At 59.9% G+C, this 56,750-nt stretch carries 53 protein-coding genes and 1 pseudogene (1 of these 54 running past the window's edge); 23 read left to right on the plus strand and 31 right to left on the minus strand.

The features are described 5' to 3' along the window. From RG836_RS26000 to RG836_RS26025, 6 genes are all read right to left on the minus strand, one after another. Nucleotides 1–683, minus strand: a 683-nt coding sequence (locus RG836_RS26000; protein ID WP_310850643.1) for an aldehyde dehydrogenase family protein, incomplete at its 3' end; no start/stop codon positions are given. A gap of 75 nt (nucleotides 684–758) precedes the next feature. Continuing rightward, nucleotides 759–2,402: an acetolactate synthase large subunit gene (locus RG836_RS26005; protein ID WP_310850645.1), complete on the minus strand. Its 1,644-nt coding sequence runs from the start codon at nucleotides 2,400–2,402 to the stop codon at nucleotides 759–761. 157 nt (nucleotides 2,403–2,559) lie between these two features. Continuing rightward, nucleotides 2,560–2,853: an antibiotic biosynthesis monooxygenase family protein gene (locus RG836_RS26010; protein WP_310850646.1), complete on the minus strand. Its 294-nt coding sequence runs from the start codon at nucleotides 2,851–2,853 to the stop codon at nucleotides 2,560–2,562. A 42-nt stretch (nucleotides 2,854–2,895) separates the two neighbouring features. Next, nucleotides 2,896–3,870, minus strand: a complete 975-nt coding sequence (locus tag RG836_RS26015; RefSeq protein ID WP_310850648.1) for a zinc-dependent alcohol dehydrogenase family protein — start codon at nucleotides 3,868–3,870, stop codon at nucleotides 2,896–2,898. A gap of 63 nt (nucleotides 3,871–3,933) precedes the next feature. Next, on the minus strand, nucleotides 3,934–4,236 hold the full coding sequence (locus tag RG836_RS26020; RefSeq protein ID WP_310850649.1) for an ArsR/SmtB family transcription factor: 303 nt from the start codon (nucleotides 4,234–4,236) through the stop codon (nucleotides 3,934–3,936). 159 nt (nucleotides 4,237–4,395) lie between these two features. Further along, complete coding sequence (locus RG836_RS26025; RefSeq protein WP_310850650.1) at nucleotides 4,396–5,682, minus strand: OprD family porin; 1,287 nt, start codon at nucleotides 5,680–5,682, stop codon at nucleotides 4,396–4,398. Between the two features lie 669 nt (nucleotides 5,683–6,351). On the opposite strand from RG836_RS26025, the gene RG836_RS26030 reads away from it, so the two are divergent. Both RG836_RS26030 and RG836_RS26035 read left to right on the plus strand, forming a co-directional pair. Beyond that, entirely contained in the window at nucleotides 6,352–6,822 is a 471-nt protein-coding gene (locus RG836_RS26030) for a hypothetical protein (protein WP_310850651.1), read from the plus strand. 95 nt (nucleotides 6,823–6,917) lie between these two features. Beyond that, complete coding sequence (locus RG836_RS26035) at nucleotides 6,918–7,850, plus strand: DMT family transporter (RefSeq protein ID WP_310850652.1); 933 nt, start codon at nucleotides 6,918–6,920, stop codon at nucleotides 7,848–7,850. Between the two features lie 78 nt (nucleotides 7,851–7,928). Here RG836_RS26035 and RG836_RS26040 read toward each other — a convergent pair whose 3' ends face one another. Next, nucleotides 7,929–9,395, minus strand: coding sequence for an MFS transporter (locus tag RG836_RS26040; protein WP_310850653.1), 1,467 nt, complete (start codon nucleotides 9,393–9,395; stop codon nucleotides 7,929–7,931). Nucleotides 9,396–9,530: 135 nt separating this feature from the next. On the opposite strand from RG836_RS26040, the gene RG836_RS26045 reads away from it, so the two are divergent. The 4 genes from RG836_RS26045 (at nucleotide 9,531) to RG836_RS26060 (ending at nucleotide 14,656) form a co-directional block, all read left to right on the plus strand. Continuing rightward, nucleotides 9,531–10,487: a 2-hydroxyacid dehydrogenase gene (locus RG836_RS26045; protein ID WP_310850654.1), complete on the plus strand. Its 957-nt coding sequence runs from the start codon at nucleotides 9,531–9,533 to the stop codon at nucleotides 10,485–10,487. Nucleotides 10,488–10,694: 207 nt separating this feature from the next. Then, nucleotides 10,695–11,099, plus strand: coding sequence for an RNA polymerase sigma factor (locus RG836_RS26050; RefSeq protein ID WP_310850655.1), 405 nt, complete (start codon nucleotides 10,695–10,697; stop codon nucleotides 11,097–11,099). 40 nt (nucleotides 11,100–11,139) lie between these two features. After that, on the plus strand, nucleotides 11,140–11,556 hold the full coding sequence (locus RG836_RS26055) for an organic hydroperoxide resistance protein (protein ID WP_310850656.1): 417 nt from the start codon (nucleotides 11,140–11,142) through the stop codon (nucleotides 11,554–11,556). A gap of 163 nt (nucleotides 11,557–11,719) precedes the next feature. After that, entirely contained in the window at nucleotides 11,720–14,656 is a 2,937-nt protein-coding gene (locus tag RG836_RS26060) for an ATP-binding protein (protein ID WP_310850657.1), read from the plus strand. Here RG836_RS26060 and RG836_RS26065 read toward each other — a convergent pair. The 3 genes from RG836_RS26065 to RG836_RS26075 are packed head-to-tail and all read right to left on the minus strand — an operon-like array spanning nucleotide 14,649 to nucleotide 18,557. Beyond that, the gene (locus tag RG836_RS26065; protein WP_409078111.1) at nucleotides 14,649–15,314 is read right to left on the minus strand and encodes a response regulator transcription factor; all 666 of its coding nucleotides are present in this window, start codon (nucleotides 15,312–15,314) and stop codon (nucleotides 14,649–14,651) included. The genes RG836_RS26060 and RG836_RS26065 overlap by 8 nt on opposite strands. Before the next feature lie 25 nt (nucleotides 15,315–15,339). Beyond that, nucleotides 15,340–15,711, minus strand: a complete 372-nt coding sequence (locus RG836_RS26070) for a response regulator transcription factor (protein ID WP_310850660.1) — start codon at nucleotides 15,709–15,711, stop codon at nucleotides 15,340–15,342. Further along, the gene (locus RG836_RS26075; RefSeq protein ID WP_310850661.1) at nucleotides 15,711–18,557 is read right to left on the minus strand and encodes a PAS domain-containing protein; all 2,847 of its coding nucleotides are present in this window, start codon (nucleotides 18,555–18,557) and stop codon (nucleotides 15,711–15,713) included. The genes RG836_RS26070 and RG836_RS26075 overlap by 1 nt, the downstream gene beginning before the upstream one ends. Before the next feature lie 248 nt (nucleotides 18,558–18,805). On the opposite strand from RG836_RS26075, the gene RG836_RS26080 reads away from it, so the two are divergent. Together RG836_RS26080 and RG836_RS26085 are read left to right on the plus strand one after the other, a co-directional pair. Beyond that, nucleotides 18,806–19,222 (plus strand): Ohr family peroxiredoxin, encoded by a 417-nt coding sequence (locus RG836_RS26080; protein ID WP_310850662.1) that lies wholly within the window; start codon nucleotides 18,806–18,808, stop codon nucleotides 19,220–19,222. Nucleotides 19,223–19,269: 47 nt separating this feature from the next. Continuing rightward, nucleotides 19,270–20,499, plus strand: a complete 1,230-nt coding sequence (locus RG836_RS26085) for an MFS transporter (RefSeq protein WP_310850663.1) — start codon at nucleotides 19,270–19,272, stop codon at nucleotides 20,497–20,499. Between the two features lie 50 nt (nucleotides 20,500–20,549). Here the strand turns inward: RG836_RS26085 and RG836_RS26090 are convergent, their stop codons facing one another. The 4 genes from RG836_RS26090 to RG836_RS26105 form a co-directional block, all read right to left on the minus strand. Next, nucleotides 20,550–21,056 (minus strand): cytochrome P460 family protein, encoded by a 507-nt coding sequence (locus RG836_RS26090; RefSeq protein ID WP_310850665.1) that lies wholly within the window; start codon nucleotides 21,054–21,056, stop codon nucleotides 20,550–20,552. A gap of 127 nt (nucleotides 21,057–21,183) precedes the next feature. Further along, the gene (locus RG836_RS26095; RefSeq protein WP_310850667.1) at nucleotides 21,184–21,975 is read right to left on the minus strand and encodes a creatininase; all 792 of its coding nucleotides are present in this window, start codon (nucleotides 21,973–21,975) and stop codon (nucleotides 21,184–21,186) included. 72 nt (nucleotides 21,976–22,047) lie between these two features. After that, on the minus strand, nucleotides 22,048–22,599 hold the full coding sequence (locus tag RG836_RS26100) for a VOC family protein (RefSeq protein ID WP_310850669.1): 552 nt from the start codon (nucleotides 22,597–22,599) through the stop codon (nucleotides 22,048–22,050). A gap of 46 nt (nucleotides 22,600–22,645) precedes the next feature. Beyond that, nucleotides 22,646–24,076, minus strand: coding sequence for a purine-cytosine permease family protein (locus tag RG836_RS26105; RefSeq protein WP_310850671.1), 1,431 nt, complete (start codon nucleotides 24,074–24,076; stop codon nucleotides 22,646–22,648). A gap of 329 nt (nucleotides 24,077–24,405) precedes the next feature. Between RG836_RS26105 and RG836_RS26110 the strand changes: the two genes are divergently transcribed. Next, on the plus strand, nucleotides 24,406–25,074 hold the full coding sequence (locus tag RG836_RS26110) for an FMN-dependent NADH-azoreductase (RefSeq protein WP_310850672.1): 669 nt from the start codon (nucleotides 24,406–24,408) through the stop codon (nucleotides 25,072–25,074). Next, nucleotides 25,010–26,452, plus strand: a complete 1,443-nt coding sequence (locus RG836_RS26115) for an amidase family protein (RefSeq protein WP_310850673.1) — start codon at nucleotides 25,010–25,012, stop codon at nucleotides 26,450–26,452. Before RG836_RS26110 ends, RG836_RS26115 begins: the two co-directional genes overlap by 65 nt. A 10-nt stretch (nucleotides 26,453–26,462) precedes the next feature. Here the strand turns inward: RG836_RS26115 and RG836_RS26120 are convergent, their stop codons facing one another. Continuing rightward, a complete protein-coding gene (locus tag RG836_RS26120; RefSeq protein WP_310850674.1) occupies nucleotides 26,463–27,461 on the minus strand; it encodes a LysR substrate-binding domain-containing protein in 999 nt (332 codons plus the stop codon). A 27-nt stretch (nucleotides 27,462–27,488) separates the two neighbouring features. Then, nucleotides 27,489–28,103: an urea carboxylase-associated family protein gene (locus RG836_RS26125; RefSeq protein ID WP_310850675.1), complete on the minus strand. Its 615-nt coding sequence runs from the start codon at nucleotides 28,101–28,103 to the stop codon at nucleotides 27,489–27,491. Nucleotides 28,104–28,231: 128 nt separating this feature from the next. Here RG836_RS26125 and RG836_RS26130 point away from each other — a divergent pair, with 128 nt between their 5' ends. The 3 genes from RG836_RS26130 (at nucleotide 28,232) to RG836_RS26140 (ending at nucleotide 32,197) form a co-directional block, all read left to right on the plus strand. Continuing rightward, nucleotides 28,232–29,101 (plus strand): LysR family transcriptional regulator, encoded by an 870-nt coding sequence (locus RG836_RS26130; RefSeq protein ID WP_310850676.1) that lies wholly within the window; start codon nucleotides 28,232–28,234, stop codon nucleotides 29,099–29,101. A 235-nt stretch (nucleotides 29,102–29,336) separates the two neighbouring features. Then, entirely contained in the window at nucleotides 29,337–29,951 is a 615-nt protein-coding gene (locus RG836_RS26135; RefSeq protein WP_310850678.1) for a biliverdin-producing heme oxygenase, read from the plus strand. Further along, nucleotides 29,948–32,197, plus strand: coding sequence for an ATP-binding protein (locus tag RG836_RS26140; protein WP_310850679.1), 2,250 nt, complete (start codon nucleotides 29,948–29,950; stop codon nucleotides 32,195–32,197). The genes RG836_RS26135 and RG836_RS26140 overlap by 4 nt, the downstream gene beginning before the upstream one ends. 240 nt (nucleotides 32,198–32,437) lie before the next feature. Here RG836_RS26140 and choX read toward each other — a convergent pair whose 3' ends face one another. The 3 genes from choX to RG836_RS26155 all read right to left on the minus strand — a co-directional run bounded on the left by choX (nucleotide 32,438) and on the right by RG836_RS26155 (nucleotide 37,616). Continuing rightward, nucleotides 32,438–33,376 carry a choline ABC transporter substrate-binding protein gene (gene choX, locus RG836_RS26145; protein WP_310850682.1) on the minus strand — a complete coding sequence of 313 codons (939 nt, stop codon included), beginning with the start codon at nucleotides 33,374–33,376 and terminating at the stop codon, nucleotides 32,438–32,440. Between the two features lie 67 nt (nucleotides 33,377–33,443). After that, on the minus strand, nucleotides 33,444–35,930 hold the full coding sequence (locus RG836_RS26150; RefSeq protein WP_310850683.1) for a CoA transferase: 2,487 nt from the start codon (nucleotides 35,928–35,930) through the stop codon (nucleotides 33,444–33,446). Nucleotides 35,931–35,966: 36 nt separating this feature from the next. Further along, nucleotides 35,967–37,616 carry a N,N-dimethylformamidase beta subunit family domain-containing protein gene (locus RG836_RS26155; protein ID WP_310850684.1) on the minus strand — a complete coding sequence of 550 codons (1,650 nt, stop codon included), beginning with the start codon at nucleotides 37,614–37,616 and terminating at the stop codon, nucleotides 35,967–35,969. Between the two features lie 150 nt (nucleotides 37,617–37,766). On the opposite strand from RG836_RS26155, the gene RG836_RS26160 reads away from it, so the two are divergent. Beyond that, nucleotides 37,767–38,783, plus strand: a complete 1,017-nt coding sequence (locus RG836_RS26160) for a GlxA family transcriptional regulator (RefSeq protein WP_310850685.1) — start codon at nucleotides 37,767–37,769, stop codon at nucleotides 38,781–38,783. Between the two features lie 80 nt (nucleotides 38,784–38,863). Beyond that, on the plus strand, nucleotides 38,864–39,745 hold the full coding sequence (locus tag RG836_RS26165) for a LysR family transcriptional regulator (protein ID WP_310850687.1): 882 nt from the start codon (nucleotides 38,864–38,866) through the stop codon (nucleotides 39,743–39,745). A 35-nt stretch (nucleotides 39,746–39,780) separates the two neighbouring features. On the opposite strand, the gene RG836_RS26170 is transcribed toward RG836_RS26165, so the two are convergent. Together RG836_RS26170 and RG836_RS26175 are read right to left on the minus strand one after the other, a co-directional pair. Further along, nucleotides 39,781–40,401 (minus strand): NADPH-dependent F420 reductase, encoded by a 621-nt coding sequence (locus tag RG836_RS26170; protein ID WP_310850688.1) that lies wholly within the window; start codon nucleotides 40,399–40,401, stop codon nucleotides 39,781–39,783. A gap of 94 nt (nucleotides 40,402–40,495) precedes the next feature. Then, a complete protein-coding gene (locus RG836_RS26175) occupies nucleotides 40,496–41,479 on the minus strand; it encodes a zinc-dependent alcohol dehydrogenase family protein (RefSeq protein WP_310850689.1) in 984 nt (327 codons plus the stop codon). A gap of 139 nt (nucleotides 41,480–41,618) precedes the next feature. Here RG836_RS26175 and RG836_RS26180 point away from each other — a divergent pair, with 139 nt between their 5' ends. Then, nucleotides 41,619–42,242 (plus strand): TetR/AcrR family transcriptional regulator, encoded by a 624-nt coding sequence (locus RG836_RS26180; RefSeq protein ID WP_310850690.1) that lies wholly within the window; start codon nucleotides 41,619–41,621, stop codon nucleotides 42,240–42,242. Between the two features lie 83 nt (nucleotides 42,243–42,325). Here RG836_RS26180 and RG836_RS26185 read toward each other — a convergent pair whose 3' ends face one another. Next, entirely contained in the window at nucleotides 42,326–43,285 is a 960-nt protein-coding gene (locus RG836_RS26185) for an alpha/beta fold hydrolase (protein ID WP_310850691.1), read from the minus strand. 89 nt (nucleotides 43,286–43,374) lie between these two features. After that, the gene (locus RG836_RS26190) at nucleotides 43,375–44,115 is read right to left on the minus strand and encodes an SDR family NAD(P)-dependent oxidoreductase (protein ID WP_310850692.1); all 741 of its coding nucleotides are present in this window, start codon (nucleotides 44,113–44,115) and stop codon (nucleotides 43,375–43,377) included. A gap of 101 nt (nucleotides 44,116–44,216) precedes the next feature. On the opposite strand from RG836_RS26190, the gene RG836_RS26195 reads away from it, so the two are divergent. Continuing rightward, nucleotides 44,217–44,825 (plus strand): TetR/AcrR family transcriptional regulator, encoded by a 609-nt coding sequence (locus tag RG836_RS26195; protein WP_310850693.1) that lies wholly within the window; start codon nucleotides 44,217–44,219, stop codon nucleotides 44,823–44,825. A gap of 90 nt (nucleotides 44,826–44,915) precedes the next feature. Here RG836_RS26195 and RG836_RS26200 read toward each other — a convergent pair whose 3' ends face one another. After that, entirely contained in the window at nucleotides 44,916–45,794 is an 879-nt protein-coding gene (locus tag RG836_RS26200; protein ID WP_310850694.1) for a LysR family transcriptional regulator, read from the minus strand. Nucleotides 45,795–45,815: 21 nt separating this feature from the next. Here RG836_RS26200 and RG836_RS26205 point away from each other — a divergent pair, with 21 nt between their 5' ends. Both RG836_RS26205 and solA read left to right on the plus strand, forming a co-directional pair. Then, nucleotides 45,816–46,298 (plus strand): tautomerase family protein, encoded by a 483-nt coding sequence (locus RG836_RS26205; RefSeq protein ID WP_310850695.1) that lies wholly within the window; start codon nucleotides 45,816–45,818, stop codon nucleotides 46,296–46,298. 145 nt (nucleotides 46,299–46,443) lie between these two features. Further along, nucleotides 46,444–47,616: an N-methyl-L-tryptophan oxidase gene (gene solA, locus RG836_RS26210; protein ID WP_310850696.1), complete on the plus strand. Its 1,173-nt coding sequence runs from the start codon at nucleotides 46,444–46,446 to the stop codon at nucleotides 47,614–47,616. A 21-nt stretch (nucleotides 47,617–47,637) separates the two neighbouring features. On the opposite strand, the gene RG836_RS26215 is transcribed toward solA, so the two are convergent. After that, nucleotides 47,638–48,600, minus strand: a complete 963-nt coding sequence (locus tag RG836_RS26215; protein WP_310850697.1) for an LLM class oxidoreductase — start codon at nucleotides 48,598–48,600, stop codon at nucleotides 47,638–47,640. A gap of 410 nt (nucleotides 48,601–49,010) precedes the next feature. On the opposite strand from RG836_RS26215, the gene RG836_RS26220 reads away from it, so the two are divergent. Next, nucleotides 49,011–50,033 carry an LLM class flavin-dependent oxidoreductase gene (locus tag RG836_RS26220; RefSeq protein WP_310850699.1) on the plus strand — a complete coding sequence of 341 codons (1,023 nt, stop codon included), beginning with the start codon at nucleotides 49,011–49,013 and terminating at the stop codon, nucleotides 50,031–50,033. Nucleotides 50,034–50,086: 53 nt separating this feature from the next. Here RG836_RS26220 and RG836_RS26225 read toward each other — a convergent pair whose 3' ends face one another. Beyond that, entirely contained in the window at nucleotides 50,087–50,341 is a 255-nt protein-coding gene (locus RG836_RS26225) for a hypothetical protein (RefSeq protein ID WP_310850781.1), read from the minus strand. 287 nt (nucleotides 50,342–50,628) lie between these two features. Continuing rightward, nucleotides 50,629–51,231, minus strand: coding sequence for an NAD(P)H:quinone oxidoreductase (gene wrbA / locus RG836_RS26230; protein WP_310850701.1), 603 nt, complete (start codon nucleotides 51,229–51,231; stop codon nucleotides 50,629–50,631). 110 nt (nucleotides 51,232–51,341) lie between these two features. On the opposite strand from wrbA, the gene RG836_RS26235 reads away from it, so the two are divergent. Then, nucleotides 51,342–51,737, plus strand: a complete 396-nt coding sequence (locus tag RG836_RS26235) for an ester cyclase (RefSeq protein ID WP_310850703.1) — start codon at nucleotides 51,342–51,344, stop codon at nucleotides 51,735–51,737. A 47-nt stretch (nucleotides 51,738–51,784) separates the two neighbouring features. Further along, complete coding sequence (locus tag RG836_RS26240; RefSeq protein WP_310850704.1) at nucleotides 51,785–52,999, plus strand: MFS transporter; 1,215 nt, start codon at nucleotides 51,785–51,787, stop codon at nucleotides 52,997–52,999. 42 nt (nucleotides 53,000–53,041) lie between these two features. On the opposite strand, the gene RG836_RS26245 is transcribed toward RG836_RS26240, so the two are convergent. Further along, nucleotides 53,042–53,425 carry a DUF6124 family protein gene (locus tag RG836_RS26245; RefSeq protein ID WP_310850706.1) on the minus strand — a complete coding sequence of 128 codons (384 nt, stop codon included), beginning with the start codon at nucleotides 53,423–53,425 and terminating at the stop codon, nucleotides 53,042–53,044. Between the two features lie 780 nt (nucleotides 53,426–54,205). On the opposite strand from RG836_RS26245, the gene RG836_RS26250 reads away from it, so the two are divergent. After that, a complete protein-coding gene (locus RG836_RS26250; protein WP_310850707.1) occupies nucleotides 54,206–55,189 on the plus strand; it encodes an LLM class oxidoreductase in 984 nt (327 codons plus the stop codon). Nucleotides 55,190–55,227: 38 nt separating this feature from the next. Here the strand turns inward: RG836_RS26250 and RG836_RS26255 are convergent. The 3 genes and pseudogenes from RG836_RS26255 to RG836_RS26265 all read right to left on the minus strand — a co-directional run. Next, nucleotides 55,228–55,416 (minus strand): annotated as a pseudogene (locus tag RG836_RS26255) (monovalent cation:proton antiporter-2 (CPA2) family protein); the annotation flags it as partial. Between the two features lie 187 nt (nucleotides 55,417–55,603). Further along, entirely contained in the window at nucleotides 55,604–55,906 is a 303-nt protein-coding gene (locus RG836_RS26260) for a putative quinol monooxygenase (protein ID WP_027614304.1), read from the minus strand. Between the two features lie 226 nt (nucleotides 55,907–56,132). Beyond that, nucleotides 56,133–56,750, minus strand: partial view of a low temperature requirement protein A gene (locus tag RG836_RS26265; protein WP_310850709.1) — the 3' portion only. The gene runs 483 nt beyond the window's last position; the window shows 618 of its 1,101 coding nt (coding positions 484–1,101); its start codon lies beyond the right edge, outside the window; the stop codon is at nucleotides 56,133–56,135.

Consider the following 56,750-nt stretch of genomic DNA (forward strand, 5'->3'; position numbering starts at 1 on the left):
TTGCGCACGATCGGGTTGCCGGTCAGCTCGCTGCCGATGTCGCCGGCGCTGCCCGTCACCACGCTGAACACACCCTTCGGAATGCCGGCGCGCTGCGCCAGTTCAGCCAAAGCGAAGGCGGAAAACGGGGTTTGCGAGGCCGGCTTGAGCACCATGGTGCAACCGGCGGCCAGGGCCGGGCCGGCCTTGCGAGTGATCATCGCCGCCGGGAAGTTCCACGGGGTGATGGCGGCGGTGACGCCGATCGGCTGCTTGATCACGATCAGGCGCTTGTCCGGCTGGTGGCCCGGAATCACGTCACCGTAGACGCGCTTGGCTTCCTCGGCGAACCACTCGATAAAGGACGCGGCGTAAACGATTTCGCCCTTGGCTTCGGCCAATGGCTTGCCTTGCTCAAGGGTCATCAGGCGCGCGAGGTCGTCCTGGTTTTCGATGATCAGCTCGAACCAGCGACGCAGTTTATTGGCGCGGTCCTTGGCGGTCAGCGCACGCCAGGCTGGCAGCGCTTTGTCCGCGGCTTCGATGGCACGGCGGGTTTCGGCAGCGCCCATCTTCGGCACGGTGCCCAGAATTTCACCGGTGGCCGGGTTATTGACCTTGATCGTCTGACCATTGTCCGCATCGACCCAAGCGCCATCGATAAAGGCTTGCTGGCGGAATAGCTGAGTGTCTTTGAGCTGCATGATGAACTCCGATTTCAGTACAGAAAGAACGGCGGCACCGCAGTGCCGCCATCAAGACAAACGGGACTCGAGAGATCAGACCAGCGCACTTCTTCTCTTGAGCTCACCGTTGAGGATGAAGTCATTTTCCGAGTAGTCCACCGGGCAATCGATCACGTGCACGCCCGGCTCGCTGAGGCAGCGCTGCAGCAACGGCAGGAAGCCCTCGGCGCTTTCCACGCGATGGCCCTTGGCACCGTAGCTTTGCGCATACATGACAAAGTCCGGGTTGCCGTAGTCCAGGCCAAAATCGGTGAAGCCCATGTTCGACTGCTTCCAACGGATCATGCCGTAGGCGTCGTCGCGCAGGATGATCACCGTCAGGTTCATCTTCAGCCGTACCGCGGTTTCCAGCTCCTGGCTGTTCATCATGAAACCACCGTCACCACACACCGCGACCACCGGCCGATCCGGGTACACCAGATGCGCCGCCATCGCCGACGGCAGGCCGGCGCCCATCGTCGCCAGGGCGTTGTCCAATAACACGGTGTTGGGCTTGTGCGCCTTGTAGTTGCGGGCGAACCAGATTTTGTAGATGCCGTTGTCCAGCGCAACGATGCCTTCGGACGGTAAGGCGCGGCGAACGTCCGCCACGAAGCGCTGCGGGTAGATCGGGAAGCGGTCGTCGTCAGCGCCTTCGATGATCTGCGCTTCGTTGGCTTCGCGGATCGCCATCAGCCGGCTGAAGTCCCAATGGTCCTGAATCTGCAGCGCTTCGCCGATCTGCCACACGGCGTTGGCGATGTCGCCGACCACTTCGATTTGCGGGAAGTACACCGGGTCGACTTCAGCTGAACGGAAGTTGATGTGGATCACTTCGGTGCCGCCACGGACCATGAAAAACGGCGGCTTTTCGATGACATCGTGGCCGATGTTGACGATCAGATCGGCGGCCTCGACGGCGCGATGGACGAAGTCGCCAGCGGACAGCGCGGCGTTGCCGAGGAAGCGCGGATGGCGCTCATCGACCACACCCTTGCCCATTTGCGTGGTGACAAACGGGATGCCGGTATCGTCGATCAGTTGCTTGAGCACCTTGGCCGTCATCTTGCGATTGGCCCCGGCGCCAATCACCAGAATCGGACTGCGGGCGGCTTGAAGTTTCTGTACGGCGGCATCGATCGCCTTGTGTTCGGCTAACGGACGACGATGCAGGCTCGGCGGCACCGGCATACTCTCGGTCTGCTCGGCGGCGATGTCTTCCGGCAACTCCAGATGCACCGCGCCAGGCTTTTCTTCTTCCGCCAGGCGGAAGGCTTCACGCACGCGCCAGGGGATGTTGTCGGCGGACGCCAACTGATGGGAATACTTGGTCAGCGGCTGCATCATGCCAACCACATCTAAAATCTGGAATCGGCCCTGCTTGGACTTCTTGATCGGTTTCTGGCCGGTGATCATCAGCATTGGCATGCCGCCCAGATAGGCGTACGCCCCGGCTGTGACCAGGTTGGTCGCACCCGGGCCCAGGGTCGACAGGCTGACGCCGGTCTTGCCGGTCAGCCGGCCATAGGTGGCGGCCATGAACCCTGCGGACTGCTCGTGGCGAGTCAAAATCAGCTTGATATTGGAGCGGCGCAACGACTCCAGCAGGTCCAGGTTTTCTTCACCGGGAATGCCGAACACGTACTCGACACCTTCGTTCTCCAGGCATTGCACAACGACATCCGCGGCCTTGGCCATTTCTGCACCTCGATATGTGTGAGCGCTTGCGCGCAATGTAAAACCTTACATCAGCGGCAAGCGCTATTTCACAACGGCTAATTGATTTGAAGCCATCCACCTCTTGAAGCACTGCGTTCCCGGCCAACGGTGGCCTCGGAATCGTTGTCCTCGCGGATTAAAAAGTGCCGCCTTCAATATGGTAGACCGTCGGCTCTTCGGAAAAATATTCCTCCAGGCCCAGCATGAAGATCCGATGGTCTTCACTGACTTCAAAGCCTGGAGTGTGATCCTCCAACGAAGCCCAGCGCACGATCAGGTTAAAGCGCTCGGGGGTTTCAATCCCTGGCGAGAGCAAGTGGCCGCCGTAACCCTTGGCGCGGGTGAGTAACGGCGCGACGGCGGCAAATGCTTGCTTGAATGCTTCGGTGCGTTCTTTGTGAACGGGCAGCACAGCGATCTCGTAAATCATGGCGATTCCTCAAAAATGACGTGAACGGTTGATGGGGCGCGCTTACGGGATCAGCGAGGGTTCGATCGCGATCACAACTTTGCCTTGCAGGCCGTTGTTGGGCGACTCCAGCCGTGCGTGGGCGAGGCCGAGGTCGGCCAGCGAATAGACCGCGCCAATGTGTGGGCGCAACTGACCGCGCTCTACCAATGTGCTCAATTCATCCAGCTTGCCGCGGTTCTGGCGGGTGAACACAAAGTGATAGCTGGCGTTCTTGCCCCAGGCCTGGATCAGGTTTTGCGGCTTGGCAATGTCCACGATCGAGACCACGCGGCCCAGTTGAGCGAGCACGTCAGGGCTGCGAGTGAGGGTGTCGCCACCGATGGTGTCGAACACCACATCCACACCTTCGCCACCGGTTTCGCGCAGGATGGCTTCGACGTAATCTTCTTTCTCGTAGTCGATGACCACATCGGCGCCCATCTTGCGGGCGAACTCAAAGTTGTCTTCACGAACGGTGGTGTAAACCCGCGCGCCAATGGCTTTGGCCACTTGGATCGCAACGTGACCGACACCGCCCGCACCGCCGTGGATCAGAATGCTTTCGCCGACTTTGAGTCCGGCGCGCACGGTCAGCGCTTCCCATACGGTCCCGCCCACCAGGGTCAGGCTGGCCGCTTCAAGGTGGCTCAGCGATGGCGGCTTGTGGCCGATGATGCTTTCGTCCGCCACGTGGTATTCGGCGTAGCTGCCTGGGCCGTCGAAAATTTGCGGGGTGTACCAGACTTCGTCGCCCGGGGCGAAGCTCTTCACGCCCGGCCCGACTTCTTCGACAACGCCGGATACGTCGTGCCCGGTAATGGCCGGCAGTGGCACGTAGTCAACGTAATCGCCACGGCGTACTTGATAATCCAATGGGTTGATGGAGGTCGCGTGGACCCGCACCAGGACTTGGCCCGCACCTGGAACCGGCTTAGGCACTTCGCTCAGTTCAAACGCTTCGGGGCCGCCAAATGCTTTCAATATCATCGCTTTCATGGGTAACTCCTCGTATCGATAAACAGGGATATCGAGATATTTCGATATCGTGCATTAAAAAATTTACAGTTCTGTCCCTATTGCTTCGGCAAATGCCTTGATAGCTGCTTCATTACGCTTGTAGTAAGTCCACTGACCGATGCGCCGGACATCAACCAGGCCCACACGCTGCAACGTCGCCAGGTAACCCGACACCGTCGACTGCGACAGCCCGATGCCTTCCTGGATACTGCTGACGCAAACTCCCACCACGAGAACATCCCCTTCATCCTGTGGAGGGAAGTTCTTTACGGGATCCTTCAGACCTTTCACGATTTGAAGACGTGTAGGGTTCGAGAGGGCTTTGAAGATTTCGATAATGTCCATGGGCCCGATATTATCGAGATTTACCGATATGTCAATGCGCATTGTATTAATTTGCCGATGAGCGGTTACGTTCAATGGCGAGCGCCTTAAAAAATGCTCGACCCGTCGGGGTTTCTGCTTTTTTCAGCCTTCAACAAGTCCCGATAAATCCACACATCATCAAAAAATATTGATCGGATAATCCACAAATACACGCACTTCGTTACCGCTGACGTTGTACTCACTCGACTTCTGCGACACGCGCAAGAACGAGCTTCGCAGTTTGACGCTGAGGTCTTTGACCGGGCCGCTCTGAACCACGTACTTGAACTGGTTGAAGATTTCGCGCTCGGTACCGCCCTCGCTGGTCGAGGTAGTGATGTTGTCACCGCGCACGAAGGCAAAGTTGTAGCTCAGGCCTGGCACGCCAAACGCGGTGAAGTCCAGGGCGTAGCCCAGTTGCCAGCTGCGTTCATCCTCGGCGTTGAAGTCAGACCAGTAGGAATTCGCCAGGTAGATCGTGTTACCGCCGTCGCCGACGCGCCCCTGATCTTTTTGATAGCCGCTGAAGGCGTAGCCCAAATTGCTATCACCCGTGCTGCGTTGGTGCGCCACGGTGAACGAGTGAGGACCGGTGGCGAAGGTCGCGGCCAGGCTCCATATCTTGTTGTCGTCGCCAGTGGCGCCTGTTTGGCGAACATAGGCATTGTCCAGCTTGGTGCGATAGCCATTAAAGTCCAGGGACAGGGATTGATCCTTGTCGATCGGGAACACGTAGTTGGCATTGACGTATTGCTTCTTGAGCACGTCTTCGACGTCGGAGGCGTAGACCGCGCCCTTGAACTGCTCAGTAAATTGGTAAGCCGCACCGGCCACGTTGATCGACTTCAAGCCGCCGCTGTCACGGCCTTCCGCACTTTTGCGCGATTCGGCGGTGAAGCGACCGGCGTTCAGTTCCAGCCCTTTGATTTCCCGGGAGGTGATCAGGGTGCCGGTGTAGCTTTCCGGCAACAGTCGAACGTTGTGGTAGCTCAACACCGGCATGGCGGGCATCTGGTCGCCATAGGTCAGCGTGGTGCTGGAGAAGCGGAATTTAACCGCCGCGCCGCCCTTCGACAGGTCATCAGGCGCACTGCCGCTGTCGCCTTTCTTGAAGAAATCGATGCCCTGCGCACCCGTCCGCCCCTTGCCGCCATCCAGACGCAGTGCATAGAGACCGAAAACGTCAACGCCTACCCCGATGGTTCCCTGGGTGAAACCCGACGAAAAGGTACCGATGGCCGCCTGGCCCCATTCGGCCTTGTCCTCACGACCGTCTTTGTAATCACGACTGATATAGGCGTTGCGCAACAGCACATTCAGGCTGCTGTCCTTCACAAAACCCTTGGATTCGGCCTGGTCGTTTGCCATGACCTGCGTTGCGCTCAGCATTCCCAGCGCAAACACACTGCTTCGTTTGTTCAACATAAATTTTTCCTGGTAAAGGGTTGATACGCACTTTGGCCAACAGCAGAGAAAGGGCTAAGCGCCCACATTTCGTGCCGAGAATGGTGAATCTAGGAACCTGCATATCGAGATATATCGAGATATATCGATTCAACCAGTTAAAACTACAGCGCTCTCTCACGCTTCTGAACAACTCAATGAGTTCCATGCGCGGATCTTATCGAGATTTATCGATATGTCAATGCGAGTAATCGTCCTGAATTTACTCGGGCATTCGAGCTGTAGAAGCGCGGTCGTGACTTCCGACGACTTTTCCTACCCGCCTGCTGCCTATCGTGGCGAGCTACGGTCTACCTTGCCAGCAATAAACCGAAAGCGCGGTTAATTTAGGTATTGACATATCTATGAATCTCGATATCCTCGTATCCATGGAGCTGATCAATGTGACGACAGCCCTCTCAGTACCGGATCGCCTTGAAATGTTGAAAGGCTTGAAGGACACGAGAGCTGCCCTTCCCAGGTGAAGCAAACCTGCTCATTGGGACAGGTGCATCGATCACGGGTCTACGAACACGCGCAATGAAGCTGCAATCTGCCTGTTCGTAGAGTCCCTAAGGAAAGAGATGGCTTTTTTACCCTAATATATCGATATATCTCGATATCCCTTTTTATAGATGTGAGGAATTAATCATGAAACGTCAATTTCTGCTTAGCGTGTCCTTGACCCTTCTGACTAGCGCAGCTTTTGCGCTGCCAGCCAATGAAAAAGCTACCCCACAAGTGAAGGCGACTCCTTCAGTGTTCGGCCACACCGTCGCCGCTGACGGATACGACCGCACCCCCCAAGGCCAAACCCTGGCCGAACGTGATCACGATCATTTGAGAGCCAAGGGTTCTGTCAATGGAGACGACTCGGATCGCGCCCAACATCGTCACACCTTGGCAGCCGACGGTTACGACCGCACTCAAAAAGGCAAGACCGTGGCTGAAGGTGGGAACGATCGCCTGAAAGAAAAGGGCCTGATCACTCAAGACAGTTCAGACCGCACCCCGCAAGGCCGGTACCTGGCAGCTGACGGTTACGACCGCACCCCGCAAGGTCGGACCGTGGCTGAAGGTGGTGGTGACCGTGTCATTAAACGCAACCGCGGTTTGAGCTGAGTTCATGGCGAAGTGCGAAAAAAGCCCAATCTCCGGATTGGGCTTTTTGACTGTACAAGCGATGGGCACCGTGCGGAGCCGTCCGGAGAGGAATCATGAGCACATGCATTGAGTCTCAGGTCACTGTTAAAGCTGGAGGTTTCAGCTTCCAAAGTACCTATGTGTGGTTGTCAGTAATGGTTTTGCTGTGGGGCAGCAGTTGGCCCGTGACCAAAATCGCACTGTTCAATATCCCTCCTCTGTGGCTCGCATCGATCCGCTTTTCCAGCGCCGCACTTTGCCTGTTTCTCTACCTCGCGGCGCGTGGCCAGCTTAAATTGCCAGTGGCTAAAGACCTTCCAATCATCGCGAGCGTCGGTTTTTTGCAGATGATGGCTTTCACCGGGTTAGGCATGGTGGCCATGGTGCATATCGACACCAGTCGTGCGGTGCTTCTGGCTTACACCACTCCTCTTTGGTGTGTTGTTGCGGCGTTTGTCGTTTTTCGCGAATCGCCCTCTCGCCTGCAGGTTGTCGCATTGACAGTCGGTTTGATCGGCGTGGCAGTCGTCTGCTCGCCCGGAGAGCTGGATTGGGCATCCGAAGAGACCGCGATAGGCGCAGTATTGTTGCTGTTAGCCGCCATCAGTTGGGCCTTTGTTATTCTTCACGTCAAAAAGCACACCTGGGTTTCGTCTCCCCTTGCACTGGCGCCCTGGCAAATGCTGCTCGCGACTGTCCCGTTGACGGTGGCAGCTTGCGTCATGGAAGGCTCTCCAACTCAGATTGACTTCAACGCCGAGAGATTGGCAGAAATCTTCTTCATCGGCCCTGTCGCCACTTCGGTGTGTTTCGTTATCTCGGCGGAATATGGAAGAAGGATTTCAACGTTTGGAATGTCGAACTTCACATTGGGCGTTCCTTTGACGGGTATTTTGATTTCCTGCCTGGTTTTAGATGCCACTGTCTCTGGCTTGTTTTTACTGGGACTTGCCCTTGTCATCGTGGCTGTCGTGATGTCCGCACTGGTTGCACGTAGCGACAAATAGGACATACGGCGCAGGTCCCGGGCTGCGCCCTAGTGGCTCGCGACGGCGATGGCACGCGCTAAACAGACCGATCATTACTTATGAAACATGTTCCCCCACCGCATCCCGTTCCACCTGCTGCGACAGCGGCCGAGCCACCTCCTCCAGGGCTCGCCGCTCCGCCGCCACGCCCCAGATCGCTTGCACCACCGCCGCCGCGCACATGAGCGCGGCGCCGATCAGGTAACCAATCAGCAAACTGCCGCGCTGCTGGGTCTCGATCAGTTGCCCGAACAGCGTCGGCCCGAGGATGCCGCCCAGGCCGGTGCCGAACGCGTAGAACACCGCGATGGCCAACGCGCGGATTTCCAGCGGGAAAGTTTCCGCTACGGTCAGGTAGGCCGAGCTGGCCGCTGCCGAGGCGAAAAAGAAGATCACCATCCACGCCGCCGCTTGCTGGGTGACGTCCATCCAGCCGCGCTGAAACGCATAGCCATTGAGCGCCAGCAGAATCCCGGAGATCGCGTAGGTGGCGCTGATCATCACCCGGCGGCCAATCACGTCAAACAGCCGCCCCAGCAGCAGCGGTCCGCAGAAGTTGCCCAGGGCCAACGGCAGCACGTACCAGCCGACATGCGCGGCCGGCACCTGATAAAAATCGGTGAGCACCAGGGCATAGGTGAAGAAGATCGCGTTGTAGAAAAAAGCCTGCGCGGTCAGCAAGGTCATCCCCACCAACGCCCGGCGCCTGAAGCTGACGAACAGCGTATGGAAAATCTCCGCCAGCGGCGTATGGTCCCGGGCGTGCAGGCGCAGGGGTGCGCTGGTCAGCGCGGGCAGTGCATGACCTTGCTCGCGCAAACGCGCTTCTATGCCTTCAACGATGCGTCGCGCCTCATCGTGTCGGCCATGGATCAGCAACCAGCGCGGACTCTCCGGCAGCCACAAACGCATCACCAGGATCAGCAGCCCCAACGCCGCGCCGATGCCGAAGCACAGGCGCCAGCCGAGGTCGCCGCCCACCACGCTCGGGTCCAGCAACACGATCGCCCCGCCAGCGCCCAGCGCGGCGCCAAGCCAGAAAGTGCCATTGATGGTCAGGTCGACCCAGCCGCGATAGCGCGCCGGGGTGAATTCCTGGATGGTCGAGTTGATCGCCGTGTACTCGCCGCCGATGCCCATGCCCGTGAGGAAGCGGAACAACAGGAAGCTTTCCAGATTGAAGGAGAACGCCGTCGCCGCCGTGGCGCCGACGTACAGCCATAAGGTGATGAAGAACAACTTGCGCCGCCCCAGGCGATCGGTCAGCCAACCGAACAGCAAGGCACCGAGCACGGCGCCAGCGATGTAGGCGCCGCCGGCCAAGCCAATGTCGACGTTGCTCATGCGCAACTCGGGGCTATCCTTCAGCGCGCCGGACACCGAGCCGGCCAAGGTCACTTCGAGGCCGTCGAGCAACCAGGTGATGCCCAGCGCGAACACCAGCAGCGAATGAAAACGGCCCCACGGCAAACGGTCCAGGCGTGCTGGAAGATCGGTTTCGAAGACTGCCCCCTTCTCACTCATGCCAGGTCCATAACCTCGAATACGCCGCCGTGTCATCACAAGGAACAATAGACGCTCTGCGCGCCCGCCGCTGAAATAGAGCGCTCTGTTGGAAACATTGATGCATCAGCCCCGCCAGTTTTATCAGGAGACCCCATGCGAATCGTGTTTTGCGGCGAGACCTTTCCCGATGCCGCGAAAGTGTTACGCCAGACTCTACCGGCCGATGCAGATGACGAAATCGTTGTCTGGCCAGGCGATGACCTCAACACATTGCCCGCCAATATCGATGTGCTGATCCCGAAAATGCACCGTGTCGATGCGAACCTGCTGCAAGCAAGCCGTTGCCGTCTGGTGCAGCAATGGGGCGTAGGCCTTGAGGGCGTCGACCTGCGGGCCGCCGACGCTCTAGGCGTGCCGGTTGCTAACGTGCCGGCCGGTGGCGGGAACGCAGACTCCGTCGCCGAGCACGCGGTGCTGCTGATGCTGGCACTGCTGCGAAAATTGCCGCAGGCACAACGCAATGTTCGCGACGGTGTGCTTGGCGCACCGACCGGCACCATGCTCGCCGGCCGCACGGTGTGCATCTACGGCCTGGGGGCGATCGCCTTGCCTCTCGCCAAACGGCTCAAGGCGTTTGACGTTAGGCTAATAGGCCTGACCCGCACGCCGGACGCTGCCAAAGTCGCCGACTATGGTTTAAGCGATTGTTATTCGTTGCAGCAAAAAGAAGCCTGCCTGAAACAGACCGATATTCTATTGGTGTGCGCCCGCCTGTCGTCTGCAACCCAAAACAGCATCGCCGCCGAGGACATCGCTCACCTGCCTGCGGGTGCACTGCTGATCAACGTGGCACGTGGCGGTCTGGTTGAAGGAGCGGCGCTGATCAACGCGCTGCGCAGTGGTCACCTGGCCGGCGCCGGGCTTGATGTGTATTGGCGTGAACCGATCGAAGTGGAGCATCCGCTCCTGCACATGGACAACGTTATCGCCACGCCACACATCGCCGGCATCACTCTGGACTCGCTCAACGATATTGCCAACGGCGTCGCCGAGAACATCAATCGCCTGCGCGCTGGCCTGCCGTTGCTAGGCGTGGCGAATCTACTGTGAGCGATGACTAACTTCGCGGCGCCATTTCACAACGGCGCCGACTTGAATCCACAAAGCACTGGCTCGCGCTAACAAGCGCTAACAGCGAATAACTGGTGATCAGGCAGGCCAGGCATCACCCTTGGGTCGCACAACTGCAGCATGGCGACACGCATGGGTGGCCATCGCCATGAGCAGTTGAACCGATGACTTAAGAAGGAGCCCATCATGGCCGAAGGTTTTCGCCACAGCTGCCTGGGCGAGGTTGCGCGCCTGGGGAACGACGAACTGCTCGCCTTGATGGCCGGTGTCGGCAGGCATGACCGGCAGGCGTCACGTCGCTTGATCGCAACGGTACAGCCGCTGCTGCTGGCCTTTTATGAAGGCCAGGCACTCGCCCGGCGCATCAAGTGTGAAGATGTCGCCCACCTGGTCCAGCAAACCTTCGACGCCCTCTATCGGCAAAGCACCAGCGATGACCCAAGCTTGCCGTTTCGCGCGTGGCTGATCGAGACCGCGCGCAGCACGTTGCTCGACCACCTGCGCAACCAGGACGCGGCCCCCTACATCACTGTCGACACCTTGGCCGTCGCGTCTGCACACGACCAGCAAGATGCGCTGAGCGCCCATTGAATCACGCTGCTAACGCCGTCCTTTTTACGTGGAAACGCCCATGATCAGCATCGAGAAAGTCCTCTATACCGGTCGCACCCATACCACCGGTGGCCGTGAGGGAGCCGGGCGCAGTGATGATGGTCGCCTGGCGCTCAAACTCACCCCGCCAGGCGCGCCCGGCAACGGTACCAATCCTGAACAGCTGTTCGCGATCGGCTGGTCAGCCTGTTTTCTGGGAGCCCTGCGCCACGCGTGTAACGCACGCCACATCAGTTTCCCGGCCGGCGCTGCGGTCGACGCTGAAGTCGACCTGGTCCACGGCGAACAAGGCTTTTTCCTGCAAGCGCGGCTTACCATCTCGTTGCCGACCATCGAACAGGACATCGCGCAGGCACTGGTCGACGCGGCTCACCAGAACTGCCCCTACTCCAAAGCCACCCGCAGCAACCTCGACGTCAAGTTGTCGATCGCCTGATTCCCTCTCCGTCTCTCCCGACAAATCGCCCCGCTGCCCTGCCCGTCACGTCTGTCGGCGGGCCACGCGCACTTGAACGTTCGATCAAAACACCTATCATGCAAACTTGCGCGCGGGTCCCGTTATCCAGCAAACCACAGATTATTCTCAGAGAGCACGCCTCGTGGAGTCTTCCCCGGACGAATTGCCCGAATCCTTGTCCCTGCAACTCGCTTTCGGACCATTCTGCGTTTCGCCGGGCAAGCGACTGCTGACCAAACATGGCGCCGTCGTGGAGATCGGCGGGCGGGCGCTGGACTTGCTGATTACCCTCATCGAGCGCCCGGGGCGGGTGTTGTCCAAGCGCGAATTGATCAAACTGGTCTGGCCTGACATCGTCGTCGCAGAAGGCAGCCTGCGGTTCCACATGACCGGGTTGCGGCGCATCCTCGGCGATGGCGAAGACGGCGCGCGCTACATCTCCACCCAGGTCGGCGTCGGTTATGCCTTCGTCGCGCCCATCGAACGCCTGCCACCCCAGCTCGCCGTTGTGCCCCCTCAACCACGGGCGGCGGAAGCCTCAGGCAAACGCCTCGCCAGCAACGTCGGCGCCTTGCCGCGACGCGGCCGGCTGATCGGGCGAGACGGCGATATTCAACTGGTGATCGATCGCCTGGCAAAACCGACGCTGTATAGCATCGTCGGCCCTGGCGGCGTCGGCAAAACCAGCCTGGCGGTCGAAGTTGGCCATCGGATCGGCGCCGCGCGCAACGAGCCCGTGCATTTCATTGACCTGGCTCAGGTCGAGACCCCTGCCCTGATCCCGTCGTCGCTGGCCGGCGCGCTCGGTATTCCCGTGCAGGACGAAGACCCGATGTTCGTACTGCTGGCGCATCTTCGCGCCAGCCGGCTGTTGCTGGTCCTTGACAACTGTGAGCACCTGATCGATGCCATTTGCGCCCTGGTTGAGCAGATCCGCGAGGCAGCGCCAGACGTAGCACTGCTGGCCACCAGCCGCGAACCATTGCGAGCCCTGGGTGAACAGGTCCACTGGCTCGGGCCACTGGATTTCCCCGGCGAAGCGGACGCCTTGAGCGCTGATTCGCTACTGGCGTTCGCCGCGGTGAGACTGTTCGTCGAGCGCGCGACTTCAGGTAACGCATCGCTGGTGCTGCAAGCGGGTGATGCGCAAATGATTGCCGATATGTGCCGACGCCTCGAGGGCATGGCGCTGCCTATCGAACTCGCCGCGGTGCGCGTGGCCACCCATGGCGTGCGCGCAACCCATGCTTTGCTTGGCGAGCGCTTTTCCCTGGGCTGGTCCGGGAGGCGTACAGCGCTGCCTCGACACCAGACTCTGCGGGCCATGCTCGACTGGAGCTACGCGCTGCTCTCGGAACAGGAACAGCAGGTGTTCGATCGGCTGGCCATTTTCATCGGGCCGTTTTCCCTGGAAGCGGCCTCGCACATCCTCGCCGATGCGCACCTCGACAGCGTCACTGCGGCGGCCACGCTCGACGCACTGGCCTCCAAGGGCCTGGTCAGCGTCGATCACAGTGAAAGCCTGGCCGCCTATCGTCTGTTGGAAATGACCCGCGCTTATGCTCGGGAAAGACTCACGGTGCGCGGGGATGCTGAGGTTCACGCCCTGTCGTTGCGCCACGCCGTGTACTTCACCGACCTGCTCGGTCGCCTCGGCAGCCTGCCCGGCGAAATATATGAGAGTGCCTCACGGCTCGCCAGCCAACTGGGCAATATCAGGAGTGCCCTGGAATGGAGTTTTGGTCCCCAGGGTGACCCGGGGCTGGCCTTACCGCTGGCAGCGGCCAGCGCGCCATTGTTCCTGCACTTCTCGCTGCTGGTGGAATGCCGGGCCTGGTGTTCCCGGGCGACTGAATTGCTGGAGCTGGGCTACTTCGGTACGCCCACCGAAATGGAGTTGCAGGCGGCGTTGGGTCTGGTGTTGATGTTCACCCGCGGCAACAGCAGAGCCGCGCACACCTCACTGCTCAGGGCCCTGACCATTGCGCAGGAACTGGGCGATCACTGGTCGCAATTGCGGCTGCTCGGGCGCCTGCAAATTTTCTCCGAACGCATTGGCGATTTCCCCTCATCGCTGGCCTGGGCCGAGCAGGCCGTCGACGTCGGCAAGCGCATCGGCAAACCGGAAGCCATCGCCGTCGCCGCCTCGCTGGCGGGCATTTCCCATCACTTGCTGGGCAACCAGCCGCTGGCGCGGCAGGAGCTGGAAAAATCACTGCGCAACAGCCTGCCATCGGAACGCAGCAGCACCCTGCATTATGGTTTCGACCATCGCAATCGCACCGGACTGGCATTGGCGCGCACGTTGTGGCTATTGGGTTATCCCGATCAGGCCCGCCACTGGGCCGAGCACGTCGAGGCAGAAGCCGCCGCACTCGACCACTGCGTGACCCACTGTATTGCGCTGGTGTGGACCCTCGGTATTTATATCTGGACCGGCGATCTGGACAAGGCCACCGCCGGGCTGCTGACCTTCAGCCGCATTGCCGAGGCCAACGCATTGGCCCCCTATGTGGCGGCCGCCATGGGCGTGCAAGGCGCCATCGCCATACGCGCGGGGCGTCCGGATAATGCGGTGGCATTGCTGGAGGAAAGCCTGGCGCGCTTGCAGGGCATGCGTTACGAATTGCTGACCACCGCGTTCGAAATCTCCCTGGCCGAAGGGCTGATGCTGAGTGGCCAACACGCAAAAGCCCTGGCCCAAGTCGAGCGCACCATCCACCACTGCCGCGAAAGCGGCGACGCCTACGCGCTTCCCGAGCTGCTGAGAATCCGCGCGGCAGCCCTGAAGACGCTCAACCCGGCCGATGCCCTGACGGTCGAAGCAACACTTGAGGAATCGCTCAGCCTGAGCCAGCAGCAAGGTGCCCGCTCCTGGACGCTGAGGGCCTCGATGGACCTCGCCACACTGTGGCTGGAACAGCATCGCGCGGCAGACGCCAAGGCATTGCTCGATGTGTGCCGGGCGAACGCATCGGAAGGTTACGACACCCTGGACATGACTGAACTGGAACGGCTATGGCGCAGAACTTTGGCAGAAATCACCGCACCCGACCCAGGGTCGCCCGAACTCAACTGAGACCGGACGCCAGTTGTGAACCCATCTTGATCAGATCTGCCAACGAACGCGCTTTCATCTTGCGCATGACCTTGCCGCGATGGGCCTTGACCGTAATCTCGCTGATGCCCAAGTCCGAAGCGATCACCTTATTCATGCGCCCCGCGACCACCATCGCCATCACCTCGCGCTCACGGGCCGTCAAGGTTGCGTGAGCGTCGCGCAGCGAGCGCAAGCCGTCCTCGCGATCCAGCGCGGCCCGGCTGCATTCCAGCGCGTCGGCGATGGCGGTCAGCAACACATCGTCGTTGAACGGCTTGGTCAGAAACTCAACGGCACCGGCCTTCATCGCTTGCACCGAACGCGGAACATCGCCGTAACCGGTGATAAAGATGATCGGCAGTTTATGGCTGTCACCGGCAATCGCACTCTGCAAGTCTAGGCCATTAAGGTCGGGCAGGTTGATGTCGAGCACCAGGCAACTGGGGACGAGGGGTCGGGGTTCGGCGAGAAACGCCTGGGCAGACTCGAACAGTTGCGGTCGCCACTGGGCGTGGCCGATCAGCAACTCCAGCGACTCGCGCACCGAGACATCGTCGTCGACGACAAACACAATGGGCGTGGGTGTCAGCACTGGTTTTTCATGGCCAGCGGTTGCTCCAGTCTTCGCGTTCAACAGCCACCTCCTCGTTATGACTTGACGGTCAATGGACCGGCAGTGCGGCGCTGAGGGCCCTGAGCAGAGCGGCCTCACTGAAGGGTTTCATCAGGCACTCCACCGCCCCCTGACTCATCAAGTACGGGCGCCGGTCGGCATCACCCAGCGCCGTAATGAAGATGATCGGGATAAGGCAACGGCGCAGGGCAAGTTCTTTCTGCAAGTCCGGCCCGGACATGCCCGGCATCGAAACATCAAGGATCAGGCAGCGGGTTTGATCGAGGTATTGCGACAGCAAAAACTCCTGCGCCGAGGAAAATGCCTGAACCCTGAACCCGAATTCCTTCAGCAAGTCCGGCAAGGCTTCGCGCACTGACTCGTCGTCATCCACCACCGATACGAGCAAAGGCATGTCCATTAAAACCCCTCCCTGGTGTGATCGGCGTGGCTGACAAGGCCCGGCTCGCGAGCATCGTGAGCGTCGGCGATGTGATCGTCGGCTGTGGCAAAAGGAATCGAAAATCGGAACGTGGCGCCGGGCTCGTCAGTGTTCACGCATGCCCGAAGCCGCCCGTGGTGCTTGTCGATGATGGACTGACTGACCGACAAACCGATTCCCATGCCCGAACGTTTGGTGGTGTAGAACGCATTGAACAGACGCTCGGCATCCTGCGGATCAAACCCGGGGCCGTTGTCCTTGACCTCGAGAAACGCGCTATCGCCGTGCCGCCCGGTGCTCACCTGCACATGCCGCGCGCGATCAGTGATGCTGTTCATCGCTTCTTTGGCATTCAACAGCAGGTTGAGGATCACCTGCTGCAACTGCACCCGATCACCTCTGACGGGCGCCAGCCCTTCGGTAAATTCAGGCTGCACGATCACTGCGCTTCGCTGCATTTCGCCCCACAATAGCGCGATGACTTCCCGCGTGGCCTCGTTGAGATCGACGTCTTCAATCTCGATGCTTTTTTTCATGAACAACACCCGCAGCCGATTGATGACATCGGCCGCGCGGTTGCCATCACGAATGGTGCGCCGGGCGGTTTCCAGGGCGCCAGTGACATTCGGTGGCTCAGCGCCGAGCATGCGCAGACAGGTGCTTGCATTGGTGATGATCCCCGCCAGCGGCTGATTCACTTCGTGCGCAATCGACGCCGTCAGCGCACCCATGCTCGCGACCCGGGCCAGATGCGCCAGCTCCGAGCGGACCTCGCCCAGCGCGGCTTCGGACAAGCGTCGCTGAGTGACGTCCTGCAACGCAGCGATGTATTCGAGCCCGCCCTCGGCATCTCTCATGGCATGGGCCACGAGGTGGATATGCTTGACCGTGCCGTCGGGCAATTGCAGGCGATGTTCATGCTCGAAGCCGTGCCCTTTCTTGCGCTGGCGCTCGATCATCTCTTTGTAGCCGCAGAGATCGTCCGGGTGGATGCGGGTGCAGATGAAGTCCAGGGTCGGCGTCACGCTCGGCTCCAGATCAAGGATCCGGTAGACCTCCTCGGACCAGGTGATCTCGTCCGAACTGACGCGCCACAAAAAGGTGCCCGTCGAACTGAGCCGCTGAGCCTTGGCCAGGAACGCCTCGCTCTGGCGCAATGCTGCTTCCCCACGGGCCCGATCGATGGCGATGCTTGCGAGGTGGGTGAATTGCGCGATCAGGTTCTGCTCGGTCACCCCAGGCTCTGCCGGCTGCCGATAGAGAATCGACAGCACACCGGTGACGTTGCCACTGATCGAGGTAATCGGCGTCGACCAGTTGGCGCGCAAGCCCTGGGCCAAGGCACACGAACACCACGGCAGCCAGCGGGTTTCGCGTGCCAGGTCACTGGAAATCACTTGTTCATTACGCAGGGCGACCCGCGAATCCGGGCAGGCATCGGCGTCCACGGGGCGCCCGTCGAGCCCTACTTTCAGGCTCGGCGGCAGGTTCGGGGCCGCGCCCGGCAGCATCCGCAGGACGGCTTTTTGCGCCGGATGCGGATGCTTGAGATCAATCTGCACGATGCTGCACACCCCGCCGTCGAAACTGGCTTCTGCCAACGTGCATAGCGCCTCCAGAATCAGTCGTAGTGAGGCACCTCCGGCAATCATGCCGAGCAGGTGCTTTTCGCCGGCCAGCAGCATTTCCGCGCGTTTTCGATCTTCGATATCGGTGTTTTCCCCATACCAGCGCACCACTTGCCCCGACTCGTCGCGCTCGGGTACTGCGCGGATCAGGAACCAGCGGTAGACGCCGTCGATGCGCCGCAACCTGGCCTCGAACTCACCGGGTTCACCGGTCTGCACCAGCGCCAGCCAATACGCCGCCAGCGCACCTTTGTCATCGGGGTGAATGGAAGTCGTCCAGCCAGTGCCGCACGCGTCGCTTAACGCGATTCCGGTGTAGTCGCACCAGCGCTGGTTGATAAAACTGACATTGCCATCGGGCGTGGCGCTCCAGACAAAACCGGGCACCGCATTGATGAGGCTGCGCAACCGGGCTTCGGAGGCACTGATGTCCATCAGGGCCTGGGCGATCAACGCTTTGTCGCGCTTTTGTTCATCGATGTCGACGGTGATCACCCACCAGCGGATGATCCGCCCCTGCTCGTCGCGCATCGGGCGGCCGTTCGCCATAAACCAGTGGTAAGCGCCGTCCGCGCGACGGATGCGCTGCTCTTCACAAAAGACCTCGCCGGTTGCCACCGCGTGCGTCCAGCGCTCAATGACCCGGGCACGATCATCGGGGTGAATGATGTCACTCAGTGTCCAGTTCTGCAGCGCTTCAAGGGTGGTACCCATGTAGTCCAGATTGTGGATGTTGACGCAGGCGAGTTCGCCGCTGGGTGTCATCAGCGAGACCAGCGCCGGAATGCTGTCGATGATCGTGCGCAGTTCGGCCTCCGCGACTTCGACGGGGGGCGCCACCGCGCATTGATCCTCAATGTCGGTCAGCAACCCGCACCATTTGGCAAGGGTGCCCTGGGCATCGGTCACAGGGTTTACCCGCAGGACGAACCGGCGATAGACACCATCGGCACGCCGCAGGCGTGCCTGGATGTCCCGAGGCTCGCGGGTGTGCAGGATCGCGTTCCAGCGCTCGACGACCGCTGCCCGATCGTCCGGATGAAGGCAGGCCTGCCAGCCAGAGCCCATTGCGTCGGTCCGGTCGCGACCGGTGTAGCGACACCAATAATGATTGACGTCATCGACATACCCATCGGCCAGGGCGGTCCATGCCACGCCCGGCAGCCAGTCGACGATACGGTCGAGTTCGTTATCCATACCGGTCCTGTATCTGCGTTCGCCCTTCGCTGAGAATGCCGCCCCCGGGGTCGGCGCGCCAATCATACCTTGGTGTCGCCTGCGACAATCAGTGTAGCCGCGCCGGCTCGGTGCCGGGATTCGATACCTATGTGTTATCGCAGGCGGCCATGGATTTTGATCTGATTTAACGGCGACCTCGCTCGCGGTTTTTCATGGCCGTAACGCTGCAATCACACTCATAGGTTCGACGAAGTCAGGAGACGGTCATGACGGTCGGGAGAGCGCTGTATACCGCCAGGGTACACACCAAGGGTTTTCGCGATGGAGGAACGTCGCGCAGCGATGACGGTTGCCTGAACATCCGCCATGCCCTGCCTGGCTTCAATAACCACGGCACTAATTCGGAACAACTGTTTGCCGCCGGCTGGTCAGCCTGTTTCGACGCCGCCCTGGGGCTGGCGGCCCTTAAACTGAACGTCACGCTGCCGAACGATGTGTCGATCGATGCGGAAGTCGATCTGTGCTTCAGCGGCGAGGCTTACTTTCTGCGTGCGCGCCTGAACGTCAATTTACCGGGGGTCGACCGCGACATTGCGTATCAGTTGATCGAGAATGCGCACCAGACCTGCCCCTACTCCAAAGCCGTGCGCGGCAATGTCGAAGTGGGGCTTAATCTCCTCTGATCAACATCCCGATCGCCCCCATCAGCAACGTTGTAACAGGATATGCAATGAGCGGTGCCACGGAGCAAACGCAATCTGAGACACGTGCAAAAGCGCACAACCGGTGGACGGTTATCGGCCTGTGCATGCTGTTCAACCTGATCAACGGTCAGAACGCCTTGGCCATGGCGTTCGTGGCTTCCACTGTCTCCGCGCAGTGGCTGCTCAGTGGCTTGCAGCAGGGCGCATTATTGAGCGCGAGCCTGATCGGCATGGCAGGCGGATCGATGTTCGCGGCACCGCTGGCGGATCGGCACGGCCGCCGCCCTTTGTTGGTCGCCAGCCTGTTGCTCAGCGCCAGCACCATGGCGCTGTCATTCTGGTGCGACGGCCCTTGGTCGCTCGGGTTGCTGCGTGGCTTGACCGGTTTGGGTGTCGGGGCGGTTCTGGTCGGGGCCAATGTACTGACCCACGAATACGCCAGCGAGCGACGTCGTAGCCTGGCGATTGCCCTGCAGTCCCTGGCCTTTGCCCTGGGCGCAATCCTGGGAGGCTTATTGGCCCACGTGTTCAGCGAAAACGCTGGCTGGCGCTACGTGTTTCTCGCTGGCGGTGCGCTGACCTTGGCGGCAGGGTTGGCGGGGGCCGTGTGGCTGCGTGAATCATCGCAATTCCTGTCCCTGAAAGCCTCACCCGCTCACGCTCGCCGTCCGCGTCGCGGGGGCCATCGAGCGCCATTGTCTTCGCGCCAGTGGCGTGAAACCTTGTCCCTGGCGGCGGCGTTCTTCCTCGTCATGTTCTGCTTTTATTTCGTAGTGAGTTGGACGCCAACGTTGTTGATCCAGGCAGGAGCGTCCGAACAGCATGGAATTGAAGGTGGCATGTTGCTCAACCTGGGCGGCATGCTCGGCGCATTGCTCATGGGGCTTGCGGCCAACCGGTACGGCACCCGGCCGCTGTTGGTAGGGTGCCTGGTGCTCAATGCCGGGCTGATGAGCCTGATGGTACCGGCCACGCACCTGTTGGGCGTGGCCATCAGCCTGGGGTTCAGCATCGGTTTGTTGCTCAACGGCGCCATCGCCGGTCTCTACACCCTGGCACCGCAGAGTTTTAGCACCGGCGAGCGCGCCAGCGGCGTAGGCCTGGTCGTCGGGGTGGGTCGACTTGGCTCGATCCTCTCGCCGTTGATCGCCGGCTTGCTACTGGATGCCCAATGGAGCCTCCAGGCCTTGTTCTCGTTTTATGCCGGCAGTCTGTTGCTGGCAGCGTTGGTGGTCGGTCGGCACCCGCCTCGTTGAAGCCAGCACAGCAACGACTGGCTAGCGCTCGGAGGCTTTCACAGAGACCATCAGGGCGCGTATCGGGTGAAGACAAAATCATGGTTCTGCACCCGCGCCTGATGACAGGCGAAACAGGTCTGGTGCTGCGCCTCGTCCGCCGGCTTGCCGTTGACGAAGCGGCCGAAACCCCAGCCCCCAGTCGTGGTATATTTCTTCGAATCCTTGACCATGACCTGCACAGTGGTCGCCGCGCCGGGGATGGATGCCGGCTCGAATTCCGGTGACTGGATATGCTTCCACGCCAGTTTCACCAACACGGTGCCGTCAGGAAACGGCAGCGTTTTATCCTGATAGGCCTTGATCGCCAGGTCATTGCCGAGCACCGCCCGCAGTTCATCCAGCGGCGCGGCTTCCTGGGCCGGGGCAATCAACTCCCACTTGCGATAACCGTCGGGAATCGTCACGCCGTAGATCGGTGACGCCTCACCGCCGCCCTCCCCCACAGCAACGGCGGTCGTCGTCAGCGCCACCGCGGCCAAAGCAGCGGACCAGCCCGCCAGATGCTTGAATGTCATGTCTGCGCTCCTTCGAGGCCGCGATCACCCAGGCAACGGCGCCCGGTTCGCCAGTGCGGCCCACACAGGCTGATCACACCATAAGGGCGGCGCCGGGACGATTGCACGAAGGTGTCGGTGTCGAAGATTATTCGCAGCCCAGTGGCTGAATCGAATCCAGCGCGAACTCGAAACGGACCGCCTCGGCGATGCCGCTGATGACATCATTCACCAGCCACTGCCCCTTCTGCGCACTTGAGCCTCGCGCCGATGACAGCACCCCACTGGCAGGCACCCACTCAGTGCGCGTGGGATACATGTCATAGACCGGGAACTGCGCGGGCCCGTGATCGGGAATCTGGTCGAGGCACACCAGATTCGGGAAGTAATGCAGCATCATCGACGTTTCAATTACCGATGCGTGCTCCAGTGCAATCCCCGGAAAACCGTCCGGAAAAATTCGGTCGAGTGTCGGTGATTTCACGAACTCCCAATGCTCGAGGCGCATGACCTGCAGTCCGCTTTCCGGGCCTATATCGCGCAGGGCCAGTTCGATGCCTTCGGTGACAAACCACTGGTTTTCATAATGACCGATCACTAGCACCAGACGCTTTACGCCATGGCGATGAAACTCGCGCACGGCATCGCGGACCATGGCACTCAACGTAGCGCCGTCGACACTGGTGGTCCCGCAGAAGTGCTGGCCTCCGCCACATTTTGGCTGTGACTTGTAGCCATAGGACAGTGCCGGGGCGACGATGCCGTCTATTGCCCTGGCGACGTCTTCACTGATTGCACTGGCCAACAATGCGTCGGTGCCCAAAGGCAAATGTGGACCGTGCTGTTCGGTGGCGCCGATCGGCAACATGACCACCGCGCCCGATTGCACGCGGCGCTCATAGTCGACCCAACTGATGTTATCCATCCTGACGTTATTCATGGCGGCGTTCCCGTTCTGAGGGTTGGCATGAACGCCCCGGCGCCCGCTCGCGCCGGGAGGATCACGTTTGGCTTAGGCTCGCGCCGGATACCAGGCTTCGGGTTCCGGATAATCCCAGTCCGAAGGGAAGGCATAGGTTTCAAACACCGTGGTGGTATCGGCCTCGGTGCCGAAGAACGCGAAATGATTGACCCCCATCCACGAGCCTGACTGCACGCATTTGAAACCGCGGCGCGTCAGTTCGGTGATCCGCGCCTCAAACGGAATGTTGTTGCAGTCGTAGGCAACGTGCTGGATGCCTTCGCCATGCTCCTCGAGGAAGTCGGCGAAGATGGTCGGACCCGACACCGGCTCCATCAACTCCCAGACCATGTTGCCGGACTGCGCAAAGCAGACTTTCAGAACAAATTCGGCCGGTTCGCCGTGGTACGTCTGGTTTGCAGTGTTTTGCGGGCTGAACGTGTAGACCCGCCACGGGCCGATCCCCAGCTTGAGCAAACCGTCCATGGTGCGCTGGTGGTCACGGGTGACGATCGCAATCTCCACCACGTTCCCCAGAAACGCGTCGACCTCGCTTCCAGCATTCAAGGCTGTCAGTACGTTAGTTTGTTCAAGATGAAGCATAGTTGATTCCCTCTTCTGTATTTTTCAATGAACTAATACATTGCGCTTACTTAGCCAGCACTGACCCAGTGGCAACTTCCGCACGGCGCGAGCGATGCAGTAAATAGTAAATTCCACCGCCCACGCTAAAACCTGCCAGCCAAGACAAATCAACTCCGCCCAAGGCCATGGCAAGCGGTCCTTGCAGCGATTTAATGGTGCCAACTTGAAATAACCAGGCTGCAAGCACCCCCAGCGCCAGTGCGAATACGCCTTTCCAATTCACATCGGAACATGCACTTTCGGAGTGATGGCAATACAGCGATTTCAAATCCACCTGACCACGGCGAATCAAGAAGAAATCCACCAGTGTGATACCCGCCCATGGACTGATCCACACCACGAAGAACACCATCAGGTTTTCAAATGCATGCACAAACTCGGCGGATTGCAGGAACAGATACAGCATCAACAATGCAACCACGCCCGAGACCATCGAAACCGCCCAGCGTGGCACGCGCAGATCCAGCGACAAGGTTGCCAGTGCCGCGGAGTAAATGACCACGATGTTGGTAGCGACCGGGCCATGCAACAACACCAGCAAAACCGGCAGTGCCATGGTGCCGAACACCGCAATGATCAATTGCGCTGGATCCGAACCTGCACCCGCGGACGCAATCGCTGCGCCCAGAAAAGCCAGCCATACGGTGGGCAGGAACATGCCCAGGAAGGTCGATCGGAAGACTTGGCCATCCGACAATCCAGTCCGTGTAAACCGGGTGTAGTCCGACGCATACACCAACCATGAAATGCCCCAGCCAATCCCGATCGCCGTCATCAGGCTGCTCATGGCCGACAGCTTGCCGAAGCCCTGTAGGGTGGATGCCTGCCACTGGACATCCACGTGGGCAAAGGCCAGAACCGTCATTGCCACCATGATCAACAGAATGACCGGCATGGTGTAGCGCTCGAAAATCTTGATCGCATTAAAGCCCCAGGCCGCGATGCCCACCTGGAGAATCATGACCGCCAGTGCGATCCCGTACTTGAGTTCCATCCCCCCACTGATGCCCATTTTTTCCAGCGCCGCCACGGCAAGATCGAGGACGATCCAGGTGTTGGTGGCCACCCAACCCATGGGCATCAGCACCTGCATGACAGTGGGAAGGTAGGCGCCGCGACGGCCGAACGCCAATCGGGACAGCACCATCTGCGGCACGCCGGTGCGATGTCCCATGATGCAGATGCCGCCGAACAGCGCCGCGCCCATGAGGTTGCCGACCACAACCACGAACAGCGTTTCCCACAGGCTCAAACCCAACTGAATACCGATAGCGCCGAGTACCCAGTTGATCGGCGCGACGTTGGCCCCGGCCCAGATCCAGAACTGGTCCAGCGGTGTCGAAGTGCGCTGGCTATCGGGCACCGGCGTAATGCCTAGCGCATCATAATTGGCCGGGCTGGTTGGTTTTATTTCCGCAGTGCGATGGTTTGCCATTGTTGTTTTTCCTCGCTGACCGGCGATCGTGTATATCGCCCCGGACCATTAAAGCGAGGTCTTTGAGTTAAAGTAATTGATAATAACTAAAAGAACTTTTAGAAAAATTAACGCGTTAAATTCTGCTCAACAACCCTGAGAATTCCCCAGACACAAACGTGTTTATTCATTAGAAAATCATAACCAACACTTATGCAAAGATGCGAAATTCACTGATTGAGCTTTATTCAACACACTTCAAATATTCGTCAATAGCGTGTCCCCCACGATCATGGCCAACTAATGCAGCCACTGAGGTAATTTCGCCTCACCTGCAGAGGAAGTGTTACATGACCACCCTTCTCCATATTGATGCCAGCGCACGATCCGATCGCTCACTGAGCCGTAAACTGTCCCAGGCCTTTGTCGACGCATGGGTCGATGGCGACGCAAGGACTCACGTCATCACCCGTGATGTGGGGCACAACCCTCCTCCGTTCACCACTGAGGCGTGGATCGCTGCGGTGTTTACGCCCGAAGAGCAACTGACGCCGGAAAAACGCCAAGCGCTTCGCCTCTCGGACGAATTGATCGACGAGATCGACCGCGCCGATGTCATCGTCATGGGTACGCCGATGTACAACTACGGCATGCCGGCCGCCCTCAAATCCTGGTTCGATAGCGTCATTCGCATCGGTAAAACCTTCACCTTTGATCTGGGGCGCGGGGATTTCCCGCTCGAACCCATCATGAGCGGCAAAAAACTGATTGTTTTGTCTTCCCGGGGAGAATTCGGATTTGGCCCGGGTGGCGTGCGCGAATCCATGAACCACCTGGACACGCATATCCAGACCTGTGCTCACTACTTGGGGGTGAACGAAACCCACGTCATTTCCATCGACTATCAGGAGTTTGGCGACACCCGCCACGAAGCGTCGATCGCCGATGCATTTGATGCCGTCGCGCAACTCGTCAAGCAACTGGCCGAAGATCGCCAACGTCAGCTTTCGCCTGCTTGATCAACCGATAACGCCGCAAGAAAAAGGAACCAGCATGATCACCCTGCTGCAAACCGCTGAGCAATTGAGCAAAGGCCTGACGACGCCCGATGAGTTGATCGAGTCGGCATTGGCGGCGGCCAACCACTCGGCGCATGTGTTCATTACCGTACTGCAACAGCGCGCTATCGACGATGCGAAGGCCTCGACACGACGTTGGCAGCAAGGGGCGCCGTTGAGCCCTTTCGACGGGATCCCCTACGCGGTCAAGGATTTGCTGGACGTGTTCGGCAGTCGAACAACCGCCGGGTCCATCACTCGCGTCGACGCACCGATGGCGGTCGAGGATGCGCACGTTATTGCAACGTTGAGCGCACTGGGCATGATCCCGATGGGGAAAACCAATCTCACGGAATTTGCTTACTCCGGGCTCGGCGTGAATCCGCATTTCGGCACGCCGACCTGCGATCTCGCAGTCGACGAAAGCCGTGTTCCCGGCGGCTCGTCCTCGGGCTCGGCCATCGCTGTGCAACGCGGAGTCGTCAGTTGCTCCATTGGCACCGACACGTCTGGCTCGATCCGCATTCCGGCGGCGTTCAACGGGCTGGTCGGTTACAAGGCTTCCACTGGGCGCTACAGCATGGCCGGCGTGCATCCCCTCGCTGTCACGCTCGACAGCCTGGGGCCGCTGGCCCACACCGTAGCGGATTGCGTCGCGCTGGATGCAGCGATGCGCGGCATCCAGGACGTCGCCACCGAGACTGCCGACCTGTCCCGACTGCGCTTTGTGATCGACGACGGCGTCCTGTCTGACCCCGCGTTGCAATCCGCCGTCCGGCACAATCTTCTTTTGATAATGGAGCAGCTTCGTACCGCCGGCGCTCAGGTTGAACGGCGGACGGTGCGAGCGGTGGCCCGCACCCGAGAGCTCATTGCACGCGAAGGCTGGCTGGGGGCAATCGAAGCCTGGCGATTGTTGGGACCGATAGTGGAAGGTCCGCAAGGGCACAGGATGGACAGACGCGTACGGCATCGTTTGCGCGCAGCCAAAGACATCGCCCCGGAGAACGAAACCCGGATCCGCCATGCGCGCACAGAGCTGATGGCGGCCATGCAGCAGGAACTCGATGGCGCCATTTTAGTGCTGCCGACGGTCAAGCATGTCGCTCCGCCCATGGCGGCGCTGTCGGCTGACGACGAGCTGTTTGCACGCGTAAACCTTGAGACCCTGTCATTGACCATGATTGGCAGCCTGCTGAATATGCCGGGGGTGGCAATCCCATCCGGCACGGACAGCATCGGCCTTCCCACTTCCATTTTGTTTTCGACGACCCAGGGGTGCGACGACGCTTTACTCAGCGCCTGCCTGGCGATCGAAACAAGCCTTGATGGCGTCTGATAGCGCGGTATCAGTCGATCACAGCCGAGGTTTTTGCTGAGCTGTGATTGAGGGCATTTTCCCGGAATGCTTGGGCTTCACTCAGTATCCAGTCGCGGAACAACGCAAGGCTTCGGCGCGCGTTGCCGGGGCGTTGTTCAATCAGGTGATAGGTGAAACCCGGCAAGCTCGGCCCCAGAACCCGGCGCATTTTCCCGGAGCGCAACTCGTCGTCGATCAGCACATTGCTGCACAACAAAGGCCCGAGACCACGCTCGAGCGCATGCAGCGCAAGGGTTTCTTCGCTGTACCAGGAAATCCGGAAGTCCCGGGATGAGTCGTGGTCCACCCGCGCCAGCCAAGCGGACCACGAGGGGGCTTCGAGCGCTTGATTCTTCCATTTGAACGCCAGCAGCGAGCTATTGGCAAAGTCGCTAATGGTCGCGGGACGGTCGGCGGGACAAATACTGTTGTCCGCGACAGCGATGTACTGATCCTCAAACAGCTTCGGCGCCAGGCTGTCCGCATCAAGCGGACCATAACGGATCGCCAGGTCGACGGGCTCGGAACGCAGGTCCATGACTTTCTCCGAGGCATGGATGGACACCACGATGTTGGGGTAGATCGCGTTGAACTTCCCCAGTCGCGGCATCAGCCATCGCTCTGCAAAAGCACGGGTGGTGGACACCTCAATGGCATCCGCTGTTTTCGGCGAACCGAGCAGGGCGAAGGCTTGGGCAATCTGGTCAAAGCCGTCGCGCAATAGCGGATAGATCGCTTTGCCGGCGGCCGTCAGGGTCACGGTTCGCCCCCTTTCCAGGAGCTTTTGCCCGAGGCCGTCTTCCAGTTGCCGGACCTGATGGCTGACCGCCGCGACTGTGACCGAAAGCTCATTGGCCGCCGCGGAAAAACTCTGGTGACGTGCTACCGCTTCAAACGCTCGCACGGAATTGAGTGGAGGTATTTTGCGCATGGCTTTCTCCGCACACGTGGTCGTGCACTGAAAACGGATTTCATGCCTGCCGGCCAACGACACCTGCCGGCAAGTACTCGGAGATTAGAAGACGCTGTAATGAACGTCCTGCGGTTGCATGCCGTTGACTGCCGTAATGTCCTGAGGACAAGCAGAAAGCACCACAATAGCGTCCATTTCGGCTCTTAGGCACACGTACTGCCCTGGCTCACTGACGGGCGCGGCGAACTCGATGCGCCCATCCTGGCGGACCGGAACATTCATGAAGAGGTTCAGCGGGCTGGGTGTGTCGCGGATCGTCAGGCCGAGCGTTTCGAGGGCGTGAAACAGGTTTTCATTGCAACTGTCGTGATGGCCGACCACCCCCAGGTGCACGTAGCGCGTCGGGTCACACGCGGCGATCAGCGTGTCGTGCACACCGGGCGAGGTGTCTTCGACCAGCGTGATAATGGGCTGCCGCTTGTTAGTGAGGAAACTGTCGCCCGCGCTGGGATTGAGCTTCAACCAGAACGCTCGGCTGTGCTCCATCGACATCGTTTCCGAGAGGTCCGCCGGATTGAACGCCCAGGTGTCGACGACCTGTTGGCCATGGGTATTGATCAACTTGAGGGTTTGCCCGCGGCTCAACCGGATCGCCACGCCCCGTCGCGCGGGCAAGCGAGTCAACGTACCGGGATGGATCGACGTTGCTGCGGTCATGCTGTTTCTCCTGCATCAGATTGATGAACGGCGCACCGGCCTGTCTGGAGTCAAGGAAAACACAGCATGACTATGCAAACCAATAATATAAACTGGACTCTGTATAAGCCAAATCTATAGGGTGACGCATGCGAATCCGTCAGCTTGAGTGCTTCAGAACGTTGATGATTCACGGCACGATGACGCGCGCGGCCGAGCTGTTGGGTATCTCCCAGCCTGCGGTCAGCAGCACCATCGCCAATCTGGAACATGAGACGGGCCTGACATTGTTTGTGCGCACAGGCGGCCGATTGCAGCCCACGCCGGAAGCCCGGCTGTTTTTCGTCGAGGCTGAGCGGGCGTTGGAGGCCGTTGAGAAGACCAACCGCATCGCCCGGGAAATCCGCACCGGTAAACGAGGCCATCTGGCCATTGCCGCTTATGCCAGCCTTTCGATCAGTCTGCTGCCACGCCTGATGGCCGAGTTCGCGAAAGAACGCCCGGGACTGCAGCTGAAAATCATCACCCGCAACTCGCAATCCGTGCGTGAGTTGATGGGCACGCAACAGTTCGACCTGGCCATCGCCGAGCTGCCCCTCGACTACCCGTCCTCGAACATGCGGGTGATTTCGTACGAATGTCAGTGCATGCTCGCGCCAGGCCATCCCCTCGCAGAACGCGAGCGAATTACCCCGGCGGACCTGGATGGGGTGCCCTTCGTTTCCCTATTCAAAGGCGACCCCATCTACCAGCAGTTGGCGATGGCTTTTTCAGCGCATGGATCAGCCTGGAACGTGGTGGCCGAGACCGAATTCTTTTCCACGGCGTGTGAATTGGTGAGCGCGGGCATGGGCGTCGGGATCGTCGATCCGGTGATCAGCCGCCCATTCACCAAAAACCTGGTGCTGGTGCCCTTCTCGCCCGCGATCAAATACGAAATCGCACTCTTGCTCCCGACACAGGAAGCACCGTCGCAACTGGCCCGGGAATTTGCCGAATTCCTCATGAAGCACCTTTGACACGAGCGCCGAGGGTGGATTCGACGCCGCGTAACCGGCCCACTGCCGCCCCGTCCGCTGGCGCTTCATCAGGCCGGTCGAACTTTCCACGTCGCTGGAACTCGGACTTCCTTCGGCGTTCCCTTTTGCGCAAAACCGCGTTCAACCGTCCCGATCCGAGCTTGAAGTGTTAAATTGTGCTCCATGCAGTGTTCACCCCGTATGGCCCCAGGCGGCCCCAGCAAGAGCGATTTACATGCAGGCAAACGAAAGACAGATGTTTGTATCACCCGTGCTTCAAGACCTGCGGGCTGGTACCGCCGAGCTGCACATCGCCCTGGAAAAACGCCTGCCTTTTTTTTCCGACACCCTCGACTCTGGCGGCTTCGAACAGCTGATGCAGGCCTACTACGGCTTTTATCAACCGTTGGAAGAAGCCATCCTGGACAGCGCCGCCCTCCCCGCCGACTTTGACCTGATGCCCCGTCTCAAGGCCGACACCCTGCGCCGCGACCTGCTCACCATGGGCGCAACCGTCGAGGCCGTGCAAAGCCTGCCGCGCTGCCAGCAACTGCCGGTGATCGACTCTTCCGCCGCGTGCCTGGGGGTGTTGTATGTGGTGGAAGGCGCGACCCTGGGCGGGCAAATCCTGCGCCGGGAAATCGCCGCGCGCATGGACCTGCATGCCGACAACGGCGCGGCGTTCCTCGACATCTACGGCGCTGCCACCGGACGGCGCTGGCGTGACTTCATCGACTACCTGGGCAGCCGCCCCATGGACGCCACCGAGCGTGCCGCCGTCGTCACGGCCGCACAAACCACATTCAGTTGTTTTGAGCGCTGGCTCGAAAGCCGAGAGGTACTGGTATGACTCCGCAAGACAAAGAAGCCTTCGAAGAACTGTTGGCCAACTGTGCCGACGAGCCGATCCGCTTCCCCGGCGCGATCCAGCCACACGGCTTGCTGCTGACCGTGAGCGAGCCGGCGCTGCAGATTATCCAGGTCAGCGCCAACGTCGAGACCTTGCTCGCCCGCGATCCGCAATCGCTGATCGGCCAGCCGCTGGACAACCTGCTCGGCGATGCGCCCACCGCCGCCGTGCGCGAGATGCTGCAGTACTCGTCCTTCTCCGACGCACCGCCGCTGCTGTTTCACCTCAACGGCACGTCGTTCGAAGGTTTGCTGCACCGCCATCAGGGCGTGTTGATTGTTGAACTGGAAATCCATGTCGACAATTTCCAGCCGCGCAACGTCGCCGGCGCCAACACCAACCTTGCGCGGATGCTGCCGCGCCTGCAAGCGGCCACGTCGTTGCAAGCGCTGTACGACATCAGCGTCAAGGAAATTCAGGCGATGACCGGTTACGACCGGGTGCTGATTTATCGCTTTGAAGAAGAAGGTCACGGCCAGGTGATCGCCGAAGCGTCCGACCCGTCGATGGAAGTGTTCAATGGCCTGTTCTTCCCGGCATCGGACATTCCCGAGCAGGCCCGCGAGCTGTACCGCACCAATTGGCTGAGGATCATCCCCAACGCCGATTACCAGCCCGTGCCGCTGGTGCCGAAGTTGCGCCCGGACACCCAAACGCCGCTGGACCTGAGCTTCGCCACCCTGCGCAGCGTGTCGCCGATTCACTGCCAGTACATGAAGAACATGGGTGTGCTGTCGTCCATGAGTATTTCCCTGCTCAAGGGCGACAAGCTCTGGGGCCTGATCAGTTGCGGCAATCGCCAGCCGTTGCACGTTCCCCACGAATTGCGCACCGCGTGCCAGACCATCGGCCAGGTCTTGTCGCTGCAGATCAGCGCGATGGAAGCGCTGGACATCAGCCGCCAGCGGGAAGAGAAAGTCGAGGCCCTGGCGCTGCTCAATCAAGCGATGATCGACTCGCCGCAAAATGTCTTCGACGGCCTCGCCACCCAGCCCGAAGTGTTGATGGCGCTGACCCGCGCCGGCGGCATTGCGATCATCGAAGACAAGCAACTGCACCGTTACGGCAACTGCCCGGAGCCCGACGAAATCCGCGCCCTGCACAAGTGGCTGGAGGATAACGGCGAGCCGGTGTTCGCCAGTCATCAGCTGTCCACCGTATATCCGCCGGCCGCGCAGTTCCAGCAAGTGGCCAGCGGCGTGCTCGCCATGAGCCTGCCCAAACCGGTGGCCAACGGCGTGATGTGGTTCCGCCCGGAAGTGAAGGAAAACATCAACTGGAGCGGCGACCCACGCAAGCCCCTCGACCTGGAAAACTCCGACGCCGGCCTGCGCCTGCGCCCGCGCACTTCGTTTGAGATCTGGAAAGTGGAAATGGCCGGGATCTCCACCAAGTGGAGCCACGGTGACGTGTTCGCCGCCAACGACTTGCGCCGCTCGGCACTGGAAAACGACCTGGCCCGCCAGGTGCGACGCGAGCAGGAAGCCGTGCGCGCCCGCGACGAACTGGTGGCGGTGGTCTCCCACGACCTGCGCAACCCCATGACCGTGATCTCGATGCTCTGCGGCATGATGCAAAAGGCCTTTAGCTCTGACGGCCCGCACACCTCGCGGCGCATCTCCACGGCGATCGACACCATGCAGCAAGCAGCCGGACGCATGAACACGCTGCTGGAAGACTTGCTCGACACTTCAAAAATCGACGCCGGCCGCTACACCATCACCCCGCAGAAACTCGACGTCAGCCAGATGTTCGAAGAAGCGCAGTCACTGCTTTCGCCGCTGGCGATGGACAAAAACATCAGCATCTCGTTCGAGGCCGACCCGGACTTGCGCATCCACGCCGACCCCGAGCGGCTGTTCCAGGTGCTGTCGAACCTGGTCGGCAACGCCATCAAATTCACCCCGCGCCTGGGCACCATCGGCGTCCATGCCAAGTGCGTGGGCAACGACATCATCTTCACCGTGCGCGACAGCGGCGAAGGCATTCCCCAGGAACAACTGCCCCACGTCTTCGACCGCTACTGGACCGTCAAAGAAGGCAACCCCACCGGCAGCGGCCTGGGCTTGTACATCACCCAAGGCATCGTCGAAGCTCACGGCGGCCGCATCTTCGCCCAAAGCGAACCGGGCAAGGGTGCGGAATTCTGCTTTACCGTGCCGGCGTTTAGTGAGGGGCGGGAGTGAAGCAGGTCGCAGACTTCAATGCGCGCTTCATGTTCTCGTCCGCACCTTCAGTCGGCGGACCAAGTGCCAGGAAGTGACAGGTTGCCGGAGGCCACATCCCACGCACTGCTGACGCAAAGCAGCGGGTTATGCAGGTCTGCATTCACCCGCAACGCAGCAGTGACGCCGTCATAGTTGAAACTTTTCGGAAAACCCACGGCCGCCAACGGAACGCGAATCCTGGCGGCGTTTTTGGAATCGCTATTTGAGTTTCGCCTGCGCGGCAGCCAGGCCATCCTTGCCATCGACCGTGGTCACGCCCGCCAGCCAAGGTGCATACGCCGTCGGATTGTTTTTCAGCCAGGCCTCGGCGGCTTCCTCGGGTTTGGTACGTTCGAGGATGGAGGCCATGACTTCGCTGACGTGATCGCTGGTGAACTTGAGGTTATGCAGCAGCTTGCCCACGTTCGGGCATTGCTCGCTGTAGCCGGCGGTGGTCATGGCCGACACTGTGGCCGCGCCTTCGTTGGGACCGAAGGCATCCTGGCTACCGGTGAGGTATTTCATGCCTTCGATCTGCAGGTTCATCGGGTGCGGTTTCCAACCGATGAACACCACCCACTCTTTGCGCGACACCGCGCGTTTGACCGCCGAGAGCATGGCGGCCTCGCTGGACTCGACCAACTGGAAACCACTGAGATTGAACTGGTTGTCCTTGATCATGGTACCGGTGATGCGGTTGGCGCCGCTGCCCGGTTCGATGCCGTAGATCTTGTTGCTCAGCTTGTCCTTGAACTTGGCGATGTCGTCGAAGGTTTTCAGCCCGCCGTCATACACATAAACGGGCACCGCGAAGGTGGATTGAGCATCGGGCAGTGCTGGCGGTTCGATGACTTCGATCTGTTTTTTCTCCAGGTACGGCCCCGCCACCGCCTGCATGGTGGGTTGCCAGTAGCCGAGGAAAACATCGAGCTTCTTATCGGCCATGCTACCGAGCACGATCTGCTGCGAGGCGGACGTTTGCTTGACCTGATACCCCAAGGTCTCCAGGAGCACTTGGGTGATCGCCGTGCTGGCCACCACGTCCGTCCAGTTCACCGCGCCCAGACGGACTGATTTACAAGCGGCCGGTTCAGCCGCCCAAAGCGTGCTGCTGGCCACCATCAACGCTGCGCACAGACTGTTCTTGATCATGTTCATCGGTTGCTCTCGGCTGGTTGATACTGCGGGAATAATGCGTTTGCGGGTAATGCTTCAGGGCACCTGATCAGTCAGGCAGATACTGTCTGGACCACGTCTCGGACACCACGCCTTGTTGCCGCAGGCCCTCGATTTGCGCCTGGGAGTAGCCCAATTCACCCAGGATTCTGACCGTGCTCTTGCCGTATTTTTCCGCGGCGGCCAGCGCCACCAGTGGCGCGCGTTTCGGCCGGATAGCGGTGGCCGCCACGTACACAATAGCGCGTCCACTCGGGTGCTCACGGTCCCTGTGGAAGGTGACGGTGTGCTCGGCGGACGGCCTGCCAATGCTGCCGTCCCGGACGTTGGCCAATGACGCCAGCGCTTGCACAGCCACGTTGAATTCGCGCAAATGCGCTCTCCAAAACTTGACTGGCTGGGTCGCGAACAGCGTTTCCAGCCAGGGCTCAAGCCGTTGTTCGTCGATCTCGGCGGCGGCGGCCAACAGTGAAGAGGACATCAGGTTCTTCACCTCCAGAGTAGGCGCCGCCAGGAAAAACCAGCTGTCAGACGCTTTGTAGCAGCGATACCAGGCGCCCTCGCCTTTTACCTCCCGGCCGCGGGCTTCGTTGAAAGGCGGGCGGCCGTCGTAGTCGTACATGAAGCGTGACTGTAGCCATTGACCCGCCGCCGCCAGGGATGTTCTGGCGATATCGCCCTTGCCGGTGGTTTCCCGCTGCAACAGGGCCATGGCGGTGGCGAAGGCACCGCAAAACCCGGCCAGGACATCAATGGTGCCGAAATGCGCGTGCTCTTCCACGGTGCTCATCGAGCCGCCAAAACGCTCCATCACACCGGTTGAGGCCTGGACCAAGTCGTCGTAACCGGGATAGTCGCTGCGCGGACCATGCTGCGGCCCGCCAAAGGCGTCCAGGTGACAAAGAATGACCCGTGGGTTGATGGCGTCGAGTTGTTGTTGCGTCAGCCCCAAGGCCTCAAGTTGTTGGCTGGTGGCGTTGATGGTGATGATGTCCACGGTGCGAATTAAATCCCGGAGAATCTCTTTCCCTTCTGGAGTTTTCACGTCCACCAGCAGGCTTTCCTTGCCGAGGTTGGCGTACAGCCCACAGGCCACCGTGTTCCAAGGGTCGAAGGTCGGTTGCGCGGCATCGAGTTTGATCACGCGGGCACCGAAGCGGGTCAGCGTGCCGGCGATGGTGGGACCGGCGATGACGTTGGTCATGTCGAGCACGGTGATGCCCGCCAGCCACGGTGTTTGTGCCACGTCGTTGGGGGGTGTTTCGCGAGGCGATTCGGTAGGTGAAGTTTTCACGGGCGCCGATGCCTGCTCCGGCGCGGAGCCGATGGCGAACCGCCCCTTCTCGCTCTCCAGCCAGGCCACCGGACACGGCTGAAGCATGTCGCCCAATTCCGGATCGTTCACCGTCATCACCAGGGCGGACGCTCGGGCATGCTCTGAATGCAGCCACTCCTGGGTGGTGCGGTGAGCGGCCGCCGGCGCCCCGGCCTCGCCGAATAACCTCTCCCATTCAAAACTGTCCTTGGTAAGGAATCTTTCGGCCATTTTGCGCGACAGATACCCCGCCCAGGGTTCCGCAATGGGATAAGCCTTGAGCGTGCAGTTCACGCCTTCCGGCCACTCCCTGACGGACAAATACGGATCAGCGACAGGCACGCCGGCAGCCTGCATCTCGTCCCACAACCCCAACACCTGCAGCGCCCGAATCGAGTGGGTGGCGTGGGCTTCGCTGACCACATAAAACGGTCGGCCATCCTGGCAGGTGTAGGAGCGATAGAACGGGTCGAGAAACGCCTGCAAATCTTCGTAGCGCAGGTTCATCGGCAGATTATTGTTGCGCCGACGCTCGATCTCCAGTTCGCGCAGTGACTTGTAACGAGTGGGCAAGTTTTCGATGCCGAGCGAGTTATAAACCAGTCCTTCCATCAACGCCGCTGCCAGCGGGACTTCGATGAAATCTCCCCGTCCGGTGTGCAAACGGGCCCTTAACGCCAGGGTGACGGACAGCGCGCCGATCACCGAGGCGTAGGCCGAGGCCAGGGTCAGCGGCGAATAAGAGGCCTCGATTCCCATCAAGACCCGGTTCAGGCCCATGTCGGTAAATTGGCCCATGGAGGCCGCGACCACACCTTCCCAGGCGGGCATATCGGCGAACTGTTGATCGACGGCGGAAAAACCGGGAAGCGACAGGTAGATCAGTTGCGGATTGAGCGCGGACAGGGTTTGTTCGCCCAGACCCAGGCGCTCCATCACGCCCGGGCGAAAGTTTTCGATCAACACATCGGCGCTGGCGATTAACGCCAAGGCTGCCGCCAGCCCATCGGAAGACTTGAGGTCCAGCGCGACCTTGCGCTTGCCTCGGTTCAAGACCGCGTCGGCGCCATCGAGGCTTGTCTCGGCGCCGGGCCGGGTGATTTTGATCACGTCGGCGCCCTGATCCGCCAACATCATCGCCGCGCCGGGACCGGCGATGTAGTGCCCGAAATCAATAACCGTAATGCCGGCCAGACTGCCGCTGCGTGTGCCTGAGTTCATGGTGGTTTCTTCTGTAAGAATGAGTGAACAGGTGGGTCAAGTGATGTCGTGAACGAACCGGTCGAGAACGTTGCGCGTGGTGCGTTCCACGAAGGGATCGTGATCGATCAGTCCGGCCACCCACTCACAACTCGCAGCGTTCAGCACGGCGCCCTTGCCGCGTTCGAAATACGCAAGCATTCCTGCCCCTCGGCGGTATTTGTCCAGGGTGCTTTCGTCGGTTTTGCGTTCGTGCAGGTGGGCCGTCATGTGCAGATCATGTTCGGCAATAAACAGCACCGAGCCGGGGTTTTTATGATCGGCTTCGTACGTGGTGGCGAGGCCCATGGCCAGAATTTGCAGAGTGTCAGGCGCGCCGTCGGAACCCGTGGCGTAGGGAAGCCCATGGCGGAAGGTGTAATCACAGCCATCGACTTCGTAGCCAAATATTTTCGACTCGGCGCCCAGCAGGTCGCCGTAATACAGATCGGTTCCGTTGAACACCCAGTGTTCTGGCCGATACACCGTGAAGCCGCCGGGCCCTCGGGGCACACAGGCGCCCCAACCGGCGTAGATGCCAGTGGTGCCGTTCAAGCCGAAGGTATGCGTACCGGGGCGGCCGAGGTTGCAATCGTCCCAGGCCGTGGTCAGCAAGTGCTGGTTTTCGGTGTTCCGCACCGGGTCCAGAGCGTCGGCGGAGGTCTTGTAGCAAACCTGCTGTGTGCCTTCGGCTTCCATGCGGATTTGCCAGGTGAAATTGCCGGCAAACCTCGCCACATGCCCGCCGTTATTCACGTAGTCATCCACGGCGTCGCGCATCGCCCATGACCAGTATTCGTCGTGGCCGACGAACACCACGCACTTGTAGTCTTTCAAGAGGCCCGCGTCAGTCTGCAGGTCGTGCTGGGTGGCGACATCCACGGTGTAGCCGTTGCGCTCGGCCCATTGCACGAAATGCCGCTCATAGGTCGCCCACCCCGCCGACGCGTACTTTTTGCTGAAGCCGTTGGCATACGCCCACTCAGCATGGAGGTAGCGCGGGGCGGCGCCGAGTTTGGGCGGGGTGCGCAGCGGGATTCTCGGCGCCCCTTCCGGCAACCAGGCAAAGCCTCGGCTGAAGGGCCGCTGGGTGCTGACGACGGGGCTCGGCTCATCGGCACCGGGGCCGCAAATGCCTTCGTAGTAATTCGACCCGCCCCAGTCGTTGTACGCCACCCAGGTCGCGGTGCAGGCCACCAGCAACAGGGCATCGGTGGCGGATGGCGCCAGCGCTTTAATCACGAACGGAAAATGATGTGCGATCCGGCAGGCATCGTCGTCATAGCCCTCGATATGCACGATGTATCCGCCGCTCTGGATATCCGCAGGGAGCTGGAATTGTTGCGCGACCGGCCAGTGACAGCCGTTGACGGAACAATCAGCCGGCGTCGGGTAATAACGGCCCTCAATGTGTTCAACGCGATGGACTTCCTGCTGTGTCGCGCCGTCACGGTAAATGCTCAGGGTGTAATGAGCCATGCTAGTGCATGTGTGGATCCGTACCACTTCGCCGGGGAAATACGAGAGCCGGTCGGTGTAGCACCACGCCGCGGGAACGCTTTTGTCGCTGGCCGGGACTTCATGGAAATTTTCCAGGGTCGCGCTCGGCCAGACGCTGTTCACCGTGCTGGCACGGTGCGCAGTGCGTGTACTTCTTGCAGTTGCCATAAGCCTCACTCACCCAATCGAACGGAATGGATCGAGTATTGAGCGCGGGCTCGGCCTGCAATCTACATTTCCGGACGACGGCTATACATTCCGGGCACAAATGTTGCTGTCTTGAGGATGTATGCCCACGAGCTATCGACGGTGACCAACATGGCGGCTGAACCTGCTCGAACCGGACCCTACGTCATCACGGTGCTGTTGATGGAACAGTTCGCGATGATTGCCCTGGCATCCACCATCGAACCGTTTCGCGAGGCGAACTGGATTCTGGGCGGCAATGTGTATGAGATTCGGGTTGTCTCTCAGGACGGCAACCCGGTGATCTCCAGCAGCGGCATGTCCTTGAATGTGGACGCTGCCATTGGCGACGTCGACGGCGGCGCGATGGTGATCGTCTGCAGCAGCTGGGATCCGCATCGCTACACGACGCCGAAGATTGTCAGGTGGTTAAAAAAGCAGGCGCGGCTCGGCGTCAGGATCGGCGGGGTGGAAACCGGCACCTATGTGCTGGCCAGTGCCGGCCTTCTGGATGGCTACAAGGCAACCATTCATTGGGAAAACCTGGAAGGCTTTGTCGAGACATTTCCCAAGGTCAACATCTCAACCAACCTCTTCGAAGTAGACCGCTCGCGGTTTTCCGCGGCCGGTGCTTCCGCCGCGTTGGACTTAATGCTGTATTTCATTGAAGAACAGCACGGCCCCGGGATCGCGACGGCGGTGGCGGACGGCTTTGTCCATCGCCGGGCGCGGGAAGGCCAGTCTCCACAGCGAGCCGATACCCGCGAGCGCTTCAACATCAAGCACCCACGGCTAGTGCGGATCCTGGAATTTCTGGCGCGCAATCTGGATCGTCACCTGGATGTCGCCGAAATGGCCAAGGCTGAAAACATCTCCGATCGAGAAGTCCGGCGCCTGTTCAGCGCTCACCTGAACAGCACGCCGCAGGCTTATCACCGAAGCCTGAGGCTGCACAAAGCCAGGGCCCTGTTGCGGCAGACCACGATCAGCGTCATCGACATTTCCATCTGCTGCGGCTTCACGTCCAGCTCCGATTTTTCACGCGCATTCAAACGGGAATTCGGCCTGCAACCGGTCAGTGACCGGCAACAGGTTTATCGCGCTGACTGGCTGCACGAACAGGACCGGACCGGCGCTGTCAGTTCGTGATGACGGCTGCGGCAGTCGGTTTAATCACAACACTATTCACGCCTGCGGCTGGGCAACGTCGCACAATGGGGAGCGTAACAATGGACACAGAAGACCTGCAGACCTTCATCGAGGTCGCGGACGCGGGAGGCATTTCCCCGGCGGCGCTGCGGCTGGGTGTCACCAAGTCGATCGTCAGCCGTCGGCTCGCCCGACTCGAAGCGGAACTGGGTGTGCAACTGATGGCGCGGAGCACCCGGGGCGCGGCGCTGACGGAAGCCGGAGCAACCCTGCGCGATTATGCCGTGCGGGCCTGCGCCGAACTCGAGACGGCCAGGCAGGCGATCTCGCCCAGCGATGAGCTGTGTGGCCGGTTACGCATCTCCGCGCCAATGACGTTCGGCCCAACCTTCTTCGCGCCGATGCTCGCGGAAATGGCGCGCCGTCATCCGCAACTGCATATCCAGACCTGCTACAGCGATCGCTTTGTCGACCTGATCGGGGAAGGCTACGACTGCGCGATACGCGTGGGTTACCTGAAGGACTCCACGCTCATCGCCCGGTGTATCGGGCCGATGCTCGGCAGTCTGGTCGCCAGCCCCGGCTACATTGCGGCGCACGGCGCGCCGCAATCGCCGGATGAACTGCTGGCGCATCAGGCGCTGATGCAGGGCACGGAATCCTGGCAATTCATGGACGGCGAAAACACCGTCACGGTGCACCCGCGGGGCAAGTTCAAGGCCGACAATGCCTCCGCCCTGGTTTCCGCCGCCGTCGCCGGGCTGGGGGTCGCCTACTTGCCCGACTGCATCACCCAAGACTACGTGGCCAGCGGCGCACTGGTGCCGATCATGACCCGCTACCCGCCTCCTCCGGCCGGTGCCTATGTGGTGCGCCCGCCAGGCCAGCACCTCGCGCGCAAGATACGGCTGCTGACGGAACTGCTGATGGAGTATTGCGATCCGGCGGTGCGCAGTTCTTGAGCAGCAGAGCGACGCAGATGGCACTGCCGGAAGATTCAGTGGGCGCGGTGGTAGATAATCGCCGTGTTCATACCGTCGCCCTCACCAAATGCCAGTTGCAAGTTGAGATGCGCGATGGCCTCAAGGTAACGGGCTGATTTCAGCGGGCCTGCGTTGATGGCGTCAAAGCCGATCTGCGCACCAAACGCCATGACGGTACGCGTCGCCTGCGGGTGGTCGCTGGCGACGAACAAGCTGATTTTGTGCCCTGCGCGGTCAAGCCGATGGGGGTGGATGACTTCAGCGAAAATGGTGTTGAACGCCTTGGCAACGTAAGCCTCTGGCAGCAGCGCCTGAATGCGCTCGGCACCGGAGTTCTCCTCGCCCGTCGGTAGCGGTGACCAGTCCTCCTTGACCGCGTTAGTGGTGTCGATGACAACCTTACCCGCCAGAGCCGCCGCCAGCGGAGGCAACACCTCCCCCGTCGCCAGATAAGGCACGGCAATGATGACGATGTCTGCGCCAGCGATAGCCTCGTCATACCCGGTGCGAGGAAACTCCAGAAAGCCCGTTTTCGCCGGATTTCTCACGCCAAAAACGCAGTCATGCCCTTTGGCTCTGGCCAGAACCGCTACGGACGAAGCCAACTGTCCGCCACCGATGAACGCAATTTTCATTCAGTTAATCCTTGATATTGAGAGTGGCACGCGGCAGGAAAGCCTGTGCCTCTAGAGTCGGCGTAAGTGATGGTTATCAGTTGAGTCCTGCGATCTATTCGGCGGGATTTCCTTTGAATTCCAGCAAGGCTTTGCCGCCCCGCTGTACGTGCTCGATGGCTTGGCACACGTCTTCCAGGGCGTAGATGGCGGCGATGGGAACATGCAGATCGCCCGTCGCGACAAGGCTGGCGGTCTGCGCAATGATGGCCGGCACTGCGGCATCGTATTCGTGCTTGTCCAGGTAGAAACCGCGATAGGTCAGGTCCTTGAAGATGATGTCGAGAACGCTGACGCTCGACACCACATCGCCGCCCAACGTGGCGTAGCTGACCATGGTTGCATTCGTGCCCAGCGTCGCGGCCAGGCGCCCCGCTGCAGCGCCGCCGACGCCATCGAGCGCGAGCTTGATGCCCTGCTCGCCGACCAAGGCCCTGATACGTTCGAGCGACTCGTCGTTGTCGACAAAGGCCGCGTCCGCCCCGGCGGCAAGCACCGCGTCGATGACTTCAGCGCGGCGAACCAGGTTGATGGTTTTCACGCCCCTCGATCTGGCGATCGCCGTCACTGTCCTGGCAACGGCCGAATTGCCGGCGTTTTGCACAACCCAGTCACCGGGCTGCAAATCGACGTACTCACTCAGAAGCAAGGAAGCCGTGACGCCATTGATGCGCAGCATGGCGAGTTGCTGGAGGTACGCGCTGTGCGTCACGGCAACTACGCTGGACGCGCGCACCAGCAAGCGTTCGCGCCAGGTAAAGCTGTAGAGCGGCAAGACCACCACATCGCCAACCGAAAGGTGCGCCACGCCTTTACCCACTGCCAGCACGCGTCCGACGCCTTCGTTGCCGACTGGGCTTGGCAATGGCGGATGCACCGGAAAGACGCCTTGAAGGACGAGAATGTCGTTCAAGTTGACAGGGGCATAGGCCATGCCTACCAGGATCTCACCCTCACCCGGCGCATCGGGTTCAGGCAGGTCAATCACTACAACGTTCTGAGTGGGATTGCCGTAGTTTCGCAGTTCAACTGATCGCATCACAGGTTTCCTGGCGCGTCGAGACTCGTGCAAACACAGCCTCTGACGAGCGTTAATCGACGGGAATTTATTATTGAAGCCATGACTTCAATAAACTATCGTAGGAGCACGAACTACCATCCGTCAACGGGAATATGAAGTGACGACATCAGAAATAGAAGCGAGCCCTAAACGCCAGCGCGGACGCCCTTCTGGCTTCGATCGCGAAACCGCCGTCCAGGCAGCGATGCTGTTGTTTTGGGAACGCGGTTACGAAGGCGCATCGTTTGAAGCGCTGGCGACGGCCATGGGCATCAACGCATCGAGCTTTCGCAACACGTTCAAGACCAAGGAAGCCCTGTACCGCGAAGCGACCGATGCCTATGTGCGAGAAACGGGGGCATGGTTTTCCAACATTTTGTCCTGCGAGACTGACGTACGCGCGGCCTTCACCCGGTTATTCGAGGAGACCGCGACGCTTTACACCCGCGAAAATTGTCCCTTGGGCTGCATGATTTCAGCAGCAGCCCTGCATGTCCCGCCCGGGCATGAAACGTTGCGGGAGATGATGTCCGAGCACCGCACGTCGGCCGAGCACGCAATGGCTGAACGCCTTGCGCAAGGCCAACGCGATGCCCAGATTGCCGACGAGCTGGACACTCAGGTGCTGGCGGCGTTTTTCAATACGCTGTTCCGTGGCATGGCGATCCAGGCGCGAGACGGCGCTTCCAGAAGCCGCTTGCTTGAAATAACCAAGGTCGCGATGGGTGCGTTTCCAGGATGATTCTTGGGGCATGCGATGCCATTGGTAACCAATGAACTTAGCTGCCCAGGGACTGCCGGGCTAAGACCCGGCAGTGGTCATGCTTATTTATCAGACAGGAAATCGATAATGGTTGAGTTGAGCGGTGCCGGGCACTCTTCGGGCAGCCAATGGCCGCAATTGGGAATGACGACACCCTTCATGTCGCTTGCGTACTTGGCGAGTTGATCGAGTTGAAACTGACCGACCGACACCGGCGAACCACCACCGATGGCCATCGTCTTCATGGTCAACTTGTCTTTAAACAGTGGAATGTTGCGTTTTTGGGTTTCCGGTAGCGCGCGGTAATACTCCATCGCCGCGTGGAACGAATGAGGCTTGGCGTAGGATTTCGCGTAGAGGCCGATGAGTTCGGGGGTGAAGACTGATTTGTTGACCGCGTGTGATTTGATGAAGTGATCGAAGAAGGCTAACTCTCGGCCTGCCACCAGCGTTTCTGCGAGGTTATTGCCGGCTGCAAAAAAGCTGAAATGCCACATGGGCGATTCACCCTGCGGAGTGAAGGATGGAAACGTGTACAGGCCTTCATCGGGCAGTGGCGCCTCCATGAACACCACGTGTTTGAAGTCTGCCTGATGCTGGGCGACCATTGGGAAGGTGTTCCAATTGCCGATGTCATGGGAAACCAGATCCATCGGCTCATTCGGGCTATGGGACTTGGCAAACTTGTAAATCAGGTTGGCAACGTCTTGCCCCAGATAGGACTTCGGCGGTTCTGACTGGCCCAGGCCGGGCAAGTCGATCGCAATGACCGTGCGGTTTTTCGCCAGTAGCGGCATGAGCTGATTCCACTCGTACCAGGTCTGGGCAAAGCCGTGGACCAGCAACACCAGTGGTCCTTGGCCACCTTTTAGATAATGGATTTTGACGCCATCCACTGTCTGATACGCGGGAGTGAAGCCCTTGGGTGCCGGAAACTCTTGATCGTCAAGGGCTGCGAATGCAGGTGCAGCTAGCAGCATGGCGAGCGCAAGTGCGGCGACTTTCATCAGTTTGTCGAACATGGCCTTTCCCTTCGTGTCGGGGGTAAAAGAACGACAAGTGCCCAGCGCAACGGCTTGAGTCTTGCCTCATCAAAGATGGGTGCCGATGTTCAGGCGTTGGCACCGCCGTCGATGGTCAAACCACTGCCATTGATTGAGCGAGCCTCGTCTCCCGCCACAAATGCCACCAGCGCCGCGACGTCCTCCGCGCGGCCGTAAGCCTTGATCGCCATGCGACTGAGCTGGCCTTCAGCCGTCGGACCGTCTACCGGGTTCATGTCAGTTTCCGTAGAACCTGGGTGCACGACATTGACCGTGATACCTCTCGGGCCGAGGTCGCGTGCCAAGCCTTTGGTCCAGCCAATCAGCGCGGCTTTACTCATTGAGTACAGGCTGAGCCCGGCGGTTGGAACTTGCTCGGCAAGGTTGCTGCCGATGGAAATGATCCTGCCGCCGCTGGGCAGATAAGCCAGCGCTGCCTGGGACGCCAGCAACACCGCTCTAATATTGACCGCCAGGGTGTCATCGATGTCTTTGAGGCTCATCGTTTCAGGTGGGCCGGCGCGCATGATGCCCGCGTTGTTGACCAGGATATCGAGACCGCCCAGTTCCGCGGCGGCGCGATCGACGGCCTGCTGGATCGAATCTGGCGAGGCGGCGTCCATCTGGATCGCCACCGCACGGCGGCCGGCCTGTTGCAATTCTTCAACAATGACCTGAGCGGCAGCCGCGGATTGCTCGTAGGCGATCGCCACATCGGCGCCCTCGGCCGCGAGCCTGCGAGCAATCGCTGCGCCGATGCCACGGCTTCCACCGGTAACCAATGCGCGTTTTCCAATGAGTGATGACATCTTGGATCCTCTATTTTTATAACAGTCGACACAGAATATAATCAGCGCAAAATGCGCGTCAATGATTTATATGGCGATCTACACATAAATGGAGGCAGCACATGGCGGCTCGTGGGCGACCCCGGAATTTTGATAAAGACAAAATTCTTGCGAAGGCAATGCGGCTGTTCTGGGAAAAGGGATTCGAAGGCGCCTCAATGGCAGATCTGACGGCCACTATGGGCATCGGCTCGCCGAGCTTGTATGCGGCGTTCGGTTCCAAGGAACGGTTGTTCAGAGAAGCGATAGAGCTGTACAACGCCACCGATGGCGCTGCGGTCTGGCAGGAAACGCTCGCCGCGACTTCGGCCTATGGCGCTGTAGAAGCGTTCCTGATGACCTCGGCCCTGCAATTCAGCACGCTGGATAAACCCAGCGGCTGCTTCATCACCCTGGCCACCTTGCACTCGACGCCGGCCAGCGCCGTTCTTGCAACGGAGGTCTCTGCCAGAAGAGTGCGCAATCTGGAGCTTCTGGCCGAGAAACTGGCGCAAGGTGTCGCGAGCGGTGAGATTGACGGGAAAGTAAACATCGACGCGTTGGCGCGATTTTTCCTGACGGTTCAACAAGGCATGTCGATCCAGGCTCGCGACGGTGCAAGTCATCAGGTCCTGGAGCAAATCGCCCGCAGCGCGCTCACCGCATGGAACTCACTGACCACCGTTGGATGATCGTGAGTTCCAACGTCCGCTCGTAGACGATGACTCTCTTCCCCAGGACTGCGAGAGAGCCCAGAACCAACGTGCACCGATCGATTGCTTCTACGGCTTTAGCGCCACCGCAATCACCTCAGCCAATCCCTTCAATCGCTCGCTGTTTTTCGCCGGGCCCTGCTCCGCCGTCAGCAGCACAAATTCGACCTCGGGCAGCGGGGGCAACAGGCCCTCGCGCACTTCCACCAGGTTGGCGCCGACCACCGCCGATGCATTGAGGCAACCAATCCCCAGCCCCGCTCCTAACGCCGCCTGCAAGCCGCCGACGCCTGAGGCGATGTGCGCGACAACGTGCGGAACGCGATGGGTGTCGAGTTGCTGGCGGACCAAGCGGTGCAGCGAACAGGTCTCGGGCAACAGGGCCAGTTCGACGGTTTTCGGCAGCGCGGTGATGGTCTGCCCGCTCGCCATCACCCACATCAGCGGCTCGGTCCGCAGTACCTGTGCGTCGTCGGCGGTGCCAGGCACGGTACCGACCATCCGCATGACGATCGCCAGGTCCAGCGTACCGCTGCGGTAAGCGGCCAGCAGCTCATCGCTTTTGCCGACCTGTGTCCGCAGGCGTAAACCGGGGTACTGCTGCGCGATGCGCGCCAACAGCTGCACGAGCTGACCCGGCCGGAAGTAATCGGAGATGCCCAGATGAAGTTCGCCCTCGAGCGGCGTGTCGTGCATGTCGCGCCACGCGGCATCGGCCAAGGCCAATATCTTGCGTGCATGCATGACCATGCGCTCGCCCGCTGCGGTAGGCCGCACACCCGATTTGCTGCGCACCAGAAGCTGCTCGCCGGCGGCCTCTTCCAGTTTGCGCAGCTGCTCACTCAGCGACGACTGCGAGAGAAGTCGCGTCGCGACCGCTGCCGAGAGACTGCCCGCATCAACCGCCGCGACCAGTGTTTTCAGTTGTTCGAAATCAAAGCCACGCATGTCTATCCACCCGATAAGCCGATGACAAGCATCGTATCTTACGGCTTTTCCAATGGAAAGAACCCTCGCAGAATGGCCTCACCAACCAACCGCGAGGACATCTGCATGCCTTCCATCACCCTCAAACTGTCCGGCCCGCGCAACTCCGAACTGGGTCAGCACGCCATAGCCGCCATCAACCGGCTCACCGCTGAAATCCTGGGCAAACAGCCCGAACTCATGGCAACAACTCTCCAGTACATTGCCGCCGAAGACTGGTTTATCGCCGGGCAACCCTTATCGCAAGCAGGCGGCAGCGCGTTCCATCTGGACATCAGCATCACCGACGAGACCAATACCAAAAAGGAAAAAGCACTGTTTCTGCTGGAGGTTCATGCCGCGATGAGGGCGCTATTGCCAGACCTGCACGAGGTGTCCTACGTGCACCTCATCGACGCCCGCGCAGCGGCGTATGGCTATGGCGGCCGCACTCAGGAATGGCGGCATCAGCAGCAAGGGGTGTGAACTGTCTGAGTCCGTTCTTGCGGACGGCCTCTCAGAAAAGCACCGCCCTGAATGCCGCAGACGGCATAGACTAGGCGCATTCAGGCGTGGCCTCACGCTGGACGCCTGCAAAAAACTTTAGCCATTTTGCGAGGAAAACCAGTCGATGGAGCGGTGCGAAGTAGCGGTGCTTGGGTTGGGTGCCATGGGTGCCGCGACGGTTTATCAGTTGGCGAAATCCGGGGTTCGGGTGATCGGCATTGACCGGCATCACCCGCCCCACACCTTGGGCTCCAGCCATGGCGATACGCGGATTACCCGACTGTCGGTTGGTGAAGGCGCGCAGTATTTACCGATCGTCCGTCGCTCCCACACGCTGTGGCGAGAACTCGAAGCCTTGTCCGGTGAAGCGCTGTTCGAGCAGTGTGGCGTGCTGGTGTACAGCTCCAACCCCGAGCAGAACGTCACGGGTGAAGACGACTTCACCCAACGCACCATCAAGCTGGCCCAAGCGACGGGCATCGAGCACGAAGTGCTGTCGGCGGCGCAGATTCGTCGACGATTCCCGCAGTTTTCTACGGTGCTCGACGACGCTATCGGCTACTTCGAACCCAGCGGTGGCTACCTTCGGCCTGAGCGGTGCATTGCCGTGCAGCTCGATCTCGCCGAACAACAGGGGGCGACGCTGTTCAAAGGTGAAACCGTGATCAACCTCGCGTCAGGCGAGCAAGGCGTGACCATCACCACCGACCAGCGCACGATTCTGGCAGGCAAAGTGGTGGTCAGCGCCGGCATGTGGTCCCGGGAATTATTAGGGGCGCCCTTCGACCGTTTGTTGCGCGTCTGTCGCCAGAAGCTGTTCTGGTTCGAGCTGGAGCAAGACGCGCAGTTTGCCGAGCCGTCGCCGACCTTCATCCTTAGCCACGGGCCAACGGACGACGACATGAATTACGGCTTCCCGCCGATACCCGGCGAAGGCAGCCTGAAAATCGCCACGGAGCAATACCTGGAAGAATCAATGCCCGACACCCTGGACAGAACCGTCTCCGCCGCCGAAGAACGGGAAATGTTCAACACCCAGGTCCGCGGCAAAATCACCGGCGTAACCTCGCGGGTAGTGAAATCGGCGGTGTGCCCCTACACCGTCACGCCGGACAGCGACTTCATCATCGATGAGCATCCACGCCTGGCGAATACCTTGGTGGTGTCCGCCTGCTCCGGCCACGGATTCAAACATTCGGCTGCGCTGGGTGAAGCGCTGGCGCAATGGTGCCTACGCGGCGAAAGTGATCTGGACCTGTCGGCGTTTTCGTTGAAGCGCTTTGACGGGCAGCTCTGAGGCTGGCGACAGTCTGTAGCGTTACGGCGTCGGCTCAGCATCCAGCGCCGTGGCGAAATGCGGCACCACAAACTCACCCAATTCCTGAACCACTTCGTGCGCCGGGCGACGACCATACTTGAGGTTCAAACCCACGTGGTTAACGCCGATCTCGCGCAACGATTGCAAGTAGTGAATCAGGAAGCGGTGCCCCGAGCGGAAACCCAATTGAATGGGCGTCGGCTGCTCCGCCGGGTCAGCCGAGAGATCGATATAAAGCGACTGCGAGAATGGCTTGAAGCCCTCAGTCATCGAGCGCCAGTTGCGGATCGTCACGGCTTGTTGCACCACGTCCTGCGGGTAGTAGAGCCAGCCGTCGGCATGCTGGGCGATCCACTCCAGGGATTGCCGCGAGTGCCCCGTGACCATTACCGGAATGTTGCCCAACAGCGGCTTGGGCAGCAGGTCGGCGCCAGACATCTCGACCCTCGGCGTGGAGATGCGCGGCGAATCTTCGCTCCACACTCGACGCATCACGGCCAAGGCTTCGGCGAACGATTCCTGGCGCGTTTCGATCGCGGTGTTAAACGCCGAGAATTCGCTGGGCCGGTCACCGGTGGCCAGCCCCAACACCAGGCGCTGCCCCGACAACCTGTCCACCGAGGCCGCCGACTTGGCGAGGTGCAAGGGGTGCCGCAAGGTCGAAACGATGCTGCCGGTGGCCAACGCGATGCGGCTGGTCTGCGCCGCCACATAGCCCATGAACACCCACGGGTCATGTATGTGGCCGACGTCGCCGAACGACGGCACATTCAGAAAAACGTCCCTGAAATACAGCGCTGAAAATCCGTAGCGTTCGGCCATCTGCGCGGTGCTGATCTGCTGCGCGATGTCCATCTGCGGGACGGCCCCGCTGTAGGACTCAATCGCGAAGAAAAGCCCCAGCGTCAGGTGCCCTTCGCGGTACATGGCCGAATAGCCGCGGTGCTCTTTGAAGTCTTGCATGGTTAACGATCGATCCCAGTGAAAGAGTGTCGGCGGACAGCTTTTTGGCCTTGCCTGATTAGACTTTGCCGCTGACATACGCCGTGTATGGCCGTAAAAATACAGGATACGGCTCGTATGTCAAATGCTTGATCGCCTCCTCCTCGCTGTAAATTTCCGATGAGACAAACGGTATTTTCCGTCGTTGACAGACGGACGTTCGCCCAGTCAGAGGCCAACGACCCGCACCAGCCGCCAGCCGCCGTTACCCACTCGCCCAGCCCATTACAAACCAATGGTTAATTCTGAAACAACGCAAAGGGCGCTACAGTCCGGGGACATCCCGCCGTAGATTAGTGCGACTCGTCGCCCACCGGAGTCGATCCCATGACTCACTCTGCGACGGACCATTTCTCAACACGGAACCTCCCATGAAAAAAATCGGCTTCCTCTCTTTTGGGCACTGGACCGCGGCGGCCCATTCGCAAGCCCGTTCAGCCGCTGATGTGCTGCTGCAATCCATCGATCTGGCGGTGGCGGCCGAGGAACTGGGGGCCGACGGTGCGTTTTTTCGTGTCCACCACTTCGCCCGGCAACTGGCCTCGCCCTTCCCTCTGCTGGCCGCCATCGGAGCCAAAACCCAGCGCATCGAAATCGGCACCGGCGTCATCGACATGCGCTACGAGAACCCGCATTACATGGCCGAGGATGCCGGCGCGGCGGATTTGATTGCCGGGGGCCGGTTGCAACTGGGCATCAGCCGTGGCTCGGGCGAACAGGTGATCGACGGTTGGCGGCATTTTGGCTACGCACCCGCTCCGGGCGAAACCCATGCCGACCTGGCGCGCCGTCACACCGAAGAATTCTATGAGTTGCTGCGCGGCGAGGGCTTTGCCCAGCCCAACCCAAGGCCAATGTTCGCCAACCCGCCGGGGTTGTTGCGTCTCGAGCCGCATTCCGAAGGCCTGCGCGACCGCATCTGGTGGGGCTCAGGCTCCGACGCGACGGCGGTGTGGGCAGCCGAAATGGGCATGAATCTGCAGACCTCGACGCTGAAAGTGGACGAAAGCGGTCGCCCCTTGCACATCCAGCAGGCCGAGCAGATCCGCGCCTACCGTGACGCCTGGGCCGCCGCCGGCCATACGCGCCAGCCTCGGGTGTCGGTCAGCCGCAGCATCTTCGCCATCACCAACGACCAGGACCGCCTGTACTTCGGCCGAGAGACCGAAACCGAAGACACCATCGGTTTCCTCGACGGCGACATCCAAACCGTCTTCGGTCGCAGCTACGCCGCCGAGCCCGAGGCGTTGATCGCCGCGCTCGCCAAGGATGAAGCCATCGCAGCGGCGGATACCCTGCTGCTGACCATTCCCAATCAACTGGGCGTCGAATACTGCGCGCACGTCATCGAATCCATCCTCACGCATGTCGCGCCGGAGCTGGGCTGGCGTTGAGGGTTAAAAGCAGGAAGGAAGCTAGGGCATGACGCCCTAGCGGACAGCGCGTATCACTTTTTCTTTTTCGCTGGCTTTTCAGCCTTGTCTGACTTCTTGGTTTTTTCCGGCTTGCTATCGGCTTTTTTCGCTGATTTCTTTGGCTCGGTGTCTTTCTTTTCCTTCTTCTCTTTCTTGTCCGAAGACTTCGAAAGAGTCGACGCCGCCGCGGATTTCTTGGCAGGTGATGCGTTTTTGTCTTTCAAATCCTTACTGGCTTTGGAAGACACGTCTTTGCTTTTCTTTTCGTCTTTAGCCACGTTGACCACCTCTTGGAATATGCCGGTATTGGCACAATGCCTGTCGGAATTCTCCACAAGCTGATCATTAGGCGAGCGCGCCGAAAAGCCGTTCACTTTATTTATGGGGCGCGTTGGCCGAGGTTGATGTGCCAACCGAAGGCTCTGCAGGAAGAGCCCATAAAGAGCACGCCCACGGCGCATCACTGATTGGCCACATGCCAAACGAAAACGCCTACCGGCCCGCAAAATGTTCGCGGGCCGATAGGCGTCATGGTCGGGCTGGCTGAGCCGTTCGGCTGAGGGCGCTCAGACCATCAAGCAGCGGCCAGTTTTGCCGCGATCTTCGCCACGTACTCGCCCTGATGCCGGGCGATGCCCAGCTCACGCTCATTCGGCTGCCGCGAGCCGTCGCCGCCGGCCACCGTCGACGCACCGTAAGGCGTGCCAGCGCCACCCTGGGTAATGTCGAACAGCGCGGGGTCGCTGTAACCGATCGGCACAATCACCATGCCGTGGTGCGCCAGAGTCGTCCAGGTCGAAGTGATGGTGGTTTCCTGGCCGCCGCCGGTCCCGGTCGAGGTAAACACGCTCGCCACTTTGCCGACCAACGCGCCCTTGGCCCACAGACCACCGGTCTGGTCGAGGAAGGTGCGCATCTGCCCGGCCATATTGCCGAAGCGCGTCGGCGTACCAAAAATGATCGCGTCGTAGTCGCCCAACTCCCCAGGCGACGCCACCGCCGCTTGCTGGTCAACCTTGCCGTAAGCGGCTTTGAACGCCTCGGCGTTCATGGTTTCCGGCACCCGTTTGACGGTCACTTCCACGCCCTGCACCTTACGCGCGCCGTCCGCCACGGCATTGGCCATGGTTTCGATGTGGCCGTACATTGAGTAATACAAAACCAGTACTTTTGCCATGCTCAGTTGTCTCCAGTTTGGTGATAAACGCTGTTGCTCAGGATCGCGACTTCAAAGTGTAGTGGCTGCCAGCGCTACCGTAGTCCAAAACGATCACAGGAAAGACACCCATGACCCGAAACCAACTCGCCGACATGTACCGTGGTTACATCGACTGCCTGAACCGCCAGGACTGGGCGCACCTGGGGGATTTCGTCAGCGACCACGTCACTTACAACTCAACCCCTGTCGGCCTCGACGGTTACCAACGCATGCTCGAACGGGACTACCGCGAGATCCCCGACCTGGTGTTCCGCATACAACTGCTGATGGCCGACCCGCCGTACATCTCCAGCCGACTGCAATTCAACGTCACGCCGAAAGGCGAATTTTTCGGCCTGGCCATCAACGGGCGCAGGGTCGAATTCGCCGAAAACGTGTTCTATGAGTTCGTCGACGGCAAGATTGCCAACGTGTGGTCGGTGATTGATAAAGCGACGATTGAACAACAGCTCGGTTCTGCATAGCCTGAGTGCCGCTTCAGCCCGTTGTCGCTTGAACACAGGGAGTTTCAATGCGTAAGGACTACCTCGCTTTCTTTATGTCGCTGTTTCTATCGCGGCTGGCAGATCAGATCTTGTTGTTTATCGTGCCGCTGGTGGTGTTCCAGACCACCAACAGCGCGTCGTGGGCCGGGCTGGCGTTTTTCGTCGAGTCACTGCCGCGCTTTCTGGCATTTCCGTTGTGCGGCGCGCTGTGCGACAAATACTCCCCGATCAAAATCCTCCATATCAGCCAGATCTACCGCGCACTGCTGTGCGTGCTCGCCGTGGCGCTGATCGGCGTGTTTGGCGGCATCGCCTGGGTGGTGGTGCTGTCGGCGGTGTGCGGGGTGCTGACCACCCAAGGCATCATGGCCCGTGAAGTGCTGATGCCGCATATATTCCAGCACTATAGCTACACCAAAACGCTGTCCTACTCGCAGATCGCCGACCAGAGCGGCCTGGTGCTCGGGCCACTGGTGGCGGCGCTGTTGCTGGAGGTGTGGGCCTGGCATTGGGTGGTGCTGTGGATCGCCGTGCTGTTCCTGCTCGCAGACCTGAGCATGCGGGTGTGGCAACGCTACAGCCGTATCACCCTGGACGTGTTCGAGCAGCATCAAGACATCTGGCTGCAGCCTTTGCGCATCGCCTTCGGCCACATCCGCAACCGCGCGGAACTGCAAAAAATCATCACCTTGGCGGTGGGCGTCAACCTGATCGTCGGCGTCACCCTGGCCACGTCGGCGGCCATGGTCATCGGCGAATACGACGCCGGCAAAAACGCCTACGCTGCGTTGCAAGCGGCCGGCGCCGTCACCACCATCGTCATTCTGTTTTTCCTGGCGCGGGTGGTCTTGCCGCTGCGGGTCTTGGGGGGCATGGGCTACGCCATGATCGCCGCCGGCGCCTTTATCAGCGCCCTGAGCCCGAACCTGATCGGCTACGGGGTCGGCTTCCTGCTGATCGTCGGCTTCGACAAAATGTTCAACGTCTACATGCGCACCCTCCGCCAGCAGGTCATTCCAACGCGAGACTTCGGCAAAACCGTGGGCGTCATCACCCTGCTCAACAACCTGTCCCAGCCCTTGGCCGGTTTGTTGGTGGCGTTGCTGGGCGCGCCGTTGGGCACGCAACCGGTCATCCTGATCCTGGCCGTGCTGACCGCCCTTATCGGAGTGGCCGGCCTCTGGTGGTTTGCCAGACGATCGAACGCAGTGTTTGAGGCTGACCAAGGAGCCGGACGCTGACAGCAGCGAGGGCAACAACGCCCTCGCCCTCCGCATCGCTAATTACGCGGGTGGGTCCAGACGATCCAGCGCCCGATTCACCGCCAGTTCGCCGAGCATGATGATCTGCGCAATACCCAGCAATGCATTACGGCTCGGCCCTTCCAGCGTCCCCGCCAGGTCACCGGCCATCACATTCGCCGACGCCAGGGATTCACAGGCGTGGACCAACAAGGTTTCAGCGTCGAAGTCCGGGTTGATGATGAACATCGTGCTGGGCGACCGAGAACTGGCCTTGATGCCTTCAGTGTTGAGGTAATAGTCCAGCGCACGCTCGGCGGCTTCGTGGAATTTCTTGGTGTGCGGATTTTCGTAGGGAGATGCGGAATCGGGTGGGGTTTGGTGGTCGGTTTCAGCTTCGGGTGGGTTTGGGGTTGGTTTGAACATTCGCAAGGTCCTATTGGTTTCGTGCCAACCTCCGCTACTAAACGGAAGTGGAGGCAACTGTGCACAGGTTAGTAGACCGGGGACCCAGCAAGCCGGCGCGCCCGAGGGCGCCCTGTACACAGTCACCATAAAGCACAGGCGCAGGAATGCCTGACTGAACGGAGCTTGCGCACCTTACTGGATAACCTCGGGCTACTAAACCCGATCACTGATGGGCAGTGACGTGGATCAAGTTACCGGTGGGTGGCCGGGCTCACAAGCCGGCGGATTCTGGCGCAGCTGTAGGCAAAGGCACAAGGGTTTGTGGGTTTCTGGACGTGGCGAAAGCTGGGAATAAACATGCGCGCGTAAGGACTGTTTACTAAATCGGGAAAATTTTGGGCCGCTTTCGGCCAATAGCGGCCGTTCTGGAATGGCAGGAAACGACCGATAACTGCCTTCGATACGCGACTTTCGCCCGCCAGCGGCTCGATTGTAAGAATATGGCGGAGAGCTGCAAAACCGCCTACGCTTATAGAATGATTTCTCGAACGCCTTGCCCATCTGGTGGTATAGAGCCGAGAGATCTGACTTCCTTTGACCGTCCGCTTAACACCCACCCGGACCAACCCGCGCGTATCGCCAGCAACTGCCCCCTGAGTCCGGTCCACACGACCAGCAGTACGGCGCAACGGGTAAAAGCCAGACCCAGTCCCCCCACCTGCCGTTCAAAAGCGACCGATGCCGCAGCACCTCTGGAAACGGGGGCGCTGTTCACGTTCTGCCATGAGGTCAATCCGTATGTATCGGCCGAGCACGATTCCTTACCAGCAGCATAGAGGGTTCAGCCGAACCTTCACTCAGGGGCATTTGAGCCTTGGATTATTCTTTCCCATGGAGGCGTTCGACGGGGACACTCCGAGCATGCTCAACCAGGTCACACTGGCTAAACAAGCCGAGGCGCTGGGCTTCTGCGCGCTCTGGTTTCGCGACGTGCCGCTTCGCGACCCTGGCTTCGGCGATGTCGGCCAAGTCTTCGACCCCTGGGTTTACCTGGGTTATATGGCCGCCCATACCTCGGAGATTGCACTTGGCACCGCCTCCATCGCCATCCCGCTACACCATCCCCTGCACACGGCCAAGGCGTCAGCCAGCGTCGATCAGTTGAGCACTGGTCGCTTGATTCTGGGGGTTGCTTCGGGAGATCGGCCAGTGGAGTTTTCGGCGTTTGGCGTCGATCCCGAAAGGCGTGGAGAGATCTTTCGAGAACACTACGAAGTGATTCGCCGCGCCCACAGCACCAGTTTTGAGCCCATCCACTGGAGCACTGGTGAAATGCAAGGCGCAGACCTGATTCCGAAACCTACCACCCAATTCATTCCAATGCTCGTGACCGGCAACAGTCGCCAGTCACTGGATTGGATCGCGCGTGAGAGCAACGGATGGATCAACTATCCACGCATTCCGAACATGCAGCGGCTGGTCGTGGAAGATTGGCGACTGGAGGTCACGAAACAATGTGGTTCTGTGTATAAGCCCTTTACTCAGTCGCTGTACATCGATCTCGATGAGAATCCGTCAACGCCACCCACACGTATCCATTTGGGGTTCAGACTTGGACGTTACCATCTACGATTTTTGCTGGAGTCGCTTGAGGAAATCGGCGTGGACCACGTCATTCTCAATCTCAAATACGGCAAGCGCCCTGCGGTGGAAGTTATTGAGGAATTGGGTACGCACATCGTTGCGCAGTTCGGAGTGCAGCCGCGTCCGGCAGCGCATTGAATATCGGTCACTGCTACGCCGACGGATGCTCACTTGACGAAACCATAAGGTGTCACGGCGCGGATGACCTCCGGATCTATATTAATGATGGAGATCTTCGCGCCATGAGCGACCGTTGCCCGGCAAGCAATCTACCCTACCCAGCCTAAACCAATGATGAGCACATTGCCTTGCAGATTCTGTGAGGCCTCCACGCCGTCCATGGACACGATTTGCGCGCGTATCCTTTCACTGTACCGAGCGCGCAAGCATGGCATGAATCCTGGACACGGCACTTTAGCCATGACATTTATCTTAAATACAAGTGTTTTAATTGATCACCGCCCGGGACAACAGCAGGCCCAGGCGATCCTGATTTTCATACAAGACATCGTGAGCCTCCCCGAACTGAATGGAACTTCCTGTTGGATTTGCTTAACCGGGCAGCTTGGCCGCAAGGACGTCAACCTTCTCGATTGATGGCGGTTCGGCAAACAGCTCGGCAGCGTTTGCCATAAGCGCCGCCGCGACCTTGCCCGAAAGATGAGCCTGCCGGCCCGCTTCATCCGGGAATGCGTCAAAGATGCCAAAAGTGGATGGCCCCAAGCGGATTCCAAACCAGGCTGTAGTGGCTGGCTCCTCCTCCACTAAAGGAAGGCCGCTCAAGAGAAAGCGCTCCACCTCATTCTCTTTCCCAGGTTTTGCTTCCAGACGAACGAACAACGCTACTTTGACCATGACGTGGCTCCTGTTGTTACGGTGCGGCTGGTGCTATCTGGTCGCAATAGCTAAAAGGGGCATCCGGCAATTAACTATGGTCGACGACACCAGGATTACAAACCCAAAGAGACCAAGGGTAGCGTCGCATGTCGCTCGGACACTGAGAATGACGTAGTGGGCAACGTGCAAGCCGCAGACCAGCCGCTTGATCACTTTTCCCGAACTGTGGCCTGATAATAAATACTCAACGATATCTGAAATTCAGGAGAACATAACAGATCATGGTTACTGTCAGGCCGACCAATATGTACTCGACACGCGGTAGAAATATAACTAACCCACCTAAAGAAAGCACGATCAAGGTGTTTTGCAGTATGTATTTCCTTATTCGACTCACGGCTATGAAATAGCCATATTGCTTCCCCAGGAAAAACAATGCCATGCCGATGATCGACATGATCTGGAAATCGCGCATCGCAATGTCATTCAGGATCGCATGCCTGATCAAATTTGCTAGGAGTGCCAGCCCCATAAAAAGAAAAAGGTGCGAGTAGATCAAGGCGTGCCCACTCATACTGCTGTGATTTTTGCTCAGCAGGTAAAAGCTATCAAAATAGATCCACCAGATACTGCAAATCATGATGAATCCGGTGATGGCCGCCATCACATTGTAATAACCCCATTGAATGTTAGATAAGCCTCCGGAAAGGCTAATAATTGACTCCCCCAATAAGATTAGGGTGAGTAGGCCTATGCGCTCAACCAAGTGTTCTGTGTGTGCTGGCAATGGCTTTAGTTTAGTCCAGAAAAATACAGGAAACAGAATATCAAGAACAATCCCAATATAAGCAACAAGGTAACG

Origin of the sequence: Pseudomonas rhizozeae, from assembly GCF_031583775.1 — a bacterium.
GTDB lineage: Bacteria > Pseudomonadota > Gammaproteobacteria > Pseudomonadales > Pseudomonadaceae > Aquipseudomonas.

Coding starts and splice junctions, on each gene's coding strand:
- RG836_RS26005 (WP_310850645.1), bottom strand. CDS start 2,402: ATGGCCAAGGCCGCGGATGTCGTTGTGCAATGCCTGGAGAACGAAGGT.
- RG836_RS26010 (WP_310850646.1), bottom strand. CDS start 2,853: ATGATTTACGAGATCGCTGTGCTGCCCGTTCACAAAGAACGCACCGAA.
- RG836_RS26015 (WP_310850648.1), bottom strand. CDS start 3,870: ATGAAAGCGATGATATTGAAAGCATTTGGCGGCCCCGAAGCGTTTGAA.
- RG836_RS26020 (WP_310850649.1), bottom strand. CDS start 4,236: ATGGACATTATCGAAATCTTCAAAGCCCTCTCGAACCCTACACGTCTT.
- RG836_RS26025 (WP_310850650.1), bottom strand. CDS start 5,682: ATGTTGAACAAACGAAGCAGTGTGTTTGCGCTGGGAATGCTGAGCGCA.
- RG836_RS26030 (WP_310850651.1), top strand. CDS start 6,352: ATGAAACGTCAATTTCTGCTTAGCGTGTCCTTGACCCTTCTGACTAGC.
- RG836_RS26035 (WP_310850652.1), top strand. CDS start 6,918: ATGAGCACATGCATTGAGTCTCAGGTCACTGTTAAAGCTGGAGGTTTC.
- RG836_RS26040 (WP_310850653.1), bottom strand. CDS start 9,395: ATGAGTGAGAAGGGGGCAGTCTTCGAAACCGATCTTCCAGCACGCCTG.
- RG836_RS26045 (WP_310850654.1), top strand. CDS start 9,531: ATGCGAATCGTGTTTTGCGGCGAGACCTTTCCCGATGCCGCGAAAGTG.
- RG836_RS26050 (WP_310850655.1), top strand. CDS start 10,695: ATGGCCGAAGGTTTTCGCCACAGCTGCCTGGGCGAGGTTGCGCGCCTG.
- RG836_RS26055 (WP_310850656.1), top strand. CDS start 11,140: ATGATCAGCATCGAGAAAGTCCTCTATACCGGTCGCACCCATACCACC.
- RG836_RS26070 (WP_310850660.1), bottom strand. CDS start 15,711: ATGGACATGCCTTTGCTCGTATCGGTGGTGGATGACGACGAGTCAGTG.
- RG836_RS26075 (WP_310850661.1), bottom strand. CDS start 18,557: ATGGATAACGAACTCGACCGTATCGTCGACTGGCTGCCGGGCGTGGCA.
- RG836_RS26080 (WP_310850662.1), top strand. CDS start 18,806: ATGACGGTCGGGAGAGCGCTGTATACCGCCAGGGTACACACCAAGGGT.
- RG836_RS26085 (WP_310850663.1), top strand. CDS start 19,270: ATGAGCGGTGCCACGGAGCAAACGCAATCTGAGACACGTGCAAAAGCG.
- RG836_RS26090 (WP_310850665.1), bottom strand. CDS start 21,056: ATGACATTCAAGCATCTGGCGGGCTGGTCCGCTGCTTTGGCCGCGGTG.
- RG836_RS26095 (WP_310850667.1), bottom strand. CDS start 21,975: ATGAATAACGTCAGGATGGATAACATCAGTTGGGTCGACTATGAGCGC.
- RG836_RS26100 (WP_310850669.1), bottom strand. CDS start 22,599: ATGCTTCATCTTGAACAAACTAACGTACTGACAGCCTTGAATGCTGGA.
- RG836_RS26105 (WP_310850671.1), bottom strand. CDS start 24,076: ATGGCAAACCATCGCACTGCGGAAATAAAACCAACCAGCCCGGCCAAT.
- RG836_RS26110 (WP_310850672.1), top strand. CDS start 24,406: ATGACCACCCTTCTCCATATTGATGCCAGCGCACGATCCGATCGCTCA.
- RG836_RS26115 (WP_310850673.1), top strand. CDS start 25,010: ATGCCGTCGCGCAACTCGTCAAGCAACTGGCCGAAGATCGCCAACGTC.
- RG836_RS26125 (WP_310850675.1), bottom strand. CDS start 28,103: ATGACCGCAGCAACGTCGATCCATCCCGGTACGTTGACTCGCTTGCCC.
- RG836_RS26130 (WP_310850676.1), top strand. CDS start 28,232: ATGCGAATCCGTCAGCTTGAGTGCTTCAGAACGTTGATGATTCACGGC.
- RG836_RS26135 (WP_310850678.1), top strand. CDS start 29,337: ATGCAGGCAAACGAAAGACAGATGTTTGTATCACCCGTGCTTCAAGAC.
- RG836_RS26140 (WP_310850679.1), top strand. CDS start 29,948: ATGACTCCGCAAGACAAAGAAGCCTTCGAAGAACTGTTGGCCAACTGT.
- choX (WP_310850682.1), bottom strand. CDS start 33,376: ATGAACATGATCAAGAACAGTCTGTGCGCAGCGTTGATGGTGGCCAGC.
- RG836_RS26150 (WP_310850683.1), bottom strand. CDS start 35,930: ATGAACTCAGGCACACGCAGCGGCAGTCTGGCCGGCATTACGGTTATT.
- RG836_RS26155 (WP_310850684.1), bottom strand. CDS start 37,616: ATGGCAACTGCAAGAAGTACACGCACTGCGCACCGTGCCAGCACGGTG.
- RG836_RS26160 (WP_310850685.1), top strand. CDS start 37,767: ATGGCGGCTGAACCTGCTCGAACCGGACCCTACGTCATCACGGTGCTG.
- RG836_RS26165 (WP_310850687.1), top strand. CDS start 38,864: ATGGACACAGAAGACCTGCAGACCTTCATCGAGGTCGCGGACGCGGGA.
- RG836_RS26170 (WP_310850688.1), bottom strand. CDS start 40,401: ATGAAAATTGCGTTCATCGGTGGCGGACAGTTGGCTTCGTCCGTAGCG.
- RG836_RS26175 (WP_310850689.1), bottom strand. CDS start 41,479: ATGCGATCAGTTGAACTGCGAAACTACGGCAATCCCACTCAGAACGTT.
- RG836_RS26185 (WP_310850691.1), bottom strand. CDS start 43,285: ATGTTCGACAAACTGATGAAAGTCGCCGCACTTGCGCTCGCCATGCTG.
- RG836_RS26190 (WP_310850692.1), bottom strand. CDS start 44,115: ATGTCATCACTCATTGGAAAACGCGCATTGGTTACCGGTGGAAGCCGT.
- RG836_RS26195 (WP_310850693.1), top strand. CDS start 44,217: ATGGCGGCTCGTGGGCGACCCCGGAATTTTGATAAAGACAAAATTCTT.
- RG836_RS26200 (WP_310850694.1), bottom strand. CDS start 45,794: ATGCGTGGCTTTGATTTCGAACAACTGAAAACACTGGTCGCGGCGGTT.
- RG836_RS26205 (WP_310850695.1), top strand. CDS start 45,816: ATGACAAGCATCGTATCTTACGGCTTTTCCAATGGAAAGAACCCTCGC.
- solA (WP_310850696.1), top strand. CDS start 46,444: ATGGAGCGGTGCGAAGTAGCGGTGCTTGGGTTGGGTGCCATGGGTGCC.
- RG836_RS26215 (WP_310850697.1), bottom strand. CDS start 48,600: ATGCAAGACTTCAAAGAGCACCGCGGCTATTCGGCCATGTACCGCGAA.
- RG836_RS26220 (WP_310850699.1), top strand. CDS start 49,011: ATGAAAAAAATCGGCTTCCTCTCTTTTGGGCACTGGACCGCGGCGGCC.
- wrbA (WP_310850701.1), bottom strand. CDS start 51,231: ATGGCAAAAGTACTGGTTTTGTATTACTCAATGTACGGCCACATCGAA.
- RG836_RS26235 (WP_310850703.1), top strand. CDS start 51,342: ATGACCCGAAACCAACTCGCCGACATGTACCGTGGTTACATCGACTGC.
- RG836_RS26240 (WP_310850704.1), top strand. CDS start 51,785: ATGCGTAAGGACTACCTCGCTTTCTTTATGTCGCTGTTTCTATCGCGG.
- RG836_RS26245 (WP_310850706.1), bottom strand. CDS start 53,425: ATGTTCAAACCAACCCCAAACCCACCCGAAGCTGAAACCGACCACCAA.
- RG836_RS26250 (WP_310850707.1), top strand. CDS start 54,206: ATGTATCGGCCGAGCACGATTCCTTACCAGCAGCATAGAGGGTTCAGC.
- RG836_RS26260 (WP_027614304.1), bottom strand. CDS start 55,906: ATGGTCAAAGTAGCGTTGTTCGTTCGTCTGGAAGCAAAACCTGGGAAA.